This window comes from Streptomyces sp. NPDC015345 (genome assembly GCF_043078805.1).
In the GTDB taxonomy this organism is placed as follows: Bacteria; Actinomycetota; Actinomycetes; order Streptomycetales; family Streptomycetaceae; genus Streptomyces.
Window position 1 is genome coordinate 115344 of the sequence record NZ_JBIBTX010000013.1, and the last position, 57239, is coordinate 172582.

Consider the following 57239-nt stretch of genomic DNA (forward strand, 5'->3'; position numbering starts at 1 on the left):
GGCGAGCACGAAGGCGTCGTCCTCGGCTCCGTCGAAGTACTTCACCGCGATCTTGCGATGCCCGCGGAGCTCGGCCGCACGCAGCCGGTGCAGGCCGTCGATGACCCGCATCGTGGACCGGTGCACGGTGATGGGCGGCAGCGGCGTCTGAACGACCGCCAGTGCCTCCACGTGGTCCGGGTCCACTCCGGACGTACGCGGTGAATCCGTCGTCGACAGCGAGCCGATCTCGACCTCGACGACCATCAGTTGGTCGAACGGTTCGTGCCCAGGTGTTGCCAACTCAACTCCCCCTCAAGCTCTTCATGTCCCCCGTGGGTGTGCGTCCCGGCACACTGAACGACTCACGCCTCACCGCCGCGCCCCTCCCGCGACCGCCGGTCGGACCCGGCTGGGCCACGTCTCCCGGATGAGTACGACGATTCCTCGTGGGTCGCGCCCCGTACGCGTCCGCCCTTCGCCGAGGGCCCCTGAAACGAATGCGCTGCGCGCTCCGCAGCGGTGGTTCTCCCGGATCGCGGCGACGTGTTCAATCACCTGATGAGAAAGCCGAGTCGAACATTTCGCCGAATGTGCGATCGGGGGGCAATTTCCGCCCGACCGGACACGTTTACCCTAACAACGCGCTTTCTGCGCTGGTACCCCTCACTAATAGCTCGCTCACAGGTTCCACCACCCCTAGTCACCCCTACCGGCCCGCACTTCGGCCGCGGACCGCGCGAGGCCGACGATCGTACGCGTCACGCCGCGGCTCACGGTGGCGTCCCCGTCCGCGGTGCGCACCGGTCCTTCGCGGATTTCCCGTGCGGTCCTGTGCGTGCGGGTGGATCGATGCGATATCCGGGACCCCGGGCCCCCGGGAGCCCCTAAACCTTGAGAGGCGGGCGCGGAATTCGGGGCTATTCACCGGGGTTCCACCGTAGGAGGGCGGCGGATTTTCCTCAATGGAGTCCCGCGCCCTTGTCCAACTGCGCGACTCCGCTCGGGAAGGCGACCTCCACCGCGAGGCCGCCGCCGGTGCGGGCTCGGGCGCTGATCGCGGCCTCGTGGGCGGTGGCGATGGCATGGACGATCGCGAGGCCGAGCCCGTGGCCCCCGCCCGCGGTGCGGCCGAGCCGCTGGAAGGGCTCGAAGAGCAGATCCACCCGCTCGGGCGGCACCGGAGGGCCGGTGTTGGCCACGGCGACGACGGCGCGGCCGCCCCGGGTGCGGGTCGCTATCTCCACCTGTCCGCCGGGCGCGTTGTGGCGTACGGCGTTGTCCACGAGGTGGGTCACCAGGCTCTGGACAAGAGTGGGATCGCCCACGGTGGCCGCGGGCCCGATCGCCGAGTCGGCCCGCAGATTCCGCCGTTCGATCTCCGGGCGTGCGGCGTGCAGGACCCATTCGGCGACGAGGGCGAGGTCCAGGGGCTCCCTGTGGTCCAGGCCCCGCTGGCTGCCGGCGAGGGTGAGGAGCGATTCCAGGAGCCGTGCCTGCTGTTCGCTGATCGCGAGGAGCCGCTCGAAGTTCGCCCGGAACGACTCGGTGGTGGCCTCGCCGTCGATGAGCGACTCCTCCAGCAGCGCGTGCTCCAGGGTGAGCGGGGTGCGCAGTTCGTGTGCCGCGTTGGCGACGAAGCGCCGATGGGCGTCGAGCGCCGTTTCGAGGCGGCCGAGGAGCCCGTCGACGGTGTCGGCGAGGACCTTCAACTCGTCCGCGGGGCCCTCCACGGCCAGCCGTTCATGGATGTTTCGGACGGAGATGCGCTGGATGGAGCCTGTCATCGCGCGCAGCGGCCGCAGGACCCGGCCGGCGATCAACCGGCCGAGCACGGCGGAGACGACCAGCATGAGTGCGAGGGCGGTCCCCGACTGGACGAGCAACTGCCGCAAGTCGGCGCGGCGTTGGCGGGATGCCTGCTCGCGCAGCTGCGCCGTGACGTCGCCGGGCACGGACGGCGCGTGGGCGCCGGGCAGTCCCTCGTCGACCCGGATGCCGCCGCCCGGCGCGGGGAGCGGCGCGCTCCCGGCGTCCCCGACGAGGACGCCGCTGACCGGGGACCGGGCGACGAGCAGGTAGGTGATCGCGAGCAGGACCGCCCCCGAGACCACGAACAGCGCGCCGTACAGCAGCGTGAGGCGTACGCCCACGCGCCGGGGCGTCAGGCGGCGCCGGGCCGCGGGCGCCAGGGCTGCGAGCGAGGGCAGGCGCATGGACCCCTCAAATCCGGTAGCCGCCCCGAGGAATGGTCTCGATGACGGGCGGGTGGCCGAGCTTGGGCCGCAGGCGGTTGATCGTCGCCTTGACGGTGGTGGTGAACGGGTCGGTCGCCTCGTCCCACACCCGTTCCAGGAGTTCCTCGGCCGACACGACCCGGCCCTGGGCCGCGAGCAGGTACTCCAGGACCGCGAACTCCTTGGGGGTGAGCGGCAGTCGCTCCCCGGCGCGCGACGCGACCCGCTGCGCCGGGTCGAGTCTGAGGTCGCCGCGGACCAGGACCGGGGGCAGCGCGGGCTGGGAGCGCCTGGCCAGGGCGCGGATGCGGGCGACCAGTTCGGCGTAGGCGAACGGCTTGGGGAGGTAGTCGTCGGCACCGAGGCTGAAGCCCTCCACGCGGTGGGCGATCGTGCCGGAGGCGGTCAGCATCAACACACGGGCCTGCATGGGCTGTTCGGCGAGCTTGCGGCAGACCTCGTCGCCGTGCACGCCGGGCAGGTCGCGGTCGAGCACGACCACGTCGTAGTCGGTCACGGAGGTGCGTTCGAGGGCGTCGGAGCCGTCGTGGACGACGTCGACCGCCATCCCTTCCCGGCGCAGCACCCGCGCCACCGACTGGGCGAGTTCGGCGTGGTCCTCGACCACCAAGACCCTCATCGTCCACCCCTCGCCGAGCGCGGCACGGGCGGCGGGAAGGGGATCCGAGAACTGATCATGAAGACCACGGTGCCCGAAACCCCGTCACGCACCGGTCACAACGCCGGTCGCCGCCCCCGTACCGGGCTCTGCCCCTCGCCCCCGGACTGTGGAAAGAGCGTACCTGTGCGCGGGTCACAGATCTTCGGACCGTGGTGTGACCGTGCGCCGCGTAGAAAAGACGACCGTGCTCCTCCACCGTCTATCCCACGTGCATCCGGTCGCAGGCGTCGTGCGTCGCGGGCCCCTCGCGGCCGCCCCGGTCCGTGAAGGGGCTGAGCTTCGCCGCGAGGTCGGCGCGCCGCTGGACGGCGAGCTTGCGGTACGCGCGGGTCAGGTGCTGCTCGACGGTGCTGATCGTGATGCAGAGTTTGTCGGCGATCTGGCGGTTGGTGTGGCCGCGGACGGCGAGCGTGGCCACCCTCAGTTCGGCGTTGCTGAGTTCCTCGGGATGTCGTCGGTGCCCGGACGACCACGGTTGTTCCGCGGGGAGCGGGCCGCTGGTGTCGGCGGCCGGCGCCCGGGGGACGGGCATGCCGCACTCCGCGGCCAGTTCCTGCGCCTTGCGGGCCAGCGCGCGTGCCTGGCCGCTCTTGCCCAGTTCGCGCTGGGTGCGCGCCGATTCCTCCGTCGCCCGGACCAGTTCGAGCCGGTGCCCGCGCTCCCGCAGGATCTCGATGGCCTCGGCGAGCAGAGGCGGCCGGTGCGCCGCGCTCAGGGTGGCGGCGAGCACGCGCAGGGTGGCGGCGCGCACCCAGCGGTAGCCCCGGCCCACCAGGGCGAGCTGCTCCTCGGCCAGGGCCCGGGCGCGGTCTCTGTCACCCAGCGACAGATGGGCCTCGGCGGCGTCCGTGCGCCAGGGCACCAGCGCGGGCAGGTCGAACTCCCAGCGCGTCATCAGGTCCCCGCAGGTGAGGAAGTCGTCGAGCGCGGCGTAGGGGCGTTTGGCGGCGAGGTAGTAGTGGCCGCGGGCGCGCAGGTGCAGCAGCCCGTCGGGGGTCTGGAACGCCGGGTCGGGGACGGCGGCGCCCAGGTGGGCGGCGGCCTCGTCGAGCCGGCCGAGGACGGTCTTGACGTACACCGAGGTGGCGAGCGGCGATGCGACGGCGACGCCCCAGCCGTCGGCCGGGACCAGGGTGAGCGCCGAGCGCGCCGACTCCTCGGCGGCGGTGAGCGCGCCCGTGCGCAGCTCGATGCGGGCCTTGGCGGAGGCGAGGAGCGCCTGCCACATGGGGGCGCGCCGCTCGGCGGCTTCCCTGCGCAGGGTCTCGCACCAGAAGGCGGCGATGTCCAGGCGGTCGGCGAGGACCAGGGCGTTGAGCGCCATCAGGAGCGCCGTCAGGGTGCTGTCGTCGAGGCGGGTGCTCTGGAGGATCTGCTCGGCCAGACCGATGACTTCCCCGTCCTGTCCGTCCGCCCCCGCGAGGAGCGCCTTCATCAGGGTGGCTGCGCGCTGGTGGGGGCTGCGCGCCCGGGACGGGGCGTGTTCCGGGGCGGCGTGCTCGGGTGTCCCCGGTTCCGGGTCGTCGCCGAGGCAGGCGCGGGCCGAGGCGGGCAGGCCCGGATAGGCGTACGCCATCCAGCGGCGCGGGCAGTCATGCCGGTGGGGCGCGCCGGGACCTGGCTGTCCGAAGGGTTCGCCGCGGCGCTCGGCGGCGCGCAGCACGTCCAGGGCACGTTCCACATGGCCGAACCAGAGGAGGTGGCCGACGAGTTCGTCGGCGTGCCGGGTGCCGAGCCGCCCGTCCAGCGCGGCCGCGGTCAGCTCGGGCAGGTGCTGGGCGACGCCGGCGGGGTTGACGCGCCAGGCGGCCCGAGTGAGCGCCGCCCGGATCTCCAGTGTCTGGCGCGTGTCGGTGCGGGAGTCGCGGGCGACCCGCAGGCGGCTGAGGGCCAGCTCGACGTCGTCATCGGCGAGGGCCCGGTCGGCCGCCTCGATGAGGGTGCGTACCGCCCAGGGAGCGTCGGGTGCGTCGACCTTCCCGGCCGCCATCAGATGCCGGACGACGACGGTCGCGGCGGCGCCGTGCTCGTGCAGGACGCGGGCGAAGCGGGTCTCCAGGCGGCCGCGGTCGGCGGGGTCCATGCTTCTGAGCACCGCGGCGCGTCCCGCCTCGTGGCGGAACCAGCCGGCGTCGAGCAGGCCCGCGTCGTTCAGCGCGCGCAGGCTGCGGTGGAGCGACTCCCGGGTGCCGCCGAGGACTTCGACCAGTTCGGCGAGGGACACGTCGGGGCCGGCGACGGCGAGCGCCCAGGCGGTGCGCCGCGTGGCGATGTCGCTGCGGTAGAGGCCGGTCGCCACGGCCTGGACGAAGGCCTCGCCGGGCACCAGATCGGTGTCGGCGCCCCGTGCGGTGGCCGAGGTGTGGTGGTCCTCGATCAGCGCGCGGGTCAGCAGCGGGCTGCCGCCCCCCATCTGGTGGAGCTGCGAGACGAGCTTGCGCGTGCGCCACCCGGGTTCACCGAATACTGAGATCATTTCGGCCACTCCTTGCCGCTGGAGGGGACCGAGCCTGATATTGCGGCAGCCCGGCAGGCGCACCAAATCGACGCGCAATCGCGTATTGCGGGCCAGGAAACCACTGTTCTCGGCGAGGACGACCAGAATGCGGCTCACGTCGAGTCGGCGTGCCAGGTAGAGCAGGCATTCCAGGGACGCGCTGTCGGCATGGTGCGCGTCGTCGATTCCGATCACCACCGTGCTTTCTCTGGCCTTTTCAAGCACAATCCCGCAGAGTTCGGGAATCTCGTTCATCGCCGCGGCGGACAGTGCGCCCGCGCACTCCGGTTGTGCCGCTTCCGTGGCGAGACCCTGGAGGCGGCGCGCGCGCCGGGCGTCCGCGCCCAGAAGCCCGGCGCCGAGCAGCAGCTGCCCCATGACGCCAAGGGTCAGATCGCTCTCCGCCTCCGACGCCGTGGCCTGCAAGTACAGGGCTCCTGCGGCGGTGGCGCGCGCACCGAAGGCACGCAGGAGCGCGGTTTTGCCGCTGGCCACCGGGCCGCTTACCAGAAGGACTCCGCCATGCCCGCCCGCGCACGAGCCGAGCATGCTTTCCATGATCGAGAATTCGTCACCACGTTCCACCAAGTTCATGAGTCGACGTCTCCCCCGTGCCTGACGGCTGATCCTTGACCGGCCGGACGGTCGGCTGGATCAATTCCCCTGACTTGACCTGCCACCCGTGAGTCGACTCTGCCATATATGGAAATCAACCACCAGCACTATTTGACTCGATGCCATCCTATTACCGTCGCGAATGCGCCATGCCTCAAGCGATCGGAGAGCCACGTTCCACATCTCGCAAAAACACTCGAATATGCGACTGTTGACAGAGTTCGACAGGCCTTTTCAGAACGCGGTTGCGATTCCGCGCAATGGACTGCGGTGACGCCTGGGGCGGCAGCGACGCGAGGGCCGGGGAACGATTGGCCCGATCGGCGTGGCTCCCGCGGACGCCCGCTGACTGGTTCACGGGCCCCGCTCCGCCGTCCGCTCGGGCACCCGGCCGCGCGAGCCGAAAGGATCACCCGGCGGCACAATGGAGGCGTGGATTGGTTCACCGCGGACGCGTACGGCGTGAGCCGGCTGGTCTTCCAGCGAGGCTTGGCAGCGCTCTATCTCGTGGCCTTTCTGGGCGCCGCCCTCCAGTTCCGTGCGCTCATCGGCGAGCGCGGGATGCTGCCCGTACCGAGGTACGTGGAGCGGGTGCCGTTCCGGCGGGCGCCGAGCCTCTTCCAGCTCCACTACTCGGACCGGTTCTTCGCGCTCTGCGCGTGGACTGGCTGCGCGGTCGCCGTGGCGCTGCTCGCGGGCGCCGACGGCCTGCTCCCGCTGTGGGGCGCGATGGTGCTGTGGCTGATCCCATGGGCGCTCTATCTCTCCATCGTGAACGTGGGGCAGACCTGGTACGGCTTCGGCTGGGAGTCCCTGCTCCTCGAAGTGGGCTTCCTCGCGGTCTTCCTCGGCAACGACGAGGTCGCGCCGCCGGTCCTCGTGCTCTTCCTGCTCCGCTGGGTTCTCTTCCGCGTGGAGTTCGGCGCCGGGCTGATCAAGATGCGCGGCGACGCGTGCTGGCGCGAGCTCACCTGCCTGTACTTCCACCACGAGACGCAGCCGATGCCCGGCCCGCTGAGCTGGTTCTTCCACCACCTCCCGAAGCCCGTGCACCGGGTGGAGGTCGCGGCCAACCACGTCACCCAGCTCTTCGTGCCCTTCCTGCTGTTCACCCCGCAGCCGGTGGCCACGGGCGCGGCGTGCCTGATGATCGTGACCCAGCTGTGGCTGGTCCTGTCCGGCAACTTCGCCTGGCTCAACTGGATCACCATCGTGGTCGCGGTGTCCGCCGTGGACTTCTCCCCCTGGCTCGCGCCGACGCGGTACGCGCCGGTCCCGCTCTGGTACGAGGTGCTGGTCATCGCCGTCACCGCGGGGCTCCTGGCCCTCAGCTACCGTCCCGTGCGGAACCTGCTGTCCCGGCGGCAGGTCATGAACTGCTCCTTCGACCCGCTGCACCTCGTCAACGCGTACGGCGCGTTCGGCAGCGTCAGCCGTGTCCGCCAGGAGATCGTCATCGAGGGCACGGCGGATCCGCGGCCGCGCGAGGACTCCGAGTGGCTCGCCTACGAATTCAAGGGCAAGCCGGGCGACGTGCGCCGCTGGCCGCGCCAGTTCGCGCCCTACCACCTGCGGCTGGACTGGCTGATGTGGTTCGCCGCGCTCTCCCCCGCGTACGCCCGCACATGGTTCGGCCCGCTGGTGGAGCGGCTCCTGGACGACGACCGCGACACGCTGCGGCTGCTGCGCCACTCGCCCTTCCCGCCCGGCTCCCCGCCCACGCACATCCGCGCCCGGCTGTACCGCTACCGGTACACGACCTGGCGCGAGCTGCGCGAGACGGGCGCCTGCTGGGAACGCAGCCACGTCCGTGAGTTCCTGGCACCGACGAAGCTCGCCCCGCCCGCTCAGAAGCCGTAGACGCGGCGCGCCGTCCCGCCGAACACCTCCCCGCGCTCGTGCGTGTCCAGCTCCCACGTCAACAGCCGTGCCGCGTCGAGGACTTCGGCGTAGGACGCGGCGAGCGTACTGACGGGCCAGTCGGAGCCGAACATCAGCCGGCCGGGGCCGAAGGCGTCCAGGACGGTGTCGGCGTAGGGCCGCAGGTCGTCCACCGTCCAGGTCCGGTGGTCGGCCTCGGTGACCATGCCGGAGAGTTTGCCCACGGTGTTGGGGCGGGCGGCGAGCGCGCGGACCGCCGAGGCCCAGGGTTCGAGGGCCCCCGAGGCGATGGGGGGCTTCCCCAAGTGGTCGAGGACGAAGGTCAGTTGAGGGAGGCTCGCAGCGGCCTCGGCGCAGACGGCGAGCTGCTGGGGCCGCACGACGAGGTCGTAGACGAGCCCCTCGTCGGCGACGGCGGCGAGGCCCCTGCGGACGTCGGGACGCAGCAGCCAGGCGGGGTCCGGCTCGCTCTGCACCTGGTGGCGGATGCCCACCAGATGGCGGCCGCCCGGGAGTTCACGGAGTCCGGCCAGCGCGTCGGCCACGTCGGGGCGGGTGAGGTCCGTCCAGCCGACGACGCCCGCGACGAGGTCGCTGTCAGCCGCGAGGGCGAGGAGCTCCGGGGTCTCCTGCGCCGCCGTCACCGTCTGGACGAGGACGGTGGCGCCGACCCCGGCCGCGCGGGCCCCGGGCGCGAGGTCGGCCAGGGAGAAGTTCCTGCGCAGCGGTGCGAGCGCGGCGCCGCTGAGCCACTCCTGGTCCCGGACGGAGAGGTCCCACACGTGGTGGTGGGCGTCGACCAGCGGGCCGGCCGCGCGAGGGCCCGTCACGGGAGTTCCCAGACGACGGGCAGCCCGGCCCGCGCGCCCCCGGCGGAGTAGTCGTGCGCGACGTCGAGCAGTTCGGCCATCCGGGCCTGCCAGGCGATGTTCGCCGGCAGCTTCTCCAGTGCGGCGAGCATGCGGGCGTAGTCCTCGCACTCCAGGAGGTGGAAGAGGTCGGTGCCGCTGCGCCAGATCGTCCACGACGTGGCGCCCGCCGCGCGGATCGCGGCGGTGAGTTCGGCGGGGACCTCGCGGTGGGCGGCGTCGTACTCCTCGACGCGGTCGGCACGGACCTTGGTGTGCAGGGCGACCCTCACGGGCGGTTCCCTCCTCGCGGGTTTCCTGGGTCTCGCGGGGTTAGTGGGCCTCGCGGGTTTCGTGGGCCTCGTAGAGCTCCTGGGTCTGACGGCACTGGTACCTCCTCCGGCAGCAGCCCCGCCTCCCGTGCCTCGCGCCAGAAGGCGGCCGGCACCTCGGCCGCGAACTGCTCGGCCGCGTCCGTGACCTGCTCCGGGGCGTGGATGCCGACCAGGACACTGGCGATGGCCGGATGCCCGAAGGGGAAGGCCAGCGCGGCGGCCCGCAGCGTCGTGCCGTGCCGTTCGGCGAGGGCGCGCAGGGCGCTGGCGTGCTCAAGGAGGCGCGGCGGCGCCTCGGTGTAGTCGAACCGCGCGCCCGGCTTCGGGTCGGCGAGCAGCCCGGAGTTGAAGACGCCGCCGATGACGACCGAAGCGCCCCGTTCGGTGGCCGCGGGCAGCAGGTCGGCGAGGGCACCGTGGTCGAGGAGGGTGTAGCGGCCGGCACACAGCACGGCGTCGACGTCCGTGTCGCGGACGAAGCGGGTGAGCATCTCCGACTGGTTCATACCGGCGCCGATCGCCCCGACGACGCCTTCGGAGCGCAGCTTCTCCAGCGCCGGGTAGCCCTCGCGGAAGGCCTGTTCCCCGTGGTCGTCGGGGTCGTGCAGGAAGACGACGTCGACGCGGTCCGTGCCGAGACGGCTCAGGCTGGACTCGATCGAGCGGCGTACGCCGTCCGCGCTGAAGTCCCAGATCCTGCGGTGCGTCGCGGGCACCGCGAAGCCGCCGTCGGCGAGGTCGTCGCCGCGCACCTCGTCGACCGGTTCGAGGAGCCGCCCGACCTTCGTGGAGATCACGTACGAGGACCGGTCGCGGCCGCGCAGGGCCTTGCCGAGCCTGCGTTCGGACAGGCCGAGGCCGTAGTGCGGGGCGGTGTCGAAGTAGCGGATGCCCGCGTTCCAGGCGTGGTCGACGGCGGTGGCCGCCTGGGCGTCGGTGATCGGCGAGTAGAGGTTGCCGATGCCGGCGGCGCCGAAGGACAGCTCGGTCACCTGGACGCCGCCTGCTCCCAGGGGGCGCCGCGCCAGGGCGTTCACCGGCCCACCGGCCGCAGCCGCAGGCCCTGCATGCCGCCGTCGACGGCGAGTGCGGTGCCGGTGGTGGCGCCGGACAGGGGGCTCGCGAGGTAGGCGATGGCGGCCGCGACCTCGTCCGCCGTGACGAGGCGGCCGGTGGGCTGGCGGGCCTGGAGCGCGGCCCGCTCGGCCGCCGGGTCGGGGGCGGCGTCCAGGAGGCGGGAGACCCAGGGGGTGTCGACGGTGCCGGGATTGACGCAGTTGACGCGTACCCCTTCGCGTACGTGGTCGGCGGCCATGGCGAGCGTCAGGGAGAGGACCGCTCCCTTCGAAGCCGAGTACAGGGCGCGCTGCGGCAGGCCCGCGGTGGCGGCGATGGAGCAGGTGTTGACGATCGCCGCCCGTGCCGAGGCGCGCAGGTGGGGCAGGGCGGCGCGGGTGGTGCGGACGATCCCGAGGACGTTGACGTCCAGGACGGTGTGCCACTGGGCGTCGTCGTTGTCCTCGACGGTGCCCTGGGCGCCGATGCCCGCGTTGTTGACGAGGACGTCGAGGCCCCCGAGGCCGGCCGCCGCCGAGGCGACCGCCCCTCGCACCGAGGCGTCGTCGCGGACGTCGGCGGCGTACGCGCGGAGCGGTTTCGCCACGCCGCCGGGGTCGAGATCGAGGACGGCGACCTCCGCGCCGCGAGCGGCGAGCAGATCGGCGGTGGCGCGGCCGATGCCGGACGCGCCGCCGGTGACCAGCGCCTTGAGTCCCTCGAAATCGTTCATGCGGCTGCTCCCTTGTCCGATGCGAGGTCGGCGGCCCAGAACGTGCCGTCCGGATAGGTGTACTCGGCGACGGACTCGGCCCGCATCGTCGCCGAGAAGCCCGGCGCGGTCGGGGCGGTGTAGTGGCCGCCGCGCAGCACGACCGGGTCGATGAAGTGTTCGTGGAGGTGGTCGACGTACTCGATGACGCGGTCCTCGGTGGTGCCCGAGAGGGCCACGTAGTCGAACATCGAGAGGTGCTGGACGAGTTCACACAGGCCGACGCCGCCCGCGTGCGGGCAGACGGGGACGCCGAACTTGGCGGCGAGGAGGAGGATCGCGAGGTTCTCGTTGACGCCGCCGACGCGGGCCGCGTCGATCTGGAGGACGTCGATGGCGCCCGCCTGGAGGAGCTGTTTGAAGACGATGCGGTTCTGGACGTGCTCGCCGGTGGCGACCTTGACGGGGGCGACGGCCGCGCGGATCGCCGCGTGGCCGAGGACGTCGTCGGGGCTGGTGGGCTCCTCCACCCAGTAAGGGTCGAACTCGGCGAGGGCGCGTGTCCACTCCACCGCCTCGCCGACGTTCCAGCGCTGGTTGGCGTCGATCGCCATGCGGATGCCGGGGCCGATCGCCTCGCGGGCGGTGCGGCAGCGGCGGACGTCGTCGGCGAGGTCCGCGCCGACCTTCAGCTTGATCTGGGTGAAGCCCTCGGCGACGGCCTGGCGGGCCAGCCGGGTGAGCTTCTCGTCGCTGTAGCCGAGCCAGCCGGGTGAGGTGGTGTAGCCGGGGAAGCCGCGCTCGCGCAGGGTGGCCGCACGCCCGGCCGCCCCCTTGCGGCCGGTCCGCAGCAGATCGAGCGCCTCCTCGGGGCTGAGGGCGTCGGCGATGTAGCGGAAGTCGACCTGCGCGACGAGCCATTCGGGCGGGGCGTCGGCGAGGAGCTGCCACAGCGGCTTGCGCGCGCGTTTGGCCGCGAGGTCCCAGACGGCGTTGACGACCGCGCCGATCGCCATGTGCATCACGCCCTTCTCGGGGCCGAGCCAGCGCAGCTGGCTGTCGCCGACCAGGTCGCGGTTGAGGGTGCCGGGGTCGGCGCAGAGCCGGTCGATGTCGCGGCCGATCACGTGGTGGCGCAGCGACTGGACCGCCGCGACCTGCACGTCGTTGCCGCGGCCGATGGTGAAGGTGAAGCCGTGCCCCTCCAGGCCGTCGCCCGCGTCGGTGCGCAGCACCACGTAGGCGGCGGAGTAGTCGGGGTCTGGGTTCATGGCGTCGGACCCGTCCAGTTCCCGTGAGGTGGGGAACCGTATGTCGTACGTGTCGACCGCGGTGATGCGGGCGGGAGTCGGGGACACAGCAGGCCTTTCCGGAAAGGAGCGGGGAGCGGCGGACCGGTAGGGGCCGGGAACCGGTACGGGCCGCGGACCGGTACGGGGTCAGTCCTGTGCGCGGCCGGTCGTGACGCGCGCGATCATCAGGGCGACCAGGATGATTCCGCCGTAGATGGCCTGGATCCAGAAGGACGGCACCTGGGCGAGGGTGAGCAGGTTCTGTACGACGCCGAGCAGCAGTACGCCGGTGAGGGCGCCGAACATGGTGCCCTTGCCGCCGTCGAGACTGATGCCTCCGATGACGGCCGCGGCGAAGACCGTGAAGATCATGTTCTGGCCCTGGTTGGCGTTGATGGCGCCGACATAGCCGGTCTGCATGAGCCCGCCGACCGCGGCGAGGCTCCCGGCGACGACGAACACGCCGAGCATGACGCGCTCGACGCGGATGCCGGCGGCGCGCGCCGCGTCCGGGTTGCCGCCGATCGCGTACAGGGCGCGCCCCACGCGGTGGTACTTGAGGACGAAGCCCGCGATGCCGAAGGCGGCCGCGGCGACCCACACCGACAGGGGGATGGTGAGGAAGGTGGAGGTGGCCGGCGTGTAGAACGCGTCGGGCATGCCGAAGAGGGTCTTGCCCTTGGTGGCGCCGACGAGGAGACCGCGCAGCACGATCAGCATGGCGAGCGTCACGATGAACGCGTTGAGCCTGAGCTTCACCACGAGTACGCCGTTGAAGGCGCCGATGGCCGCGCCGACCAGGAGGATGGCGAGGAGCCCGACGGCCGCGGGCATGTCCGTGCCGAACCCGGCCTGGGCCGCGGGCAGGACGAGGAGCGCGCCGAGCGCGGGCGCGATGCCGACGACCGACTCCAGGGAGAGGTCGAACTTGCCGGTGATCAGAACGAGTGACTCGGCGAGGACGACCATCGCGAGGGCGGCGGAGGCGCCGAGGACGGAGATGAGGTTGCGCTCGGTCAGGAACGAGTCGTTGAGCAGGGCGCCGAGCAGCATGAGCAGCAACAGGGCGGGCACAAGGGCGAGTTCGCGGGCGCGTCGCAGGAGCACGGATTTGGCCGAGGCCGCGTCCCGGCCCGGTCGGGCGGGGGCGGCGGCCGTCGCGGCCGCGGCCTTGAGGTCAGCCACGGTGGTCTCCTTGTGATTCGGCTGCGGGTGCGGTGTGGCTGGTCGCGCGGTGCCCCGCGCCGCCGGATGGGCTGTCGGCAGGGTCCGGTTGTCCCACCCCCTCGATCGACGCGATGAGGTCGTGGTCGGTCCAGCCCGCCTGGTGTTCGGCGACGATCCGGCCGTGGAAGAGGACCAGGACGCGGTCGCAGCGGCGCAGGTCGTCGAGTTCGTCGGAGACGACGAGCACGGCGGTGCCGTCCTCGCGGGCGGTGTCCACGCGCGCCAGCAGGGACTCCTTCGACTTCACGTCGACACCCGCGGTGGGATTGATCAGGACGAGCAGACGCGGGTCCGAGGCCAGGGCACGGGCCATGACGACCTTCTGGGCGTTGCCGCCCGAGAGGTCGGAGACCGGCTGCCCGGGGCCCTCGGCGTGGATGTCGAGGCGGTCGATGAGGCCGTCGGCGAAGCGGCGCCTGGTGTCGGTGCCGATGAAGCCGTACCGGCCCAGGCGGTCGAGGACGCTCATCGTGGCGTTGTCACCGATGGACATGCCGAAGACGAGGCCCTGGCCGTGCCGGTCGCGCGGGACGCAGCCGACCCCGGCCCGCAGGGCCGCGGCGACGTCCCCGAACGGCAGGATCCGGCCGTCCAGCCGGGCCGTGCCCGCCGTCGGCGTGTGGAGGCCCGCGAAGCTCTCGGCGAGGTTGGTCTTGCCGCTGCCGCTGGATCCCGCGAGGCCGACGGCCTCGCCCGCGCGGACGGTCAGGTCGACGTCGGTGTACGAGGCGCCGGTGAGGCCGCGCGCCTCCAGCATCACAGGGGCGTCGGCGGGGACCTCGGTGCGCGTGACGGCCGCCTCGGCCTCGGCCTGGCCGGTGATGACCTCGCCCGCCATGGCCTCGACCAGTGCGGCGCGGGGCAGTTCGGTGACGGGTGCGCTGGTGATCCAGTGGGCGTCGCGCAGCACGGTGACGGTCTGACAGACCTCGTACACCTCCTGGAGGTGGTGCGAGATGAACAGGAAGGTGACGCCGGAGTCCTGGAGGGCGCGCATGCGCGTGAAGAGGCGTTCGATCTCGCGGTTGTCGAGCTGGGCGGTCGGTTCGTCCAGGACGATGAAGCGCGCGCCGAAGCTCAACGCCCGTGCGATCTCCACCATTTGCCGGTCCTCGACGAGGAGGTCGGCGGTGCGCGCCCCGGGGTCGACGCGCACGTCCCAGGTGTCGAGCAGCTCGGCTGCCTCGGTGCGCATTCTGCGCCAGCTGATGAACCCGCCGCGGCCGGCCGGCTGCCGGTTGATGAAGAGGTTCTCGGCTACGGTCAACTCCGGCGCAACGGTGGGCCGTTGGTAGACACAGGCCACTTTGCGGCGCCAGGCGTCGCGGTCGCCGAGCGGCGGCGCGGGCTCACCGTCGAAGAGGATGGTGCCCGCGTCCGGGGCCTGGAGCCCGGTGAGCAGGGAGACGAGGGTGGACTTGCCCGCGCCGTTGCGGCCGACGAGGGCGTGGGACTCGCCGGGCAGGACGGTCAGGCGGCCGTCCCGCAGGGCGACGGTGGGTCCGTACCGTTTGGCCACCCCGGACGCCTCGACGAGCGGTGTCGCGGTCCGGCCGCGCGCGGGGGGCTCGGTCATCGGCGTACTCATCCGGCCGAGTTGCCCCACAGCTCGGCGTCGTCGACGTTCTCCTTGGTGACCAGCGGCGCGGGCAGCTGGTCCGCCAGGATGCCGCTGGGCAGCTCGACGATCTCGGAGTCGTGGTCGGTCGGTCCGGGCTTGAACTTCTTCCCGTTCATCGCGGCCTTGATGTAGTACATGCCGTACTTGGCATAGGCGTCGGCGGGCTGCGAGACGGTCGCGTCGATCTGGCCCTTGCGGATGGCGTCGAGCTCCTGCGGGATGCCGTCGTTGGAGACGACGGTGATGTGCCCCTTCTCCCCCGCGTTCTTCAGCATCCCCTTGGACTTGAGGGTCTGGAGGGTGGGCGCGAGGTAGACGCCGCCCGCCTGCATGTAGATGCCCTTGATGCCGGGGTGGGAGTTCAGCAGCGTGTCGAGTTTGGAGGCGGCGGTGTCGGACTCCCACTTGGCGGGGATCTCCAGGACCTTCAGCTTCGGGTACTTCTTCTTCACGCAGTCGCGGAAGGCCTTGGAGCGCTCGCGGCCGTTGACGGACGCGAGGTCGCCCATGATCTGTACGACCTCGCCGGTCCCGACCTGCTTGCCGAGGTAGTCGCAGGCCTTCTCGCCGTACGCCGCGTTGTCGGCCCGTACGACCATCGCGACCTCGCCCTTCTCGGGCGCGACGTCGACGGCGACCACGGGTACGCCCTTGCGTTCGGCCTGGTCGAGTCCGGCGGAGATGGCGGCGCTGTCGAGCGGCGCCACGACGAGGCCCTTGACGCCCTGGTTGAGCTGGTTGTTGATGTCGGTGATCTGCTGCGAGGGGTCGCTGTTGGAGTTGACGGTCTTCCTCGCGTCGACATCCTCGGACTTCGCCATCTTCGGCACGTAGTCGTTGTACGACTGCCAGAACGGCGACGTCAGCAGGGGCAGGATCACCCCGACCTCGCCCTCGCCGCCGCCCGCGCCGCCGGGCGCCGCGGTGTCCTTCGTACTGCCGCACGCCGCGAGCACGAGGCTCAGGCTCGCGCAGGCGGCCGCCGCCGCGGCGCGCGCCGTCCGCGAAGTCCCCATCCTGCCGGGCCGGTTGCGCACTGTTCTGCGGGCCATCTGACGGCTCCTCATCGAGCGGGAACGGTGGGTTCGGTCGGGATCAGTCGGGATCGGAGGTGTTGCAGAACCTGATGACGCGAATATTTATCAGACCACTTGGCGCGCACAACACCCCTCGGCGCCAAATCTTCCCGTATTCAGGCCGTAGTGGTCGGACCACATCGCTGGCTAGACTGCGCCGCACCAGGCCAGTGGAGGAGCGCTACGTGGACCAGTCCGCCCCGCAGAAGGGCACCGTGACGCAGCGGGCCATCGAAGAGGTCAAGGCGATGATCGGCGAGGGCCGGCTGGAGCCGGGCCAGCGGCTGCCCACGGAACGGGACCTGGCGACGCGGCTCGGGATCTCGCGCAGCTCCATGCGGGAGGCGATCCGGGCGCTGACGGTGATGGGCGTACTGGAGGCCCGGCACGGTTCGGGCATCTACGTCACGCAGCTGGAGGCCGGCGATCTGCTGGAGACCTTCGGCGTGGTGGCCGACCTGTCGCGCGGGCCCCGGCTCGTGGAGCTGCTCGAAGTGCGGCGGGTCCTGGAGTCGACGGCGACTGCCCTGGCCGCCGCGCGCATCACGACCGGCCAACTGGCCGAGGTGGAGAAGCACTTGGCGGCGATGAACGCCACGGACGACCCGGAGGAGATCCTCTCCCACGACCTGGCGTTCCACCGGGCGATCGCCCTGGCGGCGGGCAACGACACGATGGCCGCGATCCTGGAGGGCCTGTCGTCCCGGACGTTCCGCGCGCGGGTGTGGCGCGGCTATCAGGAGGAGGGCGCGTTCGAGCGGACACGGCGCGAGCACGCCCGGATCCACCGGGCCCTCCTCGCCCGCGACCCGGAGGCGGCACGGGCCGCGGCGGCGGCGCATGTGGGCGAGGTGGAGGAGTGGCTACGGGCACAGCTGGACGGCTAGGGCCTGTCTGACAATTCGCGTCGTCGCCCGGAGGGCGGCCTCGCGGCGTCAGGTGCGTGCTCTCGGCGTGCCGGGCGTAGGGCCTCGTACTGGATATGTACTTGGCTCTGCGCCCGGTGCGGCGAGAGTGCGTGCTGGCGTCGCGAGGCAGGCGGGAATTGTCAGACAGGCCCTAGGCCGACGCCCGGCGGGAGCGCCGGGCGGGGCGAAGTCACCCGGCGGTGCGCCGCGCCGATTCAGCCGATGGGGAGGGAGGTCGGCCGGAACCTCCACCTGGGCCGACCGGTCGGCCGCACAGCTGGGGCGGGAGCTCGGTCGGCGGGTTCGGCGGGTTCGGTGAGTTCGGTGAGTTCGTGACCAGCATGGCCTGGTTCACACTCGCCGGCCGGGCGGAGCACCCCGGCTCACTCCACCCGCCCGCCGCTTCGAGCACCGCCGACCGCCCGGCAGGGGCAGAGGCCCTCGCGGACTACGCGCCACGGCGCGCAAGGGCGGCGGCCCCTGCCCTCCGGCGCGCTTCGAGCACTGACAGAGACCGGCCCCTCCAGGAACAGCCGCCTCGCTCAGGCCCTCCCCAACCGCAGCGTCATCAGCTCGAACGGCCGCAGCGTCACCGCGATCGCATCACCCGTCCGCTCCGGGGCCGACGCGTCGGGCAGTGGCCGCTCCAGCAGGTCGGTCACCGTGACCGAGGCGGCCTCGAAGCCCGCCGTCAGCGTGGCCCGTGCCCGGCCGCCGTATGCCTCGTGGAAGCGGACGACCACATCGCCGCTGCCGTCGTCGGCGAGCTTGACCGCCGTGACGACGACCGCGTCGTTGTCGACGGTCACCAGCGGGGCCACTTCAGCGCCGCCGCTCACCCTCCGCTCGGGCAGGTTGATGCGGTAGCCCTCCCGCACCGCGTCGCCGATCGCCGCGCCCGGCGCCAGCGCGTGCCGGAAGCGGTGCACGCCCTGGTCCGTCTCGGGGTCGGGGAAGCGCGGGGCGCGCAGCAGCGAGACGCGTACCGTCGTGGTCGTGCCCGCGTCCTCGGTGCGGACCGCGCGGGTCACGTCATGGCCGTACGTCGAGTCGTTGACCAGCGCGACGCCCCAGCCCGGCTCCTCCATGTGCACGAAGCGGTGGTTGCACGCCTCGAACTTGGCGGCCTCCCAGCTCGTGTTGGTGTGCGTGGGCCGGTAGAAGTGGCCGAACTGCGTCTCCGACGCGTACCGCTCCGCGTGGATGTCCAGCGGGAAGGCCAGCTTCAGGAACTTCTCCGTCTCGTGCCAGTCGACCTCGGTGTCGATGTCGAGCCGCCGCGCGCCCGGCACCAGCGCCAGGACCTGCGTCATGCGCGAGGCACCGAAGCTGCGCACGATACGGACCGACGCGCCCTCCCCCGCCACGACCTCATCGGCCTCCGTGAGGTCCGTGACGGTGTTGCGGTAGAACTCGTCCACATCCCACGCGTCCCACATGTTCGGGAAGTCGGCGTGGATCTGCGGCAGGTTCGCCGCGGCCCCCGGCGCGACCGTCTCACGGTCGGCCACCAGGTCGTACGCGGAGACGACCAGGCCCCGCCCGTCGATCTCGACCCGCAGCAGGCCGTTGTCGAGGACGAAGCCGCCCTCGGCGCGCGTGGCGATCGCGGACTGCCCGTCGATCACGGCGGGCCGCGCGCCGCCCGCGGGCACGCCGTCACGGGTGTGCGGCGTGGAGTTGAAGACCAGGTCGCCGCCGCCCTCACCGGCGAGCGCGCGCTGCGCCGCCTCGATGATGCCGTTCAGCTCCGCCGCGAGCGCCGCATAGGTCGCGCGGGCCTCGCGGTGCACCCAGGCGATGGACGAGCCGGGCAGGATGTCGTGGAACTGGTGGAGCAGGACCGTCTTCCAGATGCGGTCCAACTCGGCGTACGGATACGCGAATTCGGCGCACCGCACGGCCGCCGTCGCCGCCCACAGCTCCGCCTCGCGCAGCAGGTGCTCGCTGCGGCGGTTGCCCTGCTTGGTGCCCGCCTGGCTGGTGAGCGTCGCGCGGTGCAGCTCCAGGTACAGCTCACCGACCCAGACGGGGGCGTTCGGGTACTCCGCCTCGGCCTTCTCGAAGAACTGCTCCGGCGTCTCCCACCGGACGGTCGCCGAACCTTCGAGGTCCCGCAGGCGCGCGGCCTTGGCGATCATCTCGCGGGTGGTGCCGCCGCCTCCGTCGCCCCAGCCGGTCGGCGCGAGGGAGTGCCGGGCGACGCCCTTGTCCTTGAAGTTCTTCGCCGCATGGGCGATCTCGCTGCCCTTCATCGAGCAGTTGTACGTGTCGACGGGCGGGAAGTGCGTGAAGATCCGCGTGCCGTCGATGCCCTCCCAGTTGAAGGTGTGGTGCGGGAAGCGGTTGGTCTGCGACCACGAGATCTTCTGGGTGAGCAGCCACTTGGAGCCCGCCGCCTTGATGATCTGCGGCAGTCCGGCGGCGAAGCCGAAGGTGTCGGGCAGCCACGCCTCGTCGTTCTCGACGCCGAACTCGTCGAGGAAGAACCGCTTGCCGTGCACGAACTGACGGGCCATCGCCTCCGAGCCCGGCATATTGGTGTCCGACTCGACCCACATGCCGCCCGCGGGCACGAACCGCCCGTCGGCGACCGCCGCCTTGACCTTCGCCCACACCTCGGGCCGGTGCTCCTTGATCCAGGCCCACTGCTGCGCCTGCGACATGGCGAAGACGAAGTCCGGCTCGTCCTCGATGAGCGCCGTCATGTTCGACGTCGTACGCGCCACCTTGCGCACCGTCTCGCGCAGCGGCCACAGCCACGCGGAGTCGATGTGGGCGTGGCCGACGGCGCTGATGCGGTGCGCGGAGGGCTCGGCGGGGGCCGACAGGACCCCTTCGAGCAGGGCGCGGGCCGCGGCGGCCGTGCCGTTCACGTCCCGGAGGTCGACGGCGTCAAGGGCACGGCCGACGGCGCGCACGATGTCGTAGCGCCGCCCGGAGTCCTCGGGCAGCTCCCGCATCAGCTCGCCGAGGACCTCGAGGTCGATGACGAGCTGCCACACCGTCTCGTCGAAGACGGCGAGGTCCATGCGCTCCAGCTTGTACTGGGGTTCACTGCCCGCCGTCTCCTTGTCGCCCAACTGGGTGGGCAGGAAGGGGTGGTAGTCGAGGATCACGGGGTTGGACGCGGCCTCGATGTGCAGCCGTACCTCTTCGCCGCCCTCGGCGGGCGCGGCGATCCGCACCCACTGGTTGCGGGGGTTGAGTCCCTTCACCGGGGTGCCGTCGGGGCGGTAGACGAGGCCCTCGCACTGGAAGCCCGGCATGTTCTCGTCGAAGCCGAGGTCGAGGATCGCCTCGACGGTCCTGCCCGCCCACTCCTTGGGCACCGTCCCGGTCACCCGGAACCAGCTGGTCCCCCAGGGCGCGCCCCACCGCTCACCGACGGCGGTCGGCGACGGCTCGGCGGCGAGCCCTTCGGCCACCGGTACGGGCTCGCCCGGCGCGTTCCACACCGCGACGTCGAGCGGCACGGAGGCGGGGTACACGGCCGGCCTGATGCGCTCGTCCAGAACGCGCTTGAGACGGCCTTCGACCAGGGTGCGGTCGTCATGCATGAGAATCTCCCGGGGTGGAAAATGTGAGCCCGTCCGGCGATCGGGGACGAGCGCGCGGCGCGATCTACGGAAGTCTTACGGGCCTAGCGGACCTCCTGCGGCGTCACCACTTCCGTGATGCCCCGCGCAGCGAGATGCTCCGCGTCGGCGGCCCGGCTCGCGAGGACGGCCGTCGGCCGGACACCGTCCTGCGTGAGGCGGGCGAACGCCTCGAAGACGGCTCCCCCGGGCGCGCACTCCACACGCCGCTCCATCGCGTCGTCCACGACCACCGCCGTGGTCCGGGGCGCCGGCGCGTACGTACGGCCACGCCACTCCTTCGCGATACGGGCGACGGCCGCGCCCGCGGGCTTGGCCTGCCCGTCGTTGGTCAACAGGCCGAGGCTGTACTCCAGCTCGGGGAAATCCGCGAGGTCGCGCGAGACGTCGTGGGAGCACCACCACGTCACGCCCCACACGTCCTGGCAGTCGAGGGCGGCCTCGATCGTCTCCTCGGTGAAGGCGGCCGCGTGCTCGGCGGGGATCAGCGGTGCGGGCGCGCCGACCTCCTGGAGCCAGACGGGGCGGTGCGGGTCGAGCGCCCAGGCCTTGGACAGCTCGATGAGGTACGCGGCGTGGGCGCGGGTCGCGGTGCCGGTGCGTCCGTGGCGCTGGGCGGTGCCGTTGAAGACCCAGGAGTGCACGGCGGTCACGGCGCCGAGCCGGGCGGCCTGCCCGGGGGTGAAGGGCTGGTCGGCCTGGTACCAGGCGGCGTCGTACTCGGCGTGCAGGTGGAGCTTGCCGGGGGCGCCCTCCTCGCAGGCGGCCAGTACGGTGCGCAGCCAGGTCTCGGCCTGCTCCTCGGTGACGCGGTCGGGGTCGGGGTGCGGCCCTGCGGAGAACTGGTTGATCTCGTTGCCGATGGTCATGCCGATGAAGTTCGGCCGGTCGGCGAGCGCGGCGGCGAGCGTACGCAGGTACGCGGCCTGCCCGGCGACGACGTCCGGGTCGGTGAAGAGGTTCCGCCGGTGCCAGGTCTGCGTCCAGGCGGGCAGGAAGTCGAAGCTGGACAGGTGGCCCTGGAGGCCGTCGACGTTGACGTCCAGGCCGCGCTCGGCGGCGGCGTCGGCGAGCTGGACGAGCTGCTCGACGGCGCGCGGGCGGATGAGGGTGCGGTTGGGCTGGAAGTACGGCCAGATCGGGAAGACCCGCACATGGTCGAGACCGAGTGCGGCGACCGCGTCGAGGTCGGCGCGCACGGCGTCGAGGTCGAAGTCGAGCCAGTGGTGGAACCACCCTTGGCCGGGCGTGTAGTTGGCGCCGAAGCGCGGCGCGCCCGAAGGCGTTGCGGAGGGCGATGCGAGAGGCAATGCGGGTCCTGGTTCCTCGTGGGTGCGGGGTGGCGCCGTTCAGCCCTTGACCGCGCCTTCGCCGACGCCGCGGAAGAAGTACCGCTGGAGGCAGGCGAAGAGGACGATCAGTGGGAGCACGGCGATGACCGTGCCCGCGGCGACGAGGCGTTCGTCGTTGGCGAAGGTGCCGTGCAGGTAGTTCAGGCCGATGGTGAGGGTGAAGCGCTCGGGGTCGCTGAGCACGATGAGCGGCCACAGGAAGTCGTCCCAGGCGCCCATGAAGGCGAAGATCGCGACGACCGCGAGGGTGCCCTTGACGGCGGGCAGCGCGATGCGGACGAAGCGCTGCCAGACGTTCGCGCCGTCCACGAACGCGGCTTCCTCGATCTCGTAGGGCACGTTGAGGAAGGCGTTGCGCATGAGCAGGACGTTGAGCGCGGAGACGCAGCCCGGCAGCAGCACCCCGATGAGGGTGTTGTTCAGGCCGAGTTCACGCATCGTCGTGAACTGGGCGATGATGATGCCTTCGACGGGCACCAGCATGGCCAGGATGAAGACGAGGGTGGCCGCCCTGCGGCCGCGGTAGCGCAGGCGTGCCAGGGCGTAGCCGGCGAGGGCGGCGCCCACGCAGTTGGTGACGACGTTGGCGGCGGCCACCTTCAGGGAGTTGAGCGCGTAGTCCCAGACGGGGATGGTGTCGGCGACCCGCTCGTAGTTGTGGAAGGTCGGGTCGGAGGGCAGGAACCTCGGCGGGGAGCTGAAGATGTCCTCGTGCGGCCCCTTCAGGGACGTGGACAGCTGCCAGAGGAACGGCCCGATCATCAGCGCCAGTACGGCGAGCAGGAGTCCGTAGCGCAGGACGATCTCCCACACGGGCATCCGGCGGCCGTTCTCGTCGGTGACGCGCGGCCGGCGGCGGGTCTTCGGGCGCGTCTCGTGCTCGGTGATGCTCACGCGTCCTCCTTCCGGTCCGCCCGCAGGACGAGCAGCATCAGCGCGACGGTGACGACGAAGATGACGACGGAGATGGCCGAGGCGTAGCCGACGCGCCCGGTCAGGCCGGTGCCGGTGCGCTGCACCAGCATCACCAGCGTGGTGTCCTCGCCCGCGGGGCCGCCGGTGGGCCCCGCCATCAGATAGACCTCGGAGAAGACCTTGAAGGCGGCGACCGAGGAGAGCGCGCCGACCAGCACCATGGTGGAGCGCACGGCGGGCACGGTGACGCTGAAGAAGCGGCGCACCGCTCCCGCGCCGTCGACCGCCGCGGCCTCGTGGAGTTCGCGCGGCACGTTGGCGAGGGCCGCCAGGTAAATGATCATGTAGTAGCCGAGGCCCTTCCAGACCGTGACGGCCATGGCGCTGAACAGCAGCAGCCACTGGTCGCTGAGGAAGCCGACCTTGCCGACGCCCACCGCCTCCAGCACGGCGTTCACCAGGCCGCGCTCGTCGAGCATCCACACCCAGATGAGGCCGACGACCACGATGGAGGCGACCACCGGGGTGTAGAAGGCGGACCGGAAGAAGGTGATGCCGGGGATGTGTTTCTGGACGAGCATGGCAAGGAGCAGCGGCAGCAGGACGAGCGCGGGGACGACCACGAGGACGTACAGCGTGCTGTTGCGCAGGCCGATCCAGAACATGTCGTCGTGCAGCAGCTCTCGGAAGTTGGCGAGCCCCACGTACTCGCCGGGGATCAACGTCCTTTTGTCGGTGAAGGAGTTGATGATCGTACTGACGAACGGATAGAGGCTGAAGACGCCGACGATCGCGAGCCCGGGGGCGGCGAACAGCCAGGGACTGGTGGACAGTTGGCGCCGGATCCTGGCGCGCCCGCGGGTGGCGGTCCGGCCGCCGCCCGGGGAGGCGGCGGCGCGGCCCGCGCCCGGGGTTCTGGTGACGGTACTGGTCTTCATGGCTGGCGTTCCCTGGTCATGACTTCACGGCTGGGCACGGCTCGGCTCGGCTCGGCGGCGCCCGGTCTCAGCTCTGCTTCAGCAGCCGGTCGCAGTTCTTGACAGCGTTGTCAAGCGCTTCCTTGGGGCTCTCCTTCCCCTGGAGTGCCTTGGCGACGGAGTTGCGCAGCTCGACCTTCATCTGCTCGGTGAAGAGCACGGGCGTGTAGTTCACGGCGGTCCTGATGGACTTCGCGGCGGCGACGCGGACCCGCGTCTCCTCCTTGCCGTCCTGCTCGGTGAAGTAGGGGTCGTCAAGGGAGCCCTGCGTGCTGGGGAAGATCGCGACCTGCTTGGCGAACTCCATCTGGTGCTTGGCGTCGGTGACGAAGTGCGCGAAGGCGACGGCGGCCGGCGTCTGCTTGGTGCGGGCGTTCACCATCACGCCCATCACGTACATGTTGTCCTTGCCGGTGTTGCTGATCTGCGGGGTGATGCCGATGTTCTTGTAGAGCTTCGGCGCGTCCTTCTTGAACTTCTCCAGGTCCAGCGCGCTGCCGGGGTTCATCGCGACGGCCTCGGTGAGGAACTTCTTGCCGGTCGACTCGGGCGTCGCGGTCAGCGCCTGCCCGTCCAGGGCCTTGGCGTCGTACAACTTCTTGTACTTGGTGAGGAGTTCGACGCCCTTGGCGTCGTTGAAGGTGAAGCCGGTGCCTTCCTTGTTCATCAGCGGGACGCCGTAGCGTCCGAAGTCCTCGATGGTGGGGACGTTGGCGAGCGTGGCGATCTTCCCGTCGCTCTTCTCCGCCAGCCGCAGTGCCTGGTCGAAGAGCTGGTCGTATGTCTTCGGGGGCTTGTTCGCGTCGAGGCCCGCGTCCTTGAAGAGGCGCTTGTTGTAGAAGAGCGGCCCGGTGTTCAGGTACCAGGGGAAGGCGTACGTCCCCTCCGTGCCCGGTATCTGGTGGCTCTTCCAGGCCCCGGGGAGGTACTCCTTCTCGTACTTGCCCGCGGCCTTGTCGAGGTCGAGCGCGAGGCCGGCCTTGGCGAGCGGGGCGACCAGGTCGGGCGAGACGTTCACGACGTCGGGCAGTGTGCCCGCGGCGGCGTCGGCGCTGATCTTGTCGGCGTAGCCCTCGCCGGGCTGGTCGATCCACTTGACGTCGGTGCCGGGGTACTTCTTCTCGAACTCGGCGACGAGGCCCTCGAAGTAGGGCTTGAAGTTCGCCTTCAGATTCCAGGTCTGGAAGGTGATCTTGCCTTCGATCTTGCCCGACGCGTCCGTGGAACCGCCGCCGTCGCCTCCGTCGCCACAGGCGCTCAGCGGCAGCAGGACAGCGAGGACGGCGCCTGCGGCGACCGCTCTGCGGGGAATACGGGAGATACGCACGGTGAAACGGCTCCTTTGCTCGGCCCAGCGTGAGACGGCGGTGACTGCGGCCGTCCGAGCCGGGCAATCCACGCCGAGGCAGACCCTGCATCCAACCGTGGCGCAAAGTCAATGGATTCGGGGAATCGATAGCGAAGATCTCTGGTTCCGCCCGGCAATTCCCAGGTCAGGCGCGTGTGTTACGGGTCTTGCGGCGGATGACTAATGCGCTTTAGAGTCGGTGCGCTCAAGCGCTTTAGTGCGCGGTGTCAGGAAAGGGGCTACGGGTGCAAGGCAAGCGGTCACCGGCACGCCGGCCGACCATGAAGGACATCGCGCGCCGCGCCGGGGTCTCCGAGAGCGCCGTCTCCTTCGCGCTCAACGACCGGCCCGGCGTCTCCGAGATCACCCGCGACCGGGTGCGCAGGGTCGCGGAGCAGCTCGGCTGGCGGCCCAGTACGGCGGCGCGCGCCCTGTCGGGCGAGGGCTCGGCCACCGTCGGCCTGGTCGTGGCGCGGCCCGCGGCGACGCTGGGCGTCGACTCCTTCTTCCTCCAGCTCATCTCCGGCGTCCAGGAGGTGCTGGCCGAGCGGCACTTGGGGCTGCTCTTCCAGGTGGTGGAGGACGTGGCCGCCGAGTGCGCGGTCTACCGCCGCTGGTGGGCCGAGCACCGGGTGGACGGCGTGCTCGTGGTCGACCCGCGCACGGACGATCCCCGGCCCGCGCTCCTCGACGAGCTGGGGCTGCCCGCGGTGGTGACGGGCGGCGTGCCCGACCCGGAGGCGGGACCGCCGGGGCTCTCCACGGTGTGGGCGGACGACGCGGGGGCGATGGCGTCGGTCGTGGGCCATCTGCACGCCCTCGGGCACCGCCGAATCGTGCACATCGCGGGCATGGAAGGGCTCGCGCACACCGAGCGCCGCATGCGCACCCTGCGGGCCGAGGCGGCGAGCCGCGGCCTGTCCGGGGTGCGCTCGGTGACGACCGACTACTCCGACGCGGAGGGCGCCGCCGTGACCCGGCGCGTCCTGCAGTCCGCCGAACCGCCGACAGCGCTGGTGTACGACAACGACGTGATGGCCGTGGCCGGGGTCGCCGCCGCGTCCTCCCTCGGCTTCGGCGTCCCGGACGACGTGTCGGTCGTGGCCTGGGAGGACTCGGCGCTGTGCCGCATGGTGCACCCATGGCTGACGGCCCTGTCCCGGGACACCGTGGCGTTCGGCCGCACGGCCGCCCGCGAGCTGCTCGCCCTCCTCGACGACGGGCCCGCGGCGACCGTCCAGGTGCCGCTGCCGCGGCTCATCGAGCGGGAGAGCACGGGGCCGGTACGGGACGTGTGAACCCACGCGGGCGCTGGGATCCTGGAGTGCCCCTCTGCCGGGTCCTGTCATGCTCCCGGCCGCGCCGGACTCGCTGTCGGCCCTCCGGACGAGGAAGGTGCACAGAGGGACAGGCACAGAGGGACAGGCATGCACGTCGGCGGAAGGACACGGCGCATGGCGGACCATATCCCCACCGTCGGTGTCGAGGAGGAGTACTTCCTCGTCGATGCCGCACAGCGCACGGTGGTCGCGGCGGCGCCCCGGATCCTGGCTCGCGTCAAGCCGGTGCTCGGGGACCTGGTGACGGGCGAGGCGTCCCGGTATCAGGTGGAGGGCAAGACTCCGCCCTGCCGGACCCTCGGCGAACTCCGGCACGAACTGCGGCGCGTACGCTCCGCCGTCGTCACCGCCGCGGCGCGGGACGGGGTGCGCCCTCTCGCTTCCGGGACACCGCTGCTGGGCATGCGGACGCCGATGCCGCTCAATGACGATGCCCACTACCTTCCCCAGTTCGAGATGTTCAGGTCCCTGTACGACACCTTCGCCTTCTGCGGGCTGCACGTACACGTCCAGGTCCCGGACCGGGAGCACGCCGTCCTGGTCGGCAACCACCTGCGGCCGTGGCTGCCCGTCCTGGTGGCACTGGCGGCGAACTCCCCCTTCTGGGAGGAGCGGGACAGCGGCTACTGCAGCTGGCGGACCCTGGGAGTCACGCGCTGGCCCGTGTCCGGCCCGCCGCCGTACTTCTCCTCGGCCGCGCACTACGACGCGCTCGCGGCTTCGCTCCAGGAGGCCGGCGCGATCCGGGGCGAACGCTCGCTGTACTGGGACGTGCGTCCGTGCGCGCACCTGCCCACCGTGGAGATCAGGGCGATGGACGTCCCCACCACCGTCGAGGAAGCGGCGGTCTTCGCCGTCCTCGTACGGGCACTGGTCGTCCGTGCGCTGGAACGGGTACGGCGCGGCGACCCCGGGCCCGCGATGGACGAAGCGCTGCTGCGTGCGGCGTACTGGCGGTGTGCCCGCGACGGTCTGACCGGGCACAGCCTCGATCCGCGGACCAGCCGGCTGGTGCCGACCACACACGAGGTACGCCGCCTGCTGGAGCACGTCCGGCCGGCTCTGGCGGAACACCGCGAGCTGTCGCAGGTCACCAAGGTGCTGCGGCATCTCGTCACGCATGGCGGCGGAGCGCAACGGCAGCGCTCCATCCGCGCCCGCGCGGGCAGCCTGCTCGACGTCGTCGACGACCTGGCCACCCGCACGGCCGCGAGCCGGACACCGGGCCCCGCGCGGGGGCCGCGGCTGCCCGGCACCGAACAGACCGCGGCTACTTGACGGCCTCGGGCTGTCCGGGCGGGACGGGCGGGCCGGGCGGCCACGGCAGTTCGGCCAGGATCGGCAGGAGCGCTTCCTCCTCGTAGTCGAGATGGCGGGTCAACTCCTCGGACATGCGCGCCAGTTCGGCCCGGAAACGATCCGGGTCCGCACCATCGAAACCGGTGAGGAGCCCGGCGAGCTCGCCCTGGATGCGGGCGACGGCCCGGTGTTCCTCGGCGAGCCTGTCGAAGGTCTCGCGCAGTTCGGGGTGGTAACCCGCCATCGTCGGGAAGAGCTGCGCGTCCTCGCTGGTGTGGTGGAACTCCAGGGCCTCGCAGAACGCCAGGCAGTGCTGGCGGATCTGGAGCCCGAGCCCCGGTGCCGGCGGCGCTCCGGGGCCCTGGTGCGCCGCTGTCGCCGCGACGTGTGCCTCGGTCTCGTCCCGTACGTGCCGCAGCTGGCCGCGCAGCCACAGGTGCACCTGCTGCATCTTCTCGGCGAAGTTGCCGGCCTCGTGGGGGATGCCGGCCTCGTGCGCGGGCCGCTCAAGGACGACGACGGGCAGGATCCGGCCGGTCCGCGCCTGGTAGTCGCCGTATCCGGGCTCGGCTGCCGTGATCCGCGCGAAGAGCCGGTCGCGCCGCTCCCCCTCGGCGGGGACGGCGATCGCCTGGAACTCCTCGGTGCCGAGCTCCACGCCGACCGTCGGGTGGGCCAGGATGTTGTGGTACCAGTCGGGATGGCGCGGCCCGCCGAGGTTCGAGCCGACCAGCAGGAGCAGGTCGCCGTCGCGGACGAAGCCGAGCGGGGTGGTGTGTTCCTTGCCGGACTTGGCTCCGGTGGTGGTGAGCAGGAGCAGGTCGCCGCCCTCGAAGGGGCCGCCGACCTTGCCGCCGTTGGCGCGGAACTCGTCGATGACGGATTGGTTGAAGGATGTGGCGGGTGTGGGCATGGCGGTGTCAGGTCTCCGTACGGAATGTTCGGTTACCGCGCTGGGCGCGGTTCGCGTTGTGCGGGTTTCGCGTCGTACGCGGTGAAAGGTGGGGCCACGCGTGAGGGGCGTGACCGGGGCGCGCGAAGGCGCGCGGATCAGGCGAAGGCCTGGCGGTGTGAACTCACGACGTGTCCATCGGCGACGTCCTTGAGTGAAGGTGCTCGCCCGATCGCCGACCTGCCCACTGCTCTTTGGTCGGCGCCACGCGGCACGAGCACCATTACAGTCACCCGGCCCCCGCCTGTCAACGCACGGAGGTCACTCATGCCTTGACGTTCTTGACGTTTGGGCGGGCCTGTCGGCGGCGTATGTACAACTCGCCGTACGCCTCGCGCCTTCCCCCGAAAGGTCCCAACCACCATGAGCCATACGACCGTTCACGTCCCGATCTCCGGTGGCGACAGCGCCGTCGACTGCCTGATCACCGGATCGGGTCCGGCCCTGGTGCTGGTGCACGGCACCGGCGCCACCCCCGAGGGCAACTGGGGCCCGGTCATCGACGCCCTCAAGGACCGCTGCACCATCGTCGCCCCGACCCTGTCCGGGTCGGGTGCCACCACCGACGCCGGTGGCCCGCTGACCGTCGACGACCTGGTCGCCCAGGTGCTCGGCGCCGTGGACGCGGCGGGTCTGGACACCTTCCACCTGGCGGGGCACTCCCTGGGGGCCACGGTCGCGGCCGCCGCGGCCGGGGCCCGCCCCGAGCGGATACGTTCCCTCTTCCTGCACGCCGGCTGGGCGGTGACCGACCCGTGGCAGGAGTTCCAGTTCGACCTGTGGCAGCGGCTGCTGCGCGTCGACAAGGACCTGTTCTCCCGGGCGCTCCAGGTCACCGCCTTCGGCGCCAAGACGCTGGCCGGGCGCCGCACCGAGGACTTCGAGGAGAGCGTGGCCGCGTGCAACGCGCTGTTCGACGCGGACGGCATGGCCCGCCAGTCGGAGCTGAACATCCGGGTGGACATCACCGAGGCGCTGGCCAGGATCACCGCCCCCACCCTGGTCGTGTCGGGGTCCCAGGACCTGATCGTCCCGCCGCACCACCAAAGGGAGTTGGCGGCGTCCATCGCCGGCGCCGAGTTCCTGGAGCTGGACTGCGGCCATGCGCTGCCCTTCGAGCTGCCCGAGCTGTTCGCCCGTACCGTCACGGAGTTCGTGGACCGGCGGCAAGCAGCCGCCGCATGACCTGAAGGTGGCCGCCCGCGGCCCGGGGCCTGCCCGGCGGATCGCGCCGGACAGGCCCCGGGCCTGGCAGGGCTCAGCGTTTGAGCATGAAGGTGAAGTCACCGGAGAGCTTGCCGCTCAGCCGGACCGCCGAGACGACCTTGCCCTCGCCGATCAGCCTCTCGACCTCGGCCCGCGGAAGACCGCGGCCTTCAGCGATCAGCCGCACCGGCCGGACCGGGATCCGCGCCGCGAAGCGGACCGATACGTCGATCACCTCGCGGTCCAGGTGATCCGATCCGCCGGTGTCGAGACGCCAGGCGTCCGCCCAGTCGAGAGCGATGCGATTGCGGCGCCGCACGCCCGGGTCCTGGAGCAACTCGGCTGCCAGGCCCGGGTCGTTGTCGTGCATCCGGTCCAGCAGCTCGGGCCGTACGGAGCGCACATTCATCCGCTCCAGGACCGTGAGCTTCGCGGTCTCCCCGCAAGCGGTACAGAGCACGAGGAGCCAGGCATCGAGGAGTTTGTGGTTCGCGTTGACACGAAACTTGCCGTTGGCCCGGAACCGTTCGGACGCGCACGTGTGGCAACGGCGCAGGACGACGGGCAGGCAGGTGGGCATGACCACCCAGTTTTCAAGCACAGAAGTACACCGGTTTCAGTGAGAAGTCCGCAGCAAAGGGCAGCGCGACGCGGAGGCGCGGCGCGCTACAGATCAGCTCTCGGGGTGTCTCACAGGGTGTACAACGGCCCGTCCTTGGTCAGGCGACTCGGTCCGGCAGCACGTTAGTGGCGTTCAGCGGCGCCGATCCACCGGTTTTTCGAGCCCACGAACGGCTCACCCGACTCACCTGACTCGCCCGACTCGCTCGGATACGGGCTGATCATGGTGTCGAAGTAGCCGTCGGGCGCTTCTTCGAGGAAGTCCAGCAGGTGGTCCAGGAAGTGGCGCAGCGCCGGTGTGGCGTTGTGCCGGTCGAGGTCCTCCTGGGAGCGCCAGACCTCGTACAGGAAGAGCCGGCCGTCGTCCTGCGCGTGCAGGTGGTACTCCAGGTTGCCCTCCTCCCGCCGGGTGGGCTCCACGAGGGAGGCGAGGAACTGCCGGACCTCGTCGGCCCGTTCGGGCCGGGGGCGCAGGAAACCGTAGAGGGAGATGGGTGCTTGTGCCGTCGTCATGAAGGCGACGCTACGATCTCACATCCATGTGAGGTTCAAGTTCATGACACGTGAGGTGCGCCACATGAAGATCGGCGAACTGGCCCGCGCGACAGGCGTGAGCGTGCGCCTGCTGCGTTACTACGAGGAACAGGGCCTGCTCGTCCCGTCCCGGACGGACGGCGGCCACCGGCACTACGGCGAGGGCGCGCTGACGACCGTCGCGCGGATCCGGACGCTGCTGGCCGCGGGGCTCCCCACCCGGATCATCCGCGACCTCATGCCGTGCTTCCTCGGCGACGGACCGGAACTCGACACCTGCGTCCTGGAGCACCTCCGGACGCACCTGTCCGAGCTGGACACGCGCATCGCCGACCTGCAACAGGCCCGCACGTCGCTCCGCGACCTCCTCGACACTTCGTCACGCGCATCCCGCGCCGAGGTGTCCTGTGGGTGAATCTCCCGGCCCCACAGGGGTACTGGCGTGAGATGGCGACGGGGGGCGGACGGTCGTGGAGGGGACGGTCGTCCGCGCCACACCGGATACACCTGTGCCCCCGCCACGGGCGGGGGCACAGTGCGAAGCCGACGACCGGCGGTACCGATCAGTCGATGCCCGGGAGGATGTGCGGCTCGGCGAGGTCGTCCTCGTAACCCGCCAGACGAATGGGGGCCGCCTTGGCCCACGCCTCCAGGTTGCGGAGCTTGGGGGGCCTGCCGGCCCGTTCGCCGCCGCGTTCCGCCGGTCGCTTCTCGTGCTTCGTCAGTTCTGGTGTCACCGCGCACTCCTTTGTGTCGCGTAACGGAAGGACAAGGGCAAGATTCGGTCGCGGTGGCGCCGGTAGTTGGCGGGACCGCGGCCGTGATTGCCGGCCTGTCCCCGGGGTGACCGAGAGACGTTCGTGGATCTCTCGTGGCCACCCGCTCACCCCAGGTTAACCAAATGAGCGCGCCCGCGCTCGATGGAATATCAAAGCTGTGTAAATTCCGGACAAGGGTGCCGGAGCGGACGCGGGCGTTCCAGCGGCCGAGCGCCGGCGCGTACTACCACTTACCGGGCGCGTAGTCCTTCAGGAAGACGCCGAACAGATCCTCGCCGGCCTGGCCGCGCACGATGGGGTCGTAGACCCGCGCCGCGCCGTCGATGAGGTCCAGGGGGGCGTGGAAGCCCTCCTCGGCCAGGCGCATCTTGTCGGGGTGCGGGCGCTCGTCGGTGATCCAGCCCGTGTCGACCGCGGTCATCAGGATGCGGTCCTTCTCGAACATCTCCTGCGCGCTGGTGCGCGTCAGCATGTTCAGGGCGGCCTTGGCCATGTTGGTGTGCGGGTGGCCCGCGCCCTTGTAGCCGCGGCCGAAGACGCCCTCCATGGCGGAGACGTTCACGACGTACGCGCGGCCGTCCTCGTGCGCCGCGGCGGCGGCCGCCATGGCGGAGCGCAGGTGGCTGATGAGGATGAACGGCGCCGTCGAGTTGCACAGCTGTACTTCGAGCAGCTCGATCGGGCCGACCTCCTCGACGGTCTGGATCCAGCTGTTGGTGTCGTGCAGGTCGGGCACCAGGCCGCCCGCGTCGATCGCCGTGCCGGCCGCGATGCGCTCCAGGGAGGCCGACCCCGTGACCAGCGCGAGGCCGGTGACGTCGTCGGCGGTCAGCGCGCCGCCCCCGGCGACCGGCAGCGCGGCCACGGCGCCGGAACCGAAGGTGCCGATCACCTCGGAGGCGGGCAGCTCACCGGCGGGCAGCGGGGCGGACTCGGCGGCGACGAGCTCGCTGTAGGCCTGCGGGGAACGGCGTACGGTCTGCGCGGCATTGTTGATCAGTACGTCGAGGGGGCCCTCGGCGGCGACCGACTCGGCGAGCGCGACAACCTGGGCGGGGTCGCGCAGGTCGATGCCGACGATCTTCAGCCGGTGGATCCACTCGTCGCTGTCGGGCATGGCCTTGAAGCGGCGGATCGCGTCGTTCGGGAAGCGCGTGGTGATCGTGGTGTGCGCGCCGTCGCGCAGCAGCCGCAGCGCGATGTACATGCCGATCTTGGCGCGGCCGCCGGTGAGCAGGGCGCGCTTGCCGGTCAGGTCGGTGCGGGCGTCGCGGCGGGCGCGGTTCTCGGCGGCGCAGGTCTGGCAGAGCTGGTGGTAGAACGCGTCGACCTCGACGTACCTCGTCTTGCAGGTGTAGCAGGAGCGCGGGCGCTGGAGTATCCCCGCGATCTCGCCCTTCACCGAGGAGGAGGGCAGCACGCCCGCAGTCTCGTCGTCGATGCGCTCGGCGGAGCCGGTGGCGGTGGCCTCGGTGACCGCGCGGTCGTGGGCGGTCTTGGCGGCGCGGCGCTCCTGGCGGCGGCGCTGCTTCACCGTGCGGTAGATCCCGGCCGTCGCGCGGCGCACCGCGATCGCGTCGGGGTGGTCCACGTCCAGCTTGTCCAGCTCGTCGAGCACACTGAGGCAGACGGCGAGACGGTCCGGGTCGATGCCGGGGCCGTACGCGACGGTCCCCTCGTGGCTTTCGTCTGTCACCGTCATCGCCGCTGTCCTCGTGTCATTCCGTGCCGCGGTCCGTCCGGTCGTCCGCAAGCTCTCAAAAGCGGAACTTTACGTAGCTCAGGGCCCCGTCACCAAACCCGTGACCTGGCGCACACCGTCCCGTGGGCTCGCGCACACCGCCACGAGGGCCTCGAGCTCGTCCCGTACGCTCCGCGCGAGGAGGTCCAGGTCGGGTACAGCGGCGGCGTCCGCGACCAGGCCGTAGTGCACCCGGCCCCGGTACGTGGACACGGCGACGGCGAGCGACTGGCCCCGGGCGAGCGGCGCGAAGGGGTAGAACTCGGCCAGGGGGCTGCCGCCGAGCCGCTATCTGGTGCGGCTCCCCGTCAGCGATGATGACCCTCTGGCCAGGCTGCGCGGGGATCAGGGCCCGCGGCTCGACGCCCTCGCTGCCATCGCCGCGCTCGTCGAGCCAGCGCCGCAGGGCTCCGGCGACCACGGCGATCAGTACGTCGTTGACGGTGCCGCCCACGGCCTTGCGGACCTGGTGCACGTCGTCCAGGTCCAGGACGATCCCCGCAGTGCGGCGGGTGCCGGTGGCGGACGAGGTGAGGGCGGCGCAGGAGCGGACGCCGAGGCCGGCGCGCGCGACCGAGGCGCCGATGCCGAGGGCCTGGCCCAGTTCCGTGACGGCGGCGCGGGCGAGGCCGGGGAGTCCGCGCGGGCGGGTCTTCATGTGACGCGTGTGGTCCGGAAGCGAACGGCTCAGCGCGTGTCCGTCTCCCCGCCCGTGACGGCGATGACCTCGCCCACCGTGAAGCTGGAGTCGGCGTCGGAGGCCAGATAGACGTACGCGGGCGCGAGCTCCTCGGGCTGGGCCGGGCGGCCTAGCGGGGTCTCGCTGCCGACCTGGGAGAGGCCGTCCTTCGGCATGTGCGGGTCGGCGGTGTTGAGGACCGTCCACACGGGGCCGGGCGCGACGACGTTCGCGCGGACGCCCTGCTTGGCCAGGTGGGGCGCGATCGACTTGGTGAAGGTGATCAGCGCCGCCTTGGAGGCCGCGTAGTCGATCATGGTGGTGCTGCCCTTCAGGGCTTCCTCCGTGGCCGTGGCGATGATCGCGTCGCCGCCCTTGAGATGCGGCAGGGAGGCCATGACCAGGTGGAAGTAGGCGTAGACGTTCGTCTTGAACGTCCGGTCCCAGTCCTCGGCCGTCAGCTGGTCGAGCTCCAGCTTGCTGTTCAGATAGGCCGCGTTGTTGACCAGGATGTTCAGCTTGCCGAACTCGGCCACCGTGCGCGCCACGACGTCGCGGCAGAGCGCGGCGTCGCGGACGTCGCCGGGCAGCAGGAGGCAGGTGCGGCCCGCCTCCTCGACGGCCTTGCGGGTCTCCTCCGCGTCCCGCTGCTCCTCGGGCAGGTGCACGATGGCGACGTCGGCGCCTTCGCGCGCGTAGAGCACGGCGACGGCCCTGCCGATCCCGGAGTCGCCGCCGGTGATCAGCGCGACCTTGTCGATCAGCTTGCCGGCGGCCTTGTACTTCGCCGCCTCGTAGCGGGGCCGGGGCGTCATGTCCGCCTCGATGCCGGGCGGGTCGTGTTTCTTGCCGGGGAAGGGAGGCGTCGGCTCTGACGTCACCTGCGGAGTGTCGTCCGGTTCGCCTGCACGGGTGTCGTGCCGGCCCTGTGCCATGGGAAGGCCTCCTGCGAAAGTCGGGCATGGCCGCACCGCGCTCCGCACGGCCGGCCAAGATCGTGACGTGCGTCGGGTTCCCTGCGCTTGCGAGGACAAACGGGAGCAAACGGCGTTTCTGGGTTCGGCCGGGGGACGCCCCGCGATGCGGGTCACGCGTAGCCTTGGAGCCCCTCGGCGGCCACTCCCCCCGACCCGCGCTCAACAGCCGCTCACTCGACTCGTTGCCCCTTCCCCAGCGCGATCACCCCGCCCTTCGAGACCGTGTACAGCTCCTCGTCCCGCTCGGGGTTGACGCCGATCGTCGCGCCGGGCGGGACGTCGACGTTCTTGTCCAGGACCGCGCCGCGCACCACCGCACCCCGCCCCACCCGTACGTTGTCGTGCAGCACCGAGCCCTGGACCACCGCGCCCTGCTCGATCGTCACGCCGGGCGAGAGGACGGAGCGGGTGACCTGGCCGCGGATGACACAGCCGGGGCTCACGATGGACTCGCCCGCGATGCCGCCCGCGCAGAACTTGGCGGGCGGCAGCCCGCCGGAGTGGGTGTAGATCGGCCAGCGCCGGTTGTCCAGATTGAAGACCGGGTGGTCGGAGATCAGATCCATGTGGGCCTCGTAGTACGAGTCCAGGGTGCCGACGTCACGCCAGTAGCCGTGGTCGCGCGGCGTCTCGCCGGGCACGTGGTTGCCGTCGAAGTCGTACACCTGGGCCATGCCCCGTTCGGTGAGCATGGGCAGGATCGAACCGCCCATGTCGTGCGCCGACTCCTCGTTCTCCGCGTCCTGTTGGAGTGCGTCGACGAGAATCTTCGTGGTGAACAGATAGTTGCCCATCGAGGCGAAGACCTGGTCCGGGGCGCCCGGCAGGCCGGGAGGATCGGCGGGCTTCTCCAGGAAGCTCTCGACACGCGTCCCGTCGCGCGCCGGCGTGATGATGCCGAACGACGGCGCCTCGACGCGCGGCACCCTGATCCCGGCGACGGTCACGGCCGCGCCGTTGTCGATGTGCTGCTGGAGCATCTGCCGCGGGTCCATGCGGTAGACGTGGTCGGCGCCGAACACCGCTATGTAGTCGGGCTGTTCGTCGTGGACGAGATTGAGCGACTGGAGGATCGCGTCGGCGCTGCCCGAGTACCAGCGCGGACCGAGGCGCTGCTGCGCGGGCACGGGTGTGACGTAGTTGCCGAGCAGGCTCGACATCCGCCAGGTCGTCGTCACATGCCGGTCCAGTGAGTGGGACTTGTACTGCGTCAGGACGCAGACGCGCAGGATGTCGCCGTTGACGAGGTTGGAGAGGACGAAGTCCACGAGGCGGTACGTCCCGCCGAACGTGACCGCTGGTTTGGCCCGGTCGGCGGTGAGCGGCATCAACCGCTTGCCCTCCCCGCCGGCGAGCACGATTCCGAGCACCGAAGGTCCACCGCGCATACCAGCCTCCTACCTGTCGGCGTGCAGGATCTCCTCGTACACCTCGACCGTGCGCCGGGCGACGGCGTCCCAGCCGAATTCCCCGACGGTCCGGCGGCGTCCGGCCGCGCCCATAGAGGCGGCCCGTCCGGGGTCGGTGGCCAGTTCGTTCAGGAGCAGCCCGAGGTCACGTTCGAAGCCTTCGGGGTCCTTCGGCTCGTAGGGGACGAGCAGCCCCGTCGTGCCGTCCTGTACGACCTCCGGAATGCCGCCGACGCGCGAGGCGACCACCGCCGTACCGCAGGCCATCGCCTCCAGGTTGACGATGCCCAGTGGTTCGTACACCGAAGGGCAGACGAACAGCGCGGCGTGGCTGAGGAGTTGGACGACCTCGGGGCGCGGCAGCATCTCGGGGATCCACTGGACGCCCGCACGGCCGCGGCTCAGCTCCTCGAAGAGCACGCGGAACTCGGCGTCGATCTCCGGGGTGTCGGGGGCTCCGGCGCACAGGACCAGCTGGACGCCCGGGTCCAACCGCCGTGCGGCGCGCAGCAGATGGGGCACACCCTTCTGCCGGGTGATGCGGCCGACGAACAGGACGTACGGGCGCCCGGGGTCGATGCCGAGGCGCTCCAGGACGTCCGTGGCGGGGTCGGGACGGTAGAGGCCGGTGTCGATGCCGTTGTGCACGACGTGGACCTTCGCCGGGTCGACGGCCGGATAGCAGGCGAGGATGTCCTCACGCATCGCGCCGGACACCGCGATCAGCGCGTCGGCCGACTCGGCGGCCGTGCGCTCGGCCCAGCTCGACAGGGCGTAACCGCCGCCCAGTTGCTCGGCCTTCCAGGGCCGCAGGGGCTCCAGGGAGTGCGCGGTCATCACGTGCGGAATGCCGTGCAGGAGCTTGCCGACGTGGCCCGCGAGGTTGGCGTACCAGGTGTGGGAGTGGACGAGTTCGCGACCGGCGAGCGCGGCGGCCATGGCCAGGTCCACGGAGAAGGTGCGCAGCGCGTCGTTGGCGCCGTCGAGCTCGGACCAGGCCCGGTGGCGCACCAGACCGTCGGACGCGCCGTCGCCCCAGCAGTGCACGTCGAGGTCGACGAGGGAGCGTAACTCCCTTGCGAGGAACTCGACATGGACGCCTGCCCCGCCGTACACATCGGGCGGGTACTCCCGGGTGAGCAGTCCCACTCGCACGCAGAACCCTCCGTCGTCCGCCTGATGTCGGCCGCGCCCCCTCATGGTCACCCAGACGCGGCCCCGGGGGAAGAGCGCTGCGGCGGCCGGTCGAAGCAGCAGTCGCCGCACACGCCGCCGCCGGGGCACCGGTAGTACAGACAGCAGCTGCGGCGCCGGAACGCGGTGCCGTCCAGGGTCCCGCTGCCGCGCAGGTCAGGGTGGTCGAAGAGCGCCGAGGCCAGGCCGAGCGCCCGCTCCCCCACGTCCTCGCGCCCCTCCCGCGCCGCCCAGCCGTGCAGTTCCCTCGCGGCTCCCGCGAGCGCGGAGCCCGCGTTGCCCCACAGCAGCCCGGCGGAGATCCGGTACCGGGAGCGCAACGCGTCGGTGAGCGGCGCGAGATGCCCGTGCTGCACGACCTCCCGCACGGTCCCGGCGTCGGCGGGCAGGGTGCGGTTGCCGCCGAGCCACAGGTCGTCGGGCGAGGTTCCGTCGGCGTCCCAGCACAGCAGGGCGGGGTCCAGGTCGGGCACCGCGCCGTACAGCGCCGCGGAGCCGAGCGCGACGGACCAGAGCCGGGCGGCGAGCCCCAGCTGCGCCACGGACACCGCGATGCGCTCCTCGGGGGCGCCGAGCCGCCGCGCCACCTTCCCGACGCGGAAGGCCAACGGGTCGGCGCCGGTCGGTGGGTCGTACACCTTTGCTAGGGGTACGGCGCCGACGGGCCCGGGAGCCGGGCGCAGCGCGAAGAAGCCGCCGACGGACGCGAGTTCTGCCAGGTCGATGGGGGTGTTCACGAGAGCAGTACAGCAAGCCCCGCGCCGCCCGTGCTCCGCGGGGTCTCCGCCTCTGCCCGTAGGGGCCGCACGCCTTGGGGAGGACACGGGCGGGGGCGTACTCCATCGGCAGTAGGACCGATTGCCTGCTCAGGTACGACGACGCGAGGCGATCCGCGCGGCATCGTGGTAACCATGGAAGCCGACCGTTCGCCTCGCCGGGACCACCGGACGCACCGCACGCCGGGGAGCACCTCATGAGTGCCCTCGCGCTGTCCGTGCTGCTCTCGCTCGTCTCCGCCGTCGCGTACGCCGGCGGGGCGATCCTCCAGGAGCGCGTGGCGGCGACCACGCCGGAGCAGCGGTACGCCCCGCTGCGCCGCGGCACCTGGTGGACCGCTGTCGCGCTGAACGGCCTGGGCGCCCTCCTGCACGTCGTGGCGCTCGCCTACGGCCCGCTCAGCCTCGTCCAGCCGCTGGGCGCCCTGACCATCGTCTTCGCCCTGCCGATGGCCGCGCTGTTCGTACGCCGCCGGGCCGGGGCCACGGCCTGGCGCGGCGCGATCATGGCGACGGTGGGGCTCGCCGGGCTCCTCTCGCTCACCTCGACGTCCGGCGCGCAGTCCCTGGACAGCGCCGAGCGCGTCGTACTGGCCCTGGCGACGGGCGGCGGCGTACTCGCCCTGATGGTGGTGGCACACGCGGTGCACCGGCACCCCGTGGTGCGCAGCGTGCTGCTGGCCTGCGCGGCCGGCGCCGCCTTCGGCATCGCCTCGGTCTTCACGAAGACGGTGGCGGTGGACTGGGAGGAGGGCGTGGCGTTCGGCCGGCAGCTGCCGAGTCTCGGCGTCATCGCCGTACTGGCGGCGGCCGGGGTGCTGATCTCGCAGGCCTCGTACCGGGGCGCGGGTCTCGCGGCGCCGCTCTCCACGGTGACCGTCGTGAATCCCGTCGTCGCGGCCGCGGTCGGCCTGACCCTCTTCGGAGAAACCTTCCGCTACGGCACCATGGGCACCGTTCTGGCGCTCGGCTGCGGTGTCGTCGCCGCGGGCGGCCTGATCCTGCTGACCACGGAGCGGATCGCCCGGGAGACGTCGACCGCCCCTGAGGCCGGGGCCGCGGAGGCCGGGCGGCTGCCATCGGCGCGGGTGGCGCCGTCGGCGGCTGTGACGTCACCGTGGTTCCAGGGGGCTCCGGGGTCCCAGGGGTCGCTGAAGCCCTCCGCACCGGCGCTGCCGGCACCCGCGCCGCCGGTCCCGGCCCCGGCCCCGGTAGAGCCACGGTTCAGGCCCGAGGCGGCGCTTCCCGCCGTGCCGTCACAGCTCGTTCCGCCGGTGACGGCGCCGACGCACCACCTGGTGTCGCACCGGCGCCCGAAGCGCCGGGAACGCATCGGGTCCTGAGCGGCACCGCCGCACCGCGGCGCCCCGGAGCCGACCCGCCTCAGATGCGCACGCCGCGGGCCCGCAGGTAGGCGAGCGGATCGATGTCGGAACCGAAGCCGGGCCCCGTCCGCACCTCGAAGTGCAGATGCGGGCCCGTGCTGTTGCCGGTGGACCCCGACCGGGCGATGCGCTGGCCCGCGCCGACCTGCTGCCCGGCCTTCACCGAGAGCGCCGACAGATGCCCGTACTGGCTGTACTTCCCGTCGGTGTGCCGTATGACCACCTGGTAGCCGTAGCTGCCGCCCCATCCCGCGGAGACGACCTGCCCGGCGGCGACGGCCTTCACGGACGTCCCCGTGGGCACGGCGAAGTCGACACCGGTGTGATAGCCCTTCGACCACGAGCCGCCCGCCGCGCGGTAGGGCGTGCTGGGGGACGCGGCGACCGGGGCGGAGGCGGCCGACGAGGTGGCGGGCCGGGCCTGCTTGGTGGGTGTCGAGGAGGCCTTCGGGGGGCGCGGCTTCTCGCGCTCCTTCTCGGCGGCTTTCCGCTCGGCAGCCTTCCGCTCGGCGGCCTTCCGCTCGGCGGCCTTCCGCTCGGCGGCCTTCCGCTCGGCAGCTTTCTTCTCCGCGGCCTTCTGTCGCGCCGGAGCCCCGGCCCGGTCCTCGGCGCGCCGATCGGCCTTGTCCGTGCCATGGGGGACGCGCCCGCCCTGACCGTGCACGGAGAGCCGCTGCCCCGGCGTGATCAGGTCGGGGTCGGCGCCGATGACCCGCCGGTTCGCGTCGTACAACTGCTGCCAGCCGCCTCGGACCCGGCGCTCGTCGGCGATCCCCGAGAGCGTGTCGCCGCGCACCACGGTGTACATCTCGGCGGTACCGGCGGTGGACTGCGGGGTCACCTCCGGCTTGACGTCCCTGACGTCGCGCTTGGGCGGTTTCGGCTTGCTCGGGGCGCGGGCCGGGGCGACGTCGGGCGAGCCGCCGCCCTTGGTGAGGCCCGCCTTCGCGGAGCACACCGGCCAGGCGCCGGGACCCTGCGTGCCGAGGACCTTCTCGGCCACGGCGATCTGCTGGTGCTTGGTGGCGCGGTCGGCACGCGACGCGTAGGCCGTGCCGCCGTACGCCTCCCAGGTGGACTGCTTGAACTGGAGGCCGCCGTAGTAGCCGTTGCCGGTGTTGATGCTCCAGTTGTTGCCGGACTCGCACGCCGCCACCTTGTTCCAGGTGTCGACGTCGGCGGCGCCGGCGGTGCCCGCCACGGTCAGCGGGAGCGCCATGCCCGCGCCGCCCGCGGTGACCGTGAGCGACGCACGGTTGATGCGGTTCGGCTGATACTTGCGGTGCCGGCCCCGTACGGCCATTGCGAGCCCCCTCGGACACACGTCATCACGGATTGCACACATCGGACACACGACAAGCCCGCAAGCTAGCCGGTCGGACCAATCCATGACAAGGGCCGGGCACCGAGGGGGCGCTGACAAATCACCCCTTCAAGTACCCCTCGATCCAACGAAGTTGGACTCCCTGCTGGTAGGGGCCACCGCCCTCGTGATCGTTGAAGGAGTACACCTCCATCGAACGCTCGCTCCCCGCGTACGCGTTGAAGGCGGCGAACACCGTGGAGGGCGGACACGTCTGGTCCTCCAGGGCGGTGGAGAAGAGGGCGGGCGCCCGCCCCCGGGCGGCGAAGTGCACGCAGTCGAAGTAGGAGAGTGTCCGAAAGACGCGCTCCTGCCCGCCCCTCCGGGCCTTCAGATACAGCCCGATCTCGTTGTACGGCGGCCGGTCGGTGAGGGTCGTGGCGCGCGGGAAGTCGCACAGGAACGGCACGTCGGGCGCGATGGCGGCCAGGTCCGGCACGAGACCGCCGACCGCGAGCGCGAGGCCGCCGCCCTGGCTGACGCCGAGCGCGGCGACCCGCGAGGCGTTCACGAGGGGGTGGGCGCGGACGGCCTCGACGGCCCGGACCGCGTCGACGTAGAGCCGCCGGTAGTAGTACTCGTGCGGGTCCTCGATGCCGCGCGTCATGTACCCGGGGTGGGCGGGCCCGCTGCCCACGGGGTCCGGGGTGTCGCCCTGCGCCCACCCGCCGCTGCCCTGCCCACGGGTGTCCATGACGAAGTGCGCGTATCCGGCCGTGGCCCACAGCAGATGCATGTGCGGCAGGCCGCGTCCGCCGCCGTATCCGATGTACTCGACGACGGCGGGCAGCGGTTCCCTCACGTCGGCGGGCAGAACCAGCCATCCCTTCACGGGATGCCCGCCGAACCCGGCGTACGTGACGTCGAAGACCCGCACACCCTCCAACGGCAGTTCCACCGCCTCGAACCGCGCGTGCAGGTCGTGCTGCCGCGCCTCGAGCAGCGTCTTCTCCCAGAAGGCGTCGAAGTCCTCGGGCTCCGGCAACTCGGGGCGGTAGCGGCGCAGTTCGTCAAGGGGCAGATCGAATTGGGGCACGGACGGCTCCTCCTTCGTACACGGCGTCGGAGCCTCACGCTATGCCAGTCGTCCCGCGCCCGGCAGGGCCGCTGACACGCCACAGGGGCGGGACCGGTCGGTCCCGCCCCTGTGGGCGCGTGTCAGGACACCCTGTGCGCATGTGTCAGGACAATGGCCCCGGCTGAGGCTCGGGCGGCGTCGGTTCCGGTCCCGGCGGTGTGGGGATCGGGGACGGCGACGGCTCCGGTGCGGGCCGGGGCTCCGGCCGCGGCACGGGCTCCGGGTCCGGGAAGGGCCTGTCCGGCCCCGGAGACGGCGGTCCCGGAGACGGCGGCGCCGGCGGTACGGGATCAGGGAACGGATGGGTCATTGCGATCCTCCAGCCAGTGGTTCGTCGGCTTCTCCCCCGCCTACCCGACACCCCCGGCCCCAAGCCTGACACCATTCCGGATCCATCGCCCAGCCGGTGGGGCAGACGCGCGACCGCCCCTGGGCCGCTATCGGACCCCGGCCGGACCCGCCGCACTCGGCACCGTCGCCCCGGGCGCCTCGCCCGAACCGTCCGCGACGACGGCGGCCGCGGCCGCCGCGAGCCCCACCCGAGGGCTGGCGAACACCGGCACCGGCCCGTCAGGGACGAGTTCCGACGCCGCCGCCATGGAGGCCTGCGCCAGCACGACCGCGTCGGCGTCCCGCACACCGCGGATCGCCGCCGCCACCGCCCGCGCGTACCCCTGCGCATCCCCCGCCAGGAACCGTGCCCACGCCCCGTCGACCACGACGGGGCGCACCACGACCTCGCGTCCGGCCGTGCGCGCCTCCTCCTCGACCAGCGCCACGGTCGGCGCCAGGGTCGACTCGACGGTGGCCAGTACGGCGACACGCGACCCGGCGGCGACGGCCGCGGCCGCCATGGGCCGGTCGACCCGCAGCACGGGAACACCCACGCGCGGGCCGAGGGCCTCGGCGACCGCCCCGATGCTGGAACAGGTGCACAGAACGGCCTGCGACCCCTCCCCCACGGCCTTCACCAGAGCGTCCCGCACCGCCGGAGCGACCGCCTCGGGCCCTTCCCGCCCGGCCCGCTCCAACAGGGACTCGTCGACGTGATGCCGGAGCGCGAGCCCCGGGTGGTGGGCGTCCCGCAGGCCGTCGAAGACCGGCACATGGACGGACGACGTATGCAGCAGCCCCAGGGTCACCACGCCGACGGGTCCGTCCGGACCTTGTCCAGCGCGGCCCGCATCAGCGCGTCGGAGGCCGCCGGGGCCTGCTCCGGGTGGCGCTCGGCCCACTTCACGACGTACGAACACAGCGGCGCGACCGCGGCGCCCTCCCGTGCGGCGATGGCGTACAGCTCCGCGGTGAGCTCGCCCGCGATGCCCTTGCCCTCATGGGCGGACGCCACTTCCGTGTGCACGGGCACGAGCGCGGTCTCGGCCGCGCCGCCGGGCACCTCGTCGGACTCGGTGCCGGGCACGTCCAGCGTGAAGTAGTCGATGTGCCCGACGACCTCACCGCCGTCGGACGCTTCGAGCACTCCGCGGGCCCGGTCGTCACGGATCTCCACGCTCATCGCCTCTCCTCGCAGTAGACGCGGGACGCGAGAGCCCCGCTTCAGACGCTCAGCGGACTCCGCGCCGTCTCCGGGTCCCCCGGCACGGCCTCGGCGGGATCGTCACCGAGGGCGACCACCCGATTGGCCTCGTCGACGTGCACGACCCGCGGCCGCAGCGCCCGCGCCTCGGCGTCCTCGACCTGGGCGTAACTGATGATGATCACCTTATCGCCGGGATGGACCAGGTGCGCGGCCGCGCCGTTGATACCGATGACACCGCTCCCGCGCCGCCCCTCGATGGTGTACGTCTCCAGGCGGGCGCCATTGGTGACATCAACGATGTGCACGAGCTCGCCGGGCAGCAGATCAGCGGCGTCGAGAAGGTCGGCGTCGATGGTGACGGACCCCACGTAGTGCAGGTCGGCCTGGGTCACCGTGGCGCGGTGAATCTTGGATTTGAAGAGAGTACGCAGCACTTTGGACTCCTGTATGACGGCTCCCTGCCTGCTTTGTGCAGGTCAGGTGCGCTTTTCACTGTACATCTGACGCCGTTCTCGGCGGTGGGGCGGACATGCGCGGTGAGCACGCTCTTCTACGGCAGCGGCGTCAGGGCCGGCGCGGTCACCTCGCGCAGGCGCCTGCGCATGTCGCCGTGCCAGGTCAGCCGCCGGCCGCCCGCGCCTTGGGCACTCGCCTGCCACCCCGGGTCCGCCTGTGCCGCGAGACCCAGTTCCTCCAGGATGCCCGCCCCGAAGAGGGCGTCGGTGTGCGCGCTGACCCAGGCCATCGGCTCGGCCAGGCCGAACTCCGCGACGGCGGCCCCGACGTCACGGCGTACCTCCGGTGACGAGCGCCGCCACTGCCGCAGGATGTCGGCGAACTGCGACAGCGCGAGGTCCTTCGTCACGATCGTCCGCTGGAGCCATCCCTCCCGGAAGACGTGCAGGCACAGGAAGAGGAAGGCGTGGGGTGTGCTCAGCGCGGGCAGGACGCCGCCGATGACGGGTACGGGCGCGATCTGCTCGACCACGCGGCGCATCGGCACCTGCCACGCGCTGCCGTGCCAGGTGAGGCTGTTGGCGACGTCCACGGAGACATGCGGTACGCAGATGTCCTCGGTGAGCAGCCTGAAGTGCGGGAGGTGGTCCGGTGACATCCGGTACGACCGCCGGTCGAGCCGGGGCATCTCCTTCAGTTGCCCGGTCTCGGGGTCGAAGACGGCGTCCGGCGTGTAACCGAGGTCGATCAGTGCCGTCCTCGTCCGCTCGCGGTCCTCCGGAGCGATCATCAGGTCGATGTCGTTGAAGGAGCGCACGGCGGTGTCGTCGTACAGGGTCGACTGGAGCGTCACCCCCTTGGTCCAGGCGGCTCGCACCCCGGCGCGGGCGAGCCCGTCGGAGACCCGGGCCGCCTCCCGGGTGAGCAGTCGGCCCCGGTGCTCGCTCAGCCGCAGCTGGTTCAGCACGGGGGTGCGCAACCGGTGCGGCAGTGCCTTCCGCAGTCCGTGCCGGTTGAGGAAGTCCGCAAGGGCCGGCAGCAGGTTGTGGCGCATCGCCTGCTGGATGAGCTCTCCGTGGTCGAAGTCCGGCCGCTGCAGATGAGCGGCGCGGGCGTCCGGTTCGGCGTCCAACCCCTGGTGCTCGGCGACCAGTTCGAGCACGGCCCAGGCGGTGTCGTGGCCGCCGAGCGGATCGAGGCGGTCCGGGGAGTACCGCACCGTCATCAGGCGCCGTATCCGTGGTGCTCCCCCACCGGCCCGGCGGTGGAACGGCGCAGATCGTGCGAGACGCGCATGCGTCGGCGGGCCTCGGCGCGGTCGATCGGGTGGCTGTCGTCCCACTCGATCGAATTGCGCATCAGCGCGGCGAGCGCCGGGTCGATGCCGTCGAGATATCCGGGGTGGCGCATGTACGAGTACGAGGTCTGGCCGCCGGTCGGTTCCTCCATGGACTGGACGTTCATGTGCAGGGTCCTGCGGAACTGGTCCGGTGCGCACGATCCCCGGTGCAGCATGTGGTAGTTCATGTAGATGACGTCACCGGGGCCGCACTCCACCTGGACCTCACCGGGCAGCGGGCCGGTACTCCGGGCGTAGACGGCCTCGCGCTCGACCTCGGTGAGGGGCCGCCGGTGGGAGCCGGGGATCGCCCGGAACGACTTGTCATCGGTCAGGCAGACGTTGAACTGCACGTGGCGGGGCTTGCCGTTGGGTTCGAAGTGCTCGTGCTCGTGGTTGTCCTTGTGCCAGTTGAGCTCGTAGGGCATGAATTCCGGCGACCACAGCAAGTGGGCCGCCCAGAAGCGCAGGTTCGGGCCGAGCACGGCATGGCTGAACTCCATGAACTTCCGGTGGCCGAACACCGCGCCCAGTTCCGGCTCGTAGAGGTTCGGCGCGAACATGTTGTCGACGCCCCAGGTATCGACGGCGCCCTCGACCCTGTTGGTGTATCGGGGTACGGTCGGCGCGCCGAAGGCCGACGGATCAGCCCGCACTTTGCCGACCACCCGCTCGCTCGCGGCGAGCATGCCGGCTACTTCTTCGGGAGCGAACACGTCCCGGACAACTGTGTATCCCTGGACGGCGAACCGCTCCACATGAGCTTCCAGGGTTTCTTCCGTCGGTGCCGCACTCATCTGAGCCGCCGCCTTCCCGTCGAAACGGTTCGGACTCGATTCCTTGCGGGCCGAGGTTAGCAGCGGTTTAACCGACCGGCACCGACTTCAAGTTTCCGTTTAAAGTCCCACGCCGCAGGCAGAATCGGACGAAGTCGAGGCATGACGGGCCCCACGGGTCGGGTACGAGGAAAGCACGCTCCACCGACAAGGGCGAGCGGCCGCTGCGCACGCGTACAGTCAAAGGGAATTGGAGCCCTTCATGCCAACGACAGCACTCGTGACCGGCGGAGCCGGTTTCATCGGCAGCCACACCTGCGTCGAACTCCTGAGGAACGGCCATTCCGTGGTCGTGGTCGACGACCTTTCCAACAGTTCACCGCAGGCCCTTGCGAGGGTGGAGCAGATAGCAGGGAAGCCGGTCCACGCATTCCACCAGGTGGACATCAGGGACCGGTCCGCTCTCGCCGACGTGTTCACCCGCCATCGCCCGGACGCGGTGATCCACTTCGCCGCTCGAAAGGCGGTCGGCGAATCGGTCGCCCTGCCTGTCGAGTACTACGACACGAACGTGGCCGGAACGCTCACCCTGTTGTCCGTCATGCATGAGCACCATGTGCGGCGCCTGGTCTTCTCGTCGTCCTGTTCGGTCTACGGAAACGCGACCAAGGTGCCTCTGAGCGAACTGGACCCGGTCGGACCCACGAATCCGTACGCCGCGTCGAAGCTCATCTGCGAGCAGGTGCTCGCCGATCTCTGCCGACGTCTGCCGGACTGGCAGGTGCTGGCCCTGCGCTACTTCAACCCGATCGGTGCCCACGCCAGCGGCCTGCTGAACGAGGAGCCCCGGGGCGCGCTGAACAACATCATGCCGCTCCTGACCCGCATCGCGGTCGGCCGGCTGGACCGGCTCGACGTGTACGGGGATGACTACCCCACCGCTGACGGCACGGGCGTGCGCGACTACATCCACGTCGTGGACGTCGCGGAGGCTCACCGCACGGCCGTGGAGCGCATCGGCGAGGCGAACGGCATGCGCACCTTCAATCTAGGCACCGGTCAGGGCACGTCGGTCCTCCAGCTGGTGCGCGAGTTCGAGCGGGTATCGGGGCGCACCATTCCCTACCGGGTCACGGGGCGCCGCCCGGGGGACGTGGCCGTCCTCGTCGCCGATCCGACCGCGGTCGCCCGGGCGTGGAACTGGACCACCACCCGGGACCTCGCCGCCATGTGCCGCGACGCCTGGCGGGCCCAGCAGCGCAATCCGGCGGGCTACCTCGCCTGACGCACGGCGGGCTACCTCGCCTGATACACGGCGGGCTACCTCGCCCGACGCGCATCGCACCGCAGCAGATCGCGCAGGTCCACGGTCTCCAGGTAGGCGCCGAGAGGCCGGTCCAGGCAGACGCGGGCAGCCGCGCGGGCAGCCGTGGAGCAGCCCTGGACGGCGACGCCGACGCGGCTGGCCGCGAGCAGGTCGGCGTCGTTGTCGCCGTCCCCGAAGGCCACCACTCGGCTCAGGTCCTGCTCGCCGAAGCGTTCGGCGAGCAGTTCGGCCAGGCCGGTCGCCTTGCCCCGGCCGGCCGCGGTGAACACCGTGGCATCGAAGGCGTTGAGGGGCCGTCGTAGCGTGCCGGCGACGTCCGGAGGTGCGGCGTCGAACACCACCAGCCGACTGACAGGTCCCGCCGGTGCGGCGACGTCGATGTCCCTGCGGGGGATGCGGTACGCCATGGCGTACGCGGCCGCGGCGCGGCGACTGGAGGCGACGAGCCGGCCCTCGCCGCACGAGGCGACGACGTCCGCGCAGGCCCGCACCACCTGGTCCACGGCCGACAGGGGCAGCGTGGCCGCCGTCCGGCAGTGCCCGCCCGCTCGGTCGAGGACGACGTCACCGTCTTCAAGGAGCACCTCGGGGTGGAAGAGGGTGAGCAGCGGGTCGGCCCCGGCCAGCCGCAGGAACCCGGGGCGCGATCGCCCGGTCACGACGATCGGGAGCAGGCCCAGGTCGCGCAGCCTGGACGTCCCGGCCAGCACCGACGCGGTCGTCGCGCCGCCCGCGTCGAGCACCGTGCCGTCCAGGTCGAAGGCGGCATACCGCAGCCCGCCTTCGGCGCGGTCGGGCAGCGCGGCGCCTATTCCTGCACCTTCTTGTCGAGGAGGCCGACGATGCTTTCGAGGGTCGCGAAGTTCTCTATGCTCAGTTCGTCGTCCTCGAAGAGGACACCGAATTCATCTTCCAGGTACAGGGTCAACTGGACACTGGTCAGGGAATCGAGGCCGTGCGCGGAGAGCAGATCGGTCTCCGGGAAATCGGTGGGCGAGTTCAGCAGGGCACCGACATTTTTCCGGACCTTCTCGGTTATCTCGCTTCTTTCCAATGGAGTCCTCACAGCCTCGCGAAATGGGCAGCCATTTCGGATCAGCCTAGGATCGGCCTCGGTCACCGTCAACGACATTCAGTCTCCGCTGGATGACCCCACATTTCGTTGTCGCGGGTTTGTGTCCGCTGCTACGATCCACGATCGGCTCGCGTGCCATCGGCACAACCGGACCTTTTCGGGCGAGAAAGAGGTAAGCACTCCGTGATCATCCGAACCGAATACGCCAAGCTGTACATGGATACGCAGTTGAACCACAGCTCGGGGTATTTCACCGATGCCGACATGTCGTTGGACAGCGCTCAGCGGGCCAAGACCGACGCGGTGTTGCGCAGTTGCCGGATCCGGCCGTCGATGCGCCTCCTGGACATCGGCTGCGGCTGGGGCTCGACCGCGCGCGCCGCGGCCGACGCGTACCGGGCCGAGGTGACCGGCATAACGCTGAGCAGTGAGCAGCACGCGTACGCCGTCGCGCGGGAGACGGGCCGACCGGCCGACCGGCGCGTCGATTTCCGCCTGCAGCGGTGGGAGGAATTCGACGAGCCGGTGGACCGCATCATCTGCGTCAACGCATTCGAGACCTTCGAGAACAAGGACTCGTTCCTGCCGCACTGCCGTGCCCTGCTGCCGCCCGGCGGGGTCATGGTCATGCTCGCGGTGACCGCGGAACGGCCGATCTTCCGGGTCACCCCCAAGGGCCGGGTCGTCACGCTCGGCGAGAGCGCCGGGTTCGATGTCGCCGTCTCCGATTCCCTGAGCACGCACTACGCGAGGACCCTTGAGCTCTTCGTCGAGAACCTCCGGCGGAACAGGGCGGAGGCGGTCGCGCTCGCGGGTGAGGTCGAAGTGGACAAGCAGGTGGCGCACTACGCGCAGTGCGCGGAGTTCCTCCGGCGCGGCATGAACGACATGTTCGAGTTCGTGTTCACCGCTCGATGAGCTCCGCACGGCCCCGGCCACCCGGCCGCTCAGGTGATGCGGAGGGGAACCGCGGGCGGGCCGTCGGCCAGCACCGCGCGCACGAGGGCCACGAATCCGGGCGGGCGCACCACTTCCGACGAAGCCGCCAGTTCGTCCAGTGACCACCACCGGGTCTCCTTGATGACCTCGCGCTCGCTGTCGGTCATGAACTCGCCGGTGGTGCGGGTCTCGCGGCTGAGGCAGAGGAAGTAGCGCTCGTGGCTGCGCACCCGTCCGTGCTTCGGCAGGTCCAGTTCGAGCTCGCGGAGCCACACTTCCCTGCCGATCTCGACGCCGACCAGACCGGTCTCCTCGTACAGTTCGCGGATGAGCGCCTGCTCGGCCGTCTCCCCCTCCTTCACTCCTCCCCCGGGCGTCACCCAGTAGTGGAGCAGGTGCGGATTGGCCGGGTCCACCGGCGTCGAGTCCTCGGCCCGCAGGAGCAGGACCTCAGCGGATTCGTTGAGCACCAGACCCCGCGCCGAGGGCCGTACGCGCATGTGTCCGTCCCTCCTCATGCAGCCGCGGCACGCGTGTGCCGGCGCAGTCGCTCCGCACCGGCCGCAATCTTACGGAACGCCTCGGCCATGCCCGTCAGCATCCGTGTCGACAACGGCTGCGGATAGGCGGGCAGCCGCCAGGCCGATCTCACGTACTCCTCGCTCCGCGGCAGGTCACCGGCCCGGTACAGCCGCCGGTCCGGGTCGACGGGGTACGTGGTGATGCCGGTCTCGGCGCGGGAGAAGAACGGTTCCCTGTGCAGGGGCAGCGACGTCGGCACGGTGGCCGGTACGCCCTCGGCCCGCAGGGCGTCGATGAACACCGAGCGGGGCAGCCCGCCCCACTGGGCCGGGTCGTACAGCGGCTGATAGCTGTAGCCGCCGTGCCGGGAGACGTGGTCTTGCCGGGGCGCCGGGGCGAGTCCCGGGGTGTCGCGGAGGATCTCGTCGTACGCGCGGAAGTTGTCCGCACGCCATTCGAGGTACTGGTCCAGCCGCTCCATCTGCCCGATGGCCAGCGCCGCGCCGAGCGGATGCATGCGGTAGTTGAGGCCGTAGCCGAGTTTCGCGAAGGGCACCAGGTCCGGTGTGCGCACCTCCGTTTCGGACCGCGCCGCGAAGTGGCCGAGCATGACCGCACGCTCGTAGACGGTGGTGTCCGATGTGACGAGCATCCCCCCTTCGCCGGCGGCGACGAGCTTGCGCCCCTGGAGGCTGAACGCCGCGACGTCGCCCCTGGTGCCGACCTCCGCCCCGGACGTCGCGGCGCCGTGCGCCTGGGAGCAGTCCTCCACCACCTTGAGGCCGTGGCGGCGCGCGAATCTCAGGGCGCGCTCCATGTCGACCGGGTGTCCTGAGAGATGGGTCACCACCATCGCGCGCGTACGCGAGGTGACGTGCCGTTCCGCGTCGTCGATGTCGATGTTGCCGGTGTCGGGTTCGGCGTCGACGAGGACCGGTGTCGCGTTGCACGCGACGATCGGCATGACGGTGGCCAGATAGGTGTACGTCGGGGCGAGCACCTCGTCGCCCGGGGCCAGCCCGATCCCGAAGAAGGCCGAGTGCAGGGCCGCCGTGCCCGAACTGGTGGCCAGCGCGTAGGGCCGGTCGAGCCTCGTCTCGAACAGGCCTTCCAGCTCGGCAACCATGCCCTCGCTGGCGTCGTACGAGATCTCGCCCCGCCGGGCGGCGTCGGCGACGCGGGCCACGTCGGCCTCGCTGACGACGGGCCACACCGTCCGGTCCGGTTCGCGCACCGTCGGCTCACCACCGAAGATGGCCAGTTCACTCATGCGTGGGCTCCTTTTCCAGGGCGTCCGCCGTGCGCAGCGCACGGACCAGGGCGTCCGCGTCCGGGTGTCGGACGCGGATCAGCCGGACACCAAGAGGTGCCAGGCGCCGGAACAACTCCTCGTTCGCCCGGCGTTGTTCGCGGTGGACGGAGATCGCGTACCAGATGATCGAAGCGGGGCCGATCGCGTGCCACCACGTCTCGACGTTGCCGGCCGACCACAGCGGCTGGCGGCGCCGGGCGCGCGCCACCGTCCGCCGGACCAGGCGCGGCAGGCCGACCCGCAGCGGGGTGTCGACCCAGACGACCACGTGCGCCCGAGCGGCGTACGCCTGGACCGCGGCGCCGTACTGGCCGTCGACCACCCATCCCGGCTCGTCGGTCCGCGCGGCCACCGCGTTCAGGAACTCGGCGGTCTCGGCCGGCACCCATCCCGCGGCCCAGAACGCGTCGTCCAATTCGATGTGCCGCAGTTCGAGCGCGGACGCCAGCCGTCGCGCGAGGGTCGACTTGCCCGCGGCCGGCGTACCGACCACCCAGACGTTCACTCCAGCGCTCACATCCGGTCCAGGGCGGCCACGAACTTCACGGCGTCCGCCCAGTCCATGTCCTCGGTCAGTTCGAACAGCGGACCCGTGTGCTCCCCGCTGGCGACATCGGGGTCGCCCGCCACCCACGCGACCGCCTCGGCGGACAGGCCCGCCTCCGTCAGCCGCCGCCCGAACGCGGTGTCCTGCGGACGGATCGCGGAACCGCCGACCGAGAAGTAGCGGACGATCGTGGCCATCCCCTCGGGCGCGCCCGGGGAGACGTGGACGCCGTTGCAGCGGGTCGACACCCGGTCCAGCCCGAGCGACCCGCGCTCCCTGAGCAGGATGCCCTTGATCGAGTGCGGCTCCGCGTCCCTCGGGTCGGTCGCACCGATGAGGTCGCGCCGGATCACCGGCAGCGCCAGCTCGGACCAGCATTCGAGGAGCGCGATCGCCCCGCCCGGCGCGGTGAAGTGGGCGACCTGCTGGGGGTGGAACGGATTCAGCACGATCAGGTCTTCGCCGTCGACGGACGCCCGGATCGCGTAGGTGCCGGTGCCGAGCTTCGCGACCGCGGTGTTGCGGGTCAGCAACTCCAGCGCGTAGGGCGTCAGTTCCGGGATCTCGTCGAGCAGCTGGAATCCCCCCACGACGCGGCCGCTCGCGGCTCGGAACCCGGGGTAGGTCTCGTCCAGACGCTCGACGGCGGCGGGCGACATGCCGGCCTCGCCCGTGCGGGCGATGCGGTTGAGCGCCGGGTAGTGCGACTCGACGACGGCGTGCCGGGCGACGAACCCGCTCGACAGGACACGGACCGCGCCGATCTCGACGCCGCGGTCCGTCAGGACGTCAAGCACCCGGGCGAGCGGCCTGGCGCCGTCACCTCCCCGGGGGAGCACCAGCTCGGGTTTGAGCATCACCAGGAACTGGTGCCGGTCGGCATGGCCGCCCGGTGCGTACGGCCGGACCCATGCCTCGGTCTCCGCCAACGGCTGCGCGGCGCACCGCCGGACGGCGGCGGCGATCGTGGCGGCGAGTTCGTTCACCACATCGTGATCCCGTCGAAGATCAGTTCCCTGGTCACGTCGCCCATGTTCGCCAGCCGCTTCGCGATGATGGCGTCCGCGACCGAGCGCTGATCCTCGCTCAGCTCGCCGTGCGCCTCCACCACCACCTCGTCCGGTTGGTCCAGGCGGGCTTCCTTCGAGGTGAAGATGTGCGTGTCCACCGGCAGGCCGATGGCCTCGCTCACCTCCCTGGCCAGTTGGTGCGCGAGCACGCCGTACAGCTTGCCCGTGTGGTCGAGCGGGTTCTTGCCCGCCGGGGCCTCGATGCTCATCGAACGCATCGGTGTGATGAGGCCGTTCAGGCGGTTGCCGCGGCCGACGACACCGACGTCCCCGGTGTCCGCGACCGAGCCGAGCGCGGTCAGGTAGGGCCGCTTGTTCCGGTCGGTGGGGTTGAACAGGAGGTCGGGCTCCAGGCCGAAGGTCTCGCGCAGGTACTCCGCCACGTGCTGCCGGCATTCGGCCTTGCGCCGCAGGTAGGTCTCCATCGAATCGATGTGGCGCGCGAGGAAGGGCATGTTGACGATCAGCCGGTACTCGTCCTCGCGGCGGCTGCCGAAGACCTTCACGTCCCACCCGGTGTCCGGGTGCTTCTCCTTGAACCCGGCCCCGTTGATCAGCTGTTCCGTACCCATCACCATCGCTTCGAGCGTGCTGAGCGGGTAGTAGCCGTGCAGCAGGTTGCAGTCGTTCGACACCAGGTCGGTGTCGCCGATCTCGATCAGGTCGTCGATGACCTGCGGGCGGTAGCGGGAGTGCCCGCGCCCCGATCCCTGGTGGTCCACCACCTCGCACTGGACGGTGAGGTGGCGCTTCGGGTCGAACCCGGTGGTCACCTCGGAGAGTGTGTCGGCCGCCGCCCGGAACAGGATCTCCTCGAGCGGGATCGGCTGGTCGGCGTAGCGGTACGCGCCCTTGCCCGCGTACAGCACGGTGTAGGGCTTGGTCAGTTCGCCCTCACCGAAGTCGATGGTGGCCTCGCCGCCGAAGAGCACGACCTTGTCGAACCAGTGGTGTGCGACCCGGCCGAAGTGCTCGACGCAGTACTGCGCGTAGTAGCGCGAGGCGCGTTCGGCGATCGCGTCGCACATCGTGTCCGGATGACCGACCCCTTTCCGTTCGACGAGTTCGTAGGCGGGTGTCGCCGCACTGCCGTGGGAGGCGGAAACGATGGAGACAAAGGTCCCGGTCACCGGGTTCCTCCGTGAGTAGGTCCGACGGGAACGAGTTGTTGCTACAGGGGGAGTTCGATCCGGCGGCGCCGCTCGAAGACGTACCAGTGACGGTGGCCGAGTTCCCGGAGCGTCCGGCGTACTTCCTCGTGCTCCTCGCCGACGCGTTCGGGGTCGTGCGCGTCGGACCCGAACGTCATCCTGACGCCGTAGTGGGCGGCCATCTCGAGGATGTCCGGGTCCGGGTACCAGCCGCCGCACTCCTTGGTGCTGCCCGACGTGTTCACCTCGACCACCACGTCGGTCTCGGCGAAGGCGCGCACCATCCGTTCCGTCGCCGGGGTGGCGATGGACGACATGGCGGGGCACGCCGCCTTCACGGCGTCGACGTGGCCGAGTACGTCGAACAGCCCGCTGCGGGCCGACTGGGCGACCAGGTCGCAGTACTTCTCCTTCGCCCGCTTCAGGTCGTCGTCGGTGGCGCCTTGCCAGCGTTCCGGCCGGAAGAGGTCGACGCCGTCCATGACGTGCACCGACCCGATGACGTAGTCGAAGTCGTAGCGGCGCAACGTGTCGCCGTAGAGGCCCGCGTGCTCGGGGAAGAAGTCCGACTCGACGCCCACCAGGATGCGGATCCGGTCCGCGTACTCCTTGCGCAGTTCCTCAGCCTCGGTGACGTACCGGGGGAACTCGCTCTTCGCCATGGCGACCCAGGGGCGGTGGTGGTCCTCGGGCTCGGCGAAGAAGGGAGTGTGGTCGGAGAAGCCCAGCGTGTGGAGCCCGGCGTCGATCGCGGCGTGCACGTAGTCGCGCATGGTTCCCCGCGCGTGGCCGCACCGGTCGTGGTGCGTGTGGAGGTCGAACATCCGCGATCAGTCCCGGGCGACGCTGTCGACGTACTCACGGAACCTGCGGATGCCCACCGACTCCGGTGCGCCCTGCGGCGGGTTCTTGAACAGGAAGGCGCACACCTCGTCGACACAACCGGCGTGTCCGCGTTCGGCGGCGGCCTTCGCGACGCGCACCGCGTTCACCAGGACCCCGGCCGCGTTCGGGCTGTCCTCGACCCGCATGCGTACGTCGAGCACGAGGTTCGAGTCCAGTACCGAAGCCGCTTCGATGTTGATGAAGCAGGTCTTCTCGTCGCCCAGGAACTCCACGAAGCCGTTGGGGCCCGCCGAGACGGTGCTGGCGTCGATGCCCGCCGCGCTCAGGGCGCTGCGCTTCGTCCGCACCTTGCCGGCCGCGCGCCCCGGATCGGAGAGGTTGAGGAAGTCGGTGTTGCCGCCGACGTTCAGCTGATAGGTGTTGACGACGGAGAGCCCACGCGACTGGAGCAGTTCGATCAGCGCGGTGTGCAACGTGGTGGCGCCCAGGTGGCTGCGCAGGTCGTCGCCGAGAAGCGGTACGCCGCCCGCGACGAACGCCGCGGCGAGTTCGGGCTCGTGGGCCACCGGCTCGGGCGTCGCGTTGACGAAGGCGACGCCCGCCTTCACCGCCGCGCGGGCGTACGCCTGTACGGCGCGGGTGGAACCGGTCGGCAGGAGGCACACGAGTACGTCCGCCGCGACCTCGGTCAGCCGGTCGGCCACGTCGTCGACCGTCACCTCACGGCTCGTCGGGTGCGGCTCGACGACGCCTTCCAGGTTGCCGCCGACGCCGTCGAACAGCGGGCCCGGCTCCACGATGACACCGGTCGGCTCGACGTCGACGTGGAGCACCGCGGCCACCGGCGGGCTGGTGATCGCCTTCACCACGTCCAGGCCGACCTTGCGGCGATCGACGTCGAACGCCGCGACGAACCGTATGTCGTTCACCTGGTACCCGCCGATGCGCGCGTACATGATGCCGTTCATCGGTCCGGTGCCCGGCGGGGTGAGACCGGCCGTCTGCACGAGACTCGAAGCGCACGATCCTATTCCCGCGAGAGCAACTCTGATTTCGCCCATGGGTCCTTCCGTCCGCATAAGTAGGGTGAACGCCTGGCCGGCCGCTCAAAGGCCCAGCCGGATCACATGGCGGTGTAACCGCCATCGATCATGAGATTCTCCCCGGTGATGAAACTGGCGTCATCGGAAAGAAGGAATGCGATCGGACCCGCTATCTCCTCGGGGTCCGCCACCCGCTTCAGCATGTGTCGACCGCCGATCTCGGGGTCCTTTTCAGCGTTTTCCCGCGTCATTCCCAGTACGTCGCGGTGGAAACGTTCATTGTTCGCGTTCCACACCGTTCCGGGGTTGACGGCGTTGACCCGGATCTTCCGGTCCGCCAGGTCCAGGGCCATGCAGCGGGTCATGTTGGCGACAGCCGCTTTCGCCGCGTTGTACACCACGTAGTCGGGTTGCGCGATGTGTCCGGAGATCGAGGCGATGTTCACGATCGCGCCGCCCCGGTCGGCCATGTGCGGCACCACGTGCTTGACGCACAGCGCCTGGCCCATGATGTTGACGTCGTTGCTGCGGCGCCACTCGTCGACCGTGGCGTTCACGCCGCGCATGATGAACACGGCGGCGCAGTTCACGAGGAAGTCGACCCGGCCGTGCCGCAGGACCGTGCCTTCCACCGCTGCGGCCACCTGCTCCTCGTCCGACACGTCCGTGAGTGCGTGCCAGGCGGTGCCGCCCGCGGCCGTCACCTCGGCCGCGGCCGAGGGACCGAACTCCGGATGTGCGTCGGCGATGGTCACGGCGACGCCCTCGTGGACCAGCCGGTCGACGACGGCTCGGCCGATGCCCTG

52 protein-coding genes and 1 pseudogene (2 of these 53 cut by a window edge) are annotated in these 57239 nt (G+C 71.1%); 9 read left to right on the plus strand and 44 right to left on the minus strand.

The annotated features are described in order from the left end of the window. The 4 genes from ACF062_RS36710 to ACF062_RS36725 form a co-directional block, all read right to left on the minus strand. Nucleotides 1–282, minus strand: partial view of a ParB N-terminal domain-containing protein gene (locus tag ACF062_RS36710; RefSeq protein WP_392144194.1) — the 5' end (the start) only. 702 nt of this gene lie to the left of the window's left edge; only the first 282 of its 984 coding nucleotides appear in the window; it begins with the start codon at nucleotides 280–282; the stop codon falls past the left edge of the window. Between the two features lie 659 nt (nucleotides 283–941). Next, nucleotides 942–2195 carry a sensor histidine kinase gene (locus tag ACF062_RS36715; RefSeq protein WP_392144196.1) on the minus strand — a complete coding sequence of 418 codons (1254 nt, stop codon included), beginning with the start codon at nucleotides 2193–2195 and terminating at the stop codon, nucleotides 942–944. A gap of 7 nt (nucleotides 2196–2202) precedes the next feature. Next, nucleotides 2203–2856, minus strand: coding sequence for a response regulator transcription factor (locus tag ACF062_RS36720; protein ID WP_320589032.1), 654 nt, complete (start codon nucleotides 2854–2856; stop codon nucleotides 2203–2205). A 241-nt stretch (nucleotides 2857–3097) separates the two neighbouring features. Beyond that, complete coding sequence (locus tag ACF062_RS36725) at nucleotides 3098–5989, minus strand: AAA family ATPase (protein WP_392144198.1); 2892 nt, start codon at nucleotides 5987–5989, stop codon at nucleotides 3098–3100. Between the two features lie 453 nt (nucleotides 5990–6442). On the opposite strand from ACF062_RS36725, the gene ACF062_RS36730 reads away from it, so the two are divergent. Beyond that, nucleotides 6443–7870 (plus strand): lipase maturation factor family protein, encoded by a 1428-nt coding sequence (locus tag ACF062_RS36730; RefSeq protein ID WP_392144200.1) that lies wholly within the window; start codon nucleotides 6443–6445, stop codon nucleotides 7868–7870. Here ACF062_RS36730 and ACF062_RS36735 read toward each other — a convergent pair. From ACF062_RS36735 to ACF062_RS36770, 8 genes are all read right to left on the minus strand, one after another. After that, nucleotides 7858–8721 (minus strand): amidohydrolase family protein, encoded by an 864-nt coding sequence (locus ACF062_RS36735; RefSeq protein WP_392144201.1) that lies wholly within the window; start codon nucleotides 8719–8721, stop codon nucleotides 7858–7860. The two genes, ACF062_RS36730 and ACF062_RS36735, sit on opposite strands and share 13 nt — an antisense overlap. Further along, the gene (locus ACF062_RS36740; RefSeq protein WP_392144203.1) at nucleotides 8718–9032 is read right to left on the minus strand and encodes an L-rhamnose mutarotase; all 315 of its coding nucleotides are present in this window, start codon (nucleotides 9030–9032) and stop codon (nucleotides 8718–8720) included. The genes ACF062_RS36735 and ACF062_RS36740 overlap by 4 nt, the downstream gene beginning before the upstream one ends. Beyond that, the gene (locus tag ACF062_RS36745; RefSeq protein ID WP_392144318.1) at nucleotides 9029–10102 is read right to left on the minus strand and encodes an aldo/keto reductase; all 1074 of its coding nucleotides are present in this window, start codon (nucleotides 10100–10102) and stop codon (nucleotides 9029–9031) included. Before ACF062_RS36745 ends, ACF062_RS36740 begins: the two co-directional genes overlap by 4 nt. 5 nt (nucleotides 10103–10107) lie before the next feature. Next, entirely contained in the window at nucleotides 10108–10863 is a 756-nt protein-coding gene (locus ACF062_RS36750) for an SDR family NAD(P)-dependent oxidoreductase (RefSeq protein WP_392144205.1), read from the minus strand. Then, nucleotides 10860–12200: an L-fuconate dehydratase gene (locus ACF062_RS36755; RefSeq protein ID WP_392144207.1), complete on the minus strand. Its 1341-nt coding sequence runs from the start codon at nucleotides 12198–12200 to the stop codon at nucleotides 10860–10862. Before ACF062_RS36755 ends, ACF062_RS36750 begins: the two co-directional genes overlap by 4 nt. Before the next feature lie 81 nt (nucleotides 12201–12281). After that, nucleotides 12282–13319, minus strand: coding sequence for an ABC transporter permease (locus ACF062_RS36760; RefSeq protein ID WP_392144209.1), 1038 nt, complete (start codon nucleotides 13317–13319; stop codon nucleotides 12282–12284). Next, entirely contained in the window at nucleotides 13312–14937 is a 1626-nt protein-coding gene (locus tag ACF062_RS36765) for a sugar ABC transporter ATP-binding protein (RefSeq protein ID WP_392144211.1), read from the minus strand. Before ACF062_RS36765 ends, ACF062_RS36760 begins: the two co-directional genes overlap by 8 nt. 8 nt (nucleotides 14938–14945) lie before the next feature. Then, nucleotides 14946–16034, minus strand: coding sequence for a sugar ABC transporter substrate-binding protein (locus ACF062_RS36770; protein ID WP_392144213.1), 1089 nt, complete (start codon nucleotides 16032–16034; stop codon nucleotides 14946–14948). A gap of 209 nt (nucleotides 16035–16243) precedes the next feature. On the opposite strand from ACF062_RS36770, the gene ACF062_RS36775 reads away from it, so the two are divergent. Then, the gene (locus tag ACF062_RS36775) at nucleotides 16244–16945 is read left to right on the plus strand and encodes a FadR/GntR family transcriptional regulator (RefSeq protein ID WP_223778356.1); all 702 of its coding nucleotides are present in this window, start codon (nucleotides 16244–16246) and stop codon (nucleotides 16943–16945) included. A 563-nt stretch (nucleotides 16946–17508) separates the two neighbouring features. Here the strand turns inward: ACF062_RS36775 and ACF062_RS36780 are convergent. The 5 genes from ACF062_RS36780 to ACF062_RS36800 all read right to left on the minus strand — a co-directional run bounded on the left by ACF062_RS36780 (nucleotide 17509) and on the right by ACF062_RS36800 (nucleotide 25136). After that, nucleotides 17509–20526 (minus strand): alpha-mannosidase, encoded by a 3018-nt coding sequence (locus ACF062_RS36780; RefSeq protein WP_392144214.1) that lies wholly within the window; start codon nucleotides 20524–20526, stop codon nucleotides 17509–17511. Nucleotides 20527–20609: 83 nt separating this feature from the next. Then, a complete protein-coding gene (locus tag ACF062_RS36785) occupies nucleotides 20610–21875 on the minus strand; it encodes a glycosyl hydrolase (protein WP_392144216.1) in 1266 nt (421 codons plus the stop codon). Between the two features lie 39 nt (nucleotides 21876–21914). Beyond that, entirely contained in the window at nucleotides 21915–22811 is an 897-nt protein-coding gene (locus tag ACF062_RS36790; RefSeq protein ID WP_392144218.1) for a carbohydrate ABC transporter permease, read from the minus strand. After that, entirely contained in the window at nucleotides 22808–23770 is a 963-nt protein-coding gene (locus ACF062_RS36795) for a carbohydrate ABC transporter permease (RefSeq protein ID WP_392144220.1), read from the minus strand. Before ACF062_RS36795 ends, ACF062_RS36790 begins: the two co-directional genes overlap by 4 nt. Nucleotides 23771–23837: 67 nt before the next feature. After that, nucleotides 23838–25136: an extracellular solute-binding protein gene (locus tag ACF062_RS36800; protein WP_392144222.1), complete on the minus strand. Its 1299-nt coding sequence runs from the start codon at nucleotides 25134–25136 to the stop codon at nucleotides 23838–23840. A gap of 302 nt (nucleotides 25137–25438) precedes the next feature. On the opposite strand from ACF062_RS36800, the gene ACF062_RS36805 reads away from it, so the two are divergent. Both ACF062_RS36805 and ACF062_RS36810 read left to right on the plus strand, forming a co-directional pair. After that, entirely contained in the window at nucleotides 25439–26455 is a 1017-nt protein-coding gene (locus tag ACF062_RS36805) for a LacI family DNA-binding transcriptional regulator (protein WP_263303384.1), read from the plus strand. Nucleotides 26456–26611: 156 nt separating this feature from the next. Then, the gene (locus tag ACF062_RS36810) at nucleotides 26612–27775 is read left to right on the plus strand and encodes a glutamate--cysteine ligase (RefSeq protein WP_392144224.1); all 1164 of its coding nucleotides are present in this window, start codon (nucleotides 26612–26614) and stop codon (nucleotides 27773–27775) included. On the opposite strand, the gene ACF062_RS36815 is transcribed toward ACF062_RS36810, so the two are convergent. After that, nucleotides 27768–28709: a nitroreductase/quinone reductase family protein gene (locus ACF062_RS36815; RefSeq protein ID WP_392144226.1), complete on the minus strand. Its 942-nt coding sequence runs from the start codon at nucleotides 28707–28709 to the stop codon at nucleotides 27768–27770. The two genes, ACF062_RS36810 and ACF062_RS36815, sit on opposite strands and share 8 nt — an antisense overlap. Nucleotides 28710–29111: 402 nt before the next feature. On the opposite strand from ACF062_RS36815, the gene ACF062_RS36820 reads away from it, so the two are divergent. Next, complete coding sequence (locus ACF062_RS36820) at nucleotides 29112–29933, plus strand: alpha/beta fold hydrolase (protein WP_392144228.1); 822 nt, start codon at nucleotides 29112–29114, stop codon at nucleotides 29931–29933. 73 nt (nucleotides 29934–30006) lie between these two features. On the opposite strand, the gene ACF062_RS36825 is transcribed toward ACF062_RS36820, so the two are convergent. Together ACF062_RS36825 and ACF062_RS36830 are read right to left on the minus strand one after the other, a co-directional pair. After that, complete coding sequence (locus tag ACF062_RS36825; protein WP_392144230.1) at nucleotides 30007–30555, minus strand: DUF1062 domain-containing protein; 549 nt, start codon at nucleotides 30553–30555, stop codon at nucleotides 30007–30009. Between the two features lie 143 nt (nucleotides 30556–30698). Then, nucleotides 30699–31088, minus strand: coding sequence for a putative quinol monooxygenase (locus ACF062_RS36830; RefSeq protein WP_392144232.1), 390 nt, complete (start codon nucleotides 31086–31088; stop codon nucleotides 30699–30701). A gap of 43 nt (nucleotides 31089–31131) precedes the next feature. Between ACF062_RS36830 and ACF062_RS36835 the strand changes: the two genes are divergently transcribed. After that, a complete protein-coding gene (locus ACF062_RS36835; RefSeq protein WP_392144234.1) occupies nucleotides 31132–31524 on the plus strand; it encodes a MerR family transcriptional regulator in 393 nt (130 codons plus the stop codon). A 148-nt stretch (nucleotides 31525–31672) separates the two neighbouring features. On the opposite strand, the gene ACF062_RS36840 is transcribed toward ACF062_RS36835, so the two are convergent. The 7 genes and pseudogenes from ACF062_RS36840 to ACF062_RS36870 form a co-directional block, all read right to left on the minus strand. Then, complete coding sequence (locus ACF062_RS36840; RefSeq protein WP_167515794.1) at nucleotides 31673–31846, minus strand: hypothetical protein; 174 nt, start codon at nucleotides 31844–31846, stop codon at nucleotides 31673–31675. Nucleotides 31847–32111: 265 nt separating this feature from the next. Beyond that, on the minus strand, nucleotides 32112–33590 hold the full coding sequence (locus ACF062_RS36845) for an SDR family NAD(P)-dependent oxidoreductase (protein WP_392144236.1): 1479 nt from the start codon (nucleotides 33588–33590) through the stop codon (nucleotides 32112–32114). 78 nt (nucleotides 33591–33668) lie between these two features. Then, nucleotides 33669–34272, minus strand: a pseudogene (locus tag ACF062_RS36850) (WS/DGAT domain-containing protein); the annotation flags it as partial. 44 nt (nucleotides 34273–34316) lie between these two features. Then, nucleotides 34317–35243 (minus strand): SDR family oxidoreductase, encoded by a 927-nt coding sequence (locus ACF062_RS36855; RefSeq protein WP_392144238.1) that lies wholly within the window; start codon nucleotides 35241–35243, stop codon nucleotides 34317–34319. A 212-nt stretch (nucleotides 35244–35455) separates the two neighbouring features. Continuing rightward, a complete protein-coding gene (gene glgC / locus ACF062_RS36860) occupies nucleotides 35456–36673 on the minus strand; it encodes a glucose-1-phosphate adenylyltransferase (RefSeq protein WP_392144240.1) in 1218 nt (405 codons plus the stop codon). Between the two features lie 9 nt (nucleotides 36674–36682). Next, nucleotides 36683–37849, minus strand: a complete 1167-nt coding sequence (gene glgA, locus ACF062_RS36865) for a glycogen synthase (RefSeq protein ID WP_392144242.1) — start codon at nucleotides 37847–37849, stop codon at nucleotides 36683–36685. A gap of 47 nt (nucleotides 37850–37896) precedes the next feature. Then, nucleotides 37897–38625 carry a (2Fe-2S)-binding protein gene (locus tag ACF062_RS36870; RefSeq protein WP_392144244.1) on the minus strand — a complete coding sequence of 243 codons (729 nt, stop codon included), beginning with the start codon at nucleotides 38623–38625 and terminating at the stop codon, nucleotides 37897–37899. A 236-nt stretch (nucleotides 38626–38861) separates the two neighbouring features. On the opposite strand from ACF062_RS36870, the gene ACF062_RS36875 reads away from it, so the two are divergent. Next, nucleotides 38862–40007, plus strand: a complete 1146-nt coding sequence (locus ACF062_RS36875) for a DMT family transporter (RefSeq protein ID WP_392144245.1) — start codon at nucleotides 38862–38864, stop codon at nucleotides 40005–40007. 40 nt (nucleotides 40008–40047) lie between these two features. On the opposite strand, the gene ACF062_RS36880 is transcribed toward ACF062_RS36875, so the two are convergent. From ACF062_RS36880 to ACF062_RS36910, 7 genes are all read right to left on the minus strand, one after another. Beyond that, nucleotides 40048–41352 carry a transglycosylase family protein gene (locus tag ACF062_RS36880; protein WP_392144247.1) on the minus strand — a complete coding sequence of 435 codons (1305 nt, stop codon included), beginning with the start codon at nucleotides 41350–41352 and terminating at the stop codon, nucleotides 40048–40050. Between the two features lie 121 nt (nucleotides 41353–41473). Continuing rightward, entirely contained in the window at nucleotides 41474–42448 is a 975-nt protein-coding gene (locus ACF062_RS36885) for an acetylxylan esterase (protein WP_392144249.1), read from the minus strand. A 479-nt stretch (nucleotides 42449–42927) separates the two neighbouring features. Then, nucleotides 42928–43632 carry an aspartate/glutamate racemase family protein gene (locus ACF062_RS36890; RefSeq protein ID WP_392144320.1) on the minus strand — a complete coding sequence of 235 codons (705 nt, stop codon included), beginning with the start codon at nucleotides 43630–43632 and terminating at the stop codon, nucleotides 42928–42930. After that, nucleotides 43629–44006, minus strand: a complete 378-nt coding sequence (locus ACF062_RS36895) for a GNAT family N-acetyltransferase (protein ID WP_320589051.1) — start codon at nucleotides 44004–44006, stop codon at nucleotides 43629–43631. The genes ACF062_RS36890 and ACF062_RS36895 overlap by 4 nt, the downstream gene beginning before the upstream one ends. A gap of 41 nt (nucleotides 44007–44047) precedes the next feature. Continuing rightward, nucleotides 44048–44464, minus strand: coding sequence for an aspartate 1-decarboxylase (gene panD / locus ACF062_RS36900; protein WP_223778336.1), 417 nt, complete (start codon nucleotides 44462–44464; stop codon nucleotides 44048–44050). A 116-nt stretch (nucleotides 44465–44580) separates the two neighbouring features. Further along, the gene (locus tag ACF062_RS36905; protein ID WP_392144252.1) at nucleotides 44581–45711 is read right to left on the minus strand and encodes a nucleotidyltransferase family protein; all 1131 of its coding nucleotides are present in this window, start codon (nucleotides 45709–45711) and stop codon (nucleotides 44581–44583) included. Then, the gene (locus ACF062_RS36910; RefSeq protein WP_392144254.1) at nucleotides 45711–46622 is read right to left on the minus strand and encodes a phytanoyl-CoA dioxygenase family protein; all 912 of its coding nucleotides are present in this window, start codon (nucleotides 46620–46622) and stop codon (nucleotides 45711–45713) included. The genes ACF062_RS36905 and ACF062_RS36910 overlap by 1 nt, the downstream gene beginning before the upstream one ends. Before the next feature lie 241 nt (nucleotides 46623–46863). Here ACF062_RS36910 and galE point away from each other — a divergent pair, with 241 nt between their 5' ends. Continuing rightward, nucleotides 46864–47886: a UDP-glucose 4-epimerase GalE gene (galE, locus tag ACF062_RS36915; protein WP_392144256.1), complete on the plus strand. Its 1023-nt coding sequence runs from the start codon at nucleotides 46864–46866 to the stop codon at nucleotides 47884–47886. 35 nt (nucleotides 47887–47921) lie between these two features. Here galE and ACF062_RS36920 read toward each other — a convergent pair whose 3' ends face one another. Then, nucleotides 47922–48671, minus strand: a complete 750-nt coding sequence (locus ACF062_RS36920; RefSeq protein ID WP_392144258.1) for an HAD family hydrolase — start codon at nucleotides 48669–48671, stop codon at nucleotides 47922–47924. Nucleotides 48672–48736: 65 nt separating this feature from the next. After that, complete coding sequence (locus ACF062_RS36925; RefSeq protein WP_392144260.1) at nucleotides 48737–49060, minus strand: acyl carrier protein; 324 nt, start codon at nucleotides 49058–49060, stop codon at nucleotides 48737–48739. A 126-nt stretch (nucleotides 49061–49186) separates the two neighbouring features. Between ACF062_RS36925 and ACF062_RS36930 the strand changes: the two genes are divergently transcribed. Then, on the plus strand, nucleotides 49187–49921 hold the full coding sequence (locus ACF062_RS36930) for a class I SAM-dependent methyltransferase (RefSeq protein ID WP_392144262.1): 735 nt from the start codon (nucleotides 49187–49189) through the stop codon (nucleotides 49919–49921). A gap of 29 nt (nucleotides 49922–49950) precedes the next feature. Here ACF062_RS36930 and ACF062_RS36935 read toward each other — a convergent pair whose 3' ends face one another. From ACF062_RS36935 to ACF062_RS36970, 8 genes are all read right to left on the minus strand, one after another. After that, nucleotides 49951–50442: an NUDIX hydrolase gene (locus tag ACF062_RS36935; RefSeq protein ID WP_392144264.1), complete on the minus strand. Its 492-nt coding sequence runs from the start codon at nucleotides 50440–50442 to the stop codon at nucleotides 49951–49953. 14 nt (nucleotides 50443–50456) lie between these two features. Continuing rightward, a complete protein-coding gene (locus ACF062_RS36940; protein ID WP_392144266.1) occupies nucleotides 50457–51734 on the minus strand; it encodes a DegT/DnrJ/EryC1/StrS family aminotransferase in 1278 nt (425 codons plus the stop codon). Then, nucleotides 51727–52293 carry a hypothetical protein gene (locus ACF062_RS36945; protein WP_392144267.1) on the minus strand — a complete coding sequence of 189 codons (567 nt, stop codon included), beginning with the start codon at nucleotides 52291–52293 and terminating at the stop codon, nucleotides 51727–51729. Before ACF062_RS36945 ends, ACF062_RS36940 begins: the two co-directional genes overlap by 8 nt. Next, complete coding sequence (locus ACF062_RS36950) at nucleotides 52290–53309, minus strand: hypothetical protein (protein WP_392144269.1); 1020 nt, start codon at nucleotides 53307–53309, stop codon at nucleotides 52290–52292. The genes ACF062_RS36945 and ACF062_RS36950 overlap by 4 nt, the downstream gene beginning before the upstream one ends. Further along, nucleotides 53306–54523 carry a methionine adenosyltransferase gene (locus ACF062_RS36955; RefSeq protein WP_392144271.1) on the minus strand — a complete coding sequence of 406 codons (1218 nt, stop codon included), beginning with the start codon at nucleotides 54521–54523 and terminating at the stop codon, nucleotides 53306–53308. Before ACF062_RS36955 ends, ACF062_RS36950 begins: the two co-directional genes overlap by 4 nt. 41 nt (nucleotides 54524–54564) lie before the next feature. After that, on the minus strand, nucleotides 54565–55368 hold the full coding sequence (locus ACF062_RS36960; RefSeq protein ID WP_392144273.1) for a histidinol-phosphatase: 804 nt from the start codon (nucleotides 55366–55368) through the stop codon (nucleotides 54565–54567). Nucleotides 55369–55374: 6 nt separating this feature from the next. Then, a complete protein-coding gene (locus tag ACF062_RS36965; protein WP_392144275.1) occupies nucleotides 55375–56397 on the minus strand; it encodes an inositol-3-phosphate synthase in 1023 nt (340 codons plus the stop codon). Between the two features lie 116 nt (nucleotides 56398–56513). Then, on the minus strand, nucleotides 56514–57239 hold the 3' portion of the coding sequence (locus ACF062_RS36970; protein ID WP_392144277.1) for an SDR family NAD(P)-dependent oxidoreductase. Its footprint extends 114 nt past the window's final position; only the last 726 of its 840 coding nucleotides appear in the window; the start codon falls outside the window, past its right edge; the stop codon is at nucleotides 56514–56516.

Bases quoted from the DNA above. Each gene is read 5' to 3' on its own strand.
- ACF062_RS36715 (WP_392144196.1), bottom strand. From the start codon at position 2,195: ATGCGCCTGCCCTCGCTCGCAGCCCTGGCGCCCGCGGCCCGGCGCCGC.
- ACF062_RS36720 (WP_320589032.1), bottom strand. From the start codon at position 2,856: ATGAGGGTCTTGGTGGTCGAGGACCACGCCGAACTCGCCCAGTCGGTG.
- ACF062_RS36725 (WP_392144198.1), bottom strand. From the start codon at position 5,989: ATGAACTTGGTGGAACGTGGTGACGAATTCTCGATCATGGAAAGCATG.
- ACF062_RS36750 (WP_392144205.1), bottom strand. From the start codon at position 10,863: ATGAACGATTTCGAGGGACTCAAGGCGCTGGTCACCGGCGGCGCGTCC.
- ACF062_RS36765 (WP_392144211.1), bottom strand. From the start codon at position 14,937: ATGACCGAGCCCCCCGCGCGCGGCCGGACCGCGACACCGCTCGTCGAG.
- ACF062_RS36770 (WP_392144213.1), bottom strand. From the start codon at position 16,034: ATGGCCCGCAGAACAGTGCGCAACCGGCCCGGCAGGATGGGGACTTCG.
- ACF062_RS36780 (WP_392144214.1), bottom strand. From the start codon at position 20,526: ATGCATGACGACCGCACCCTGGTCGAAGGCCGTCTCAAGCGCGTTCTG.
- ACF062_RS36795 (WP_392144220.1), bottom strand. From the start codon at position 23,770: ATGAAGACCAGTACCGTCACCAGAACCCCGGGCGCGGGCCGCGCCGCC.
- ACF062_RS36805 (WP_263303384.1), top strand. From the start codon at position 25,439: ATGAAGGACATCGCGCGCCGCGCCGGGGTCTCCGAGAGCGCCGTCTCC.
- ACF062_RS36810 (WP_392144224.1), top strand. From the start codon at position 26,612: ATGGCGGACCATATCCCCACCGTCGGTGTCGAGGAGGAGTACTTCCTC.
- ACF062_RS36815 (WP_392144226.1), bottom strand. From the start codon at position 28,709: ATGCCCACACCCGCCACATCCTTCAACCAATCCGTCATCGACGAGTTC.
- ACF062_RS36820 (WP_392144228.1), top strand. From the start codon at position 29,112: ATGAGCCATACGACCGTTCACGTCCCGATCTCCGGTGGCGACAGCGCC.
- ACF062_RS36830 (WP_392144232.1), bottom strand. From the start codon at position 31,088: ATGACGACGGCACAAGCACCCATCTCCCTCTACGGTTTCCTGCGCCCC.
- ACF062_RS36835 (WP_392144234.1), top strand. From the start codon at position 31,132: ATGACACGTGAGGTGCGCCACATGAAGATCGGCGAACTGGCCCGCGCG.
- ACF062_RS36845 (WP_392144236.1), bottom strand. From the start codon at position 33,590: ATGACGGTGACAGACGAAAGCCACGAGGGGACCGTCGCGTACGGCCCC.
- ACF062_RS36855 (WP_392144238.1), bottom strand. From the start codon at position 35,243: ATGGCACAGGGCCGGCACGACACCCGTGCAGGCGAACCGGACGACACT.
- glgC (WP_392144240.1), bottom strand. From the start codon at position 36,673: ATGCGCGGTGGACCTTCGGTGCTCGGAATCGTGCTCGCCGGCGGGGAG.
- ACF062_RS36875 (WP_392144245.1), top strand. From the start codon at position 38,862: ATGAGTGCCCTCGCGCTGTCCGTGCTGCTCTCGCTCGTCTCCGCCGTC.
- ACF062_RS36880 (WP_392144247.1), bottom strand. From the start codon at position 41,352: ATGGCCGTACGGGGCCGGCACCGCAAGTATCAGCCGAACCGCATCAAC.
- ACF062_RS36895 (WP_320589051.1), bottom strand. From the start codon at position 44,006: ATGAGCGTGGAGATCCGTGACGACCGGGCCCGCGGAGTGCTCGAAGCG.
- ACF062_RS36905 (WP_392144252.1), bottom strand. From the start codon at position 45,711: ATGACGGTGCGGTACTCCCCGGACCGCCTCGATCCGCTCGGCGGCCAC.
- ACF062_RS36910 (WP_392144254.1), bottom strand. From the start codon at position 46,622: ATGAGTGCGGCACCGACGGAAGAAACCCTGGAAGCTCATGTGGAGCGG.
- galE (WP_392144256.1), top strand. From the start codon at position 46,864: ATGCCAACGACAGCACTCGTGACCGGCGGAGCCGGTTTCATCGGCAGC.
- ACF062_RS36925 (WP_392144260.1), bottom strand. From the start codon at position 49,060: ATGTCGTTGACGGTGACCGAGGCCGATCCTAGGCTGATCCGAAATGGC.
- ACF062_RS36935 (WP_392144264.1), bottom strand. From the start codon at position 50,442: ATGCGCGTACGGCCCTCGGCGCGGGGTCTGGTGCTCAACGAATCCGCT.
- ACF062_RS36940 (WP_392144266.1), bottom strand. From the start codon at position 51,734: ATGAGTGAACTGGCCATCTTCGGTGGTGAGCCGACGGTGCGCGAACCG.
- ACF062_RS36960 (WP_392144273.1), bottom strand. From the start codon at position 55,368: ATGTTCGACCTCCACACGCACCACGACCGGTGCGGCCACGCGCGGGGA.